Genomic DNA, 57,671 nt, shown 5'->3' on the forward strand with positions numbered 1-57,671 from the left:
ACGGCCCATTGGGCACATCCAATGATGGAAGGGTAACGCACGCTATGAATACGACCGTAAGGGGCGTAACACGTTTGCGATTGAAGACGATGGAAATGTATTCGAGTTTCAATTTGACGGCGCTGATAGAAGGATTGTTCAGATTGACCCGGAGGGGAATCGTGTAGACACTACCTACAATGAAAATAGTAACGTAACAAAAGTTGTTGAGACAGAGATTACTCAAGAAGGGAACAGTCCATCACTGACCGAAAGATTTACTACCATAAATGTTTATGATGCCCTGGATCGTTTGGTCAGGACGACGGATAATATCGGCCAGACAATCCGATTTGGGTACGACAGTCGTAATAATCAGATATTTTTCAGCGATGCGCAGGGAAAGGAGGTAAAGGACAAGGAAAAGTTGTTCAAAGGATTGATCAACAAGGACGGTAACACCGTCCATTTTTACTTCGATGGAATTAACCGAAAGATCAAAGAGGAGAGGGATATCAGGAAGGGCGGACAGGGTAGCGGCGCAATAGATACCTCCAATCCTTACAATTCTGATTTGTTTATAGATCGCATTTAATCTACACGCAATTTACTGTATCTTTTATTTTCATTTACCGGCTACATTCACGGACGGCCTGTTACTCATCAACCCCTTTAAACTTAAAATTGATAATAAAGTTTTCATCTTCGTTATTCTTTATCTTGGAACTTGTCTTTTTTGAACCGAGGCCAGATTTTTTTGCCTCAACAGTATACGTTGCATCATCTTCGAGTCCACCAAAGCCCCAAGAAACCTGAACTTTCCGTTTGTCCCTCTCCCTGACCGTCAGTACTGCTCTTTATTGTCACCGTAGCGCCTGCAACAGGTGTTTTTCTCTATCCGATACATATCCATATACTGCCAGTCCCGATGTTGAGGATTTAAGATCAAAAATGGTATCTTCCAGGGCGAATATTTTCTTTTCCTTCGCATATAATGACTCTGACCTTACACCTGTAATAGCCAGTATAATGCCAAGACATAGCTTTGTCCTTTTTTCCCCATTTTTATCGGCCTCCTTTTCCCTATTTTATTTGTAGCGATTTCCGTGAGAGCAGGATTTTCCCAGAGAGAATTCGATAGGATTTATTTTTTCGCCTTACCCTTTCCCTTGGTTACAGGTTTTGAGGATACTTTTGGTTTTCCCTTTGCTACCGGCTTCGACGGTTTTTCTTTTCCCATGAGGATCTGTTCCGCTTCTTCGATATCTGCATCCATAATATATTTTATACCAGTTACTTCAGCTGCTTCACGAGTTAGAGTTACAATATCGTCTCTTGTTAAATATTCCAGGGCAAACTTCCTTGCACCGCACATCAATTGTCGCAGACCCTGGGATAGACGTTGATAATATGAATAAACACCAATTGCCCCCGAAGGTACTTCCCGGCCGTTTGTGCCGAACAGTCTTTTTGCCCTGGATGCCAGAACGAATATTTCTTCCATTGTTTTTCCATAAGGTTCAATCGTTTTATCGATATCGTTCTTCTTGATCTGCTCAGCAATTAATTTTCCCACATGGGCAGCACAGAGCGGAGAGCGTGCCATTCCTACAGCCTTGACATACGGTGCGCCAAGCGCCATAGCTTTAAAGATATCATCCTCAAAGGCAAAGCCTCCGGCAAGGATAATATCCGGAACGTACTGCCCCTTTGATGCCAATTTATGTACATAATTATACGTAAGAGATGCGATATATAAGGTTGGCACCCCCCATTCATTCATCATATGCCAGGGGCTCATGCCCGTGCCACCGCCGGCACCGTCAACTGTCAATACATCTACACCAGCAACAGAACAATAGCGCACCGCTCTTGCAAGATCTGCCGGTCTATAAGCGCCTGTCTTCAGGAAAATATATTTTGCGCCCGCCTTCCGTAATTCTTTCACCCTTTTTACAAATGCCTCTTCATTGACCATTCCGACACGAGAGTGTCTTTCAAATTCTTTAAACGCCTTCCCAAAAAGAGATGCTACGGTATTATCGTACGGATCGGGTAATACAATATAGCCCCGGTCTCTTAACAGCCTTGCCTTTTCCAAACTGTTAATTTTAACCTCTCCCCCAATATCCTTTGCGCCTTGTCCCCATTTCATTTCAACTGCCTGTACACCTAATTTATTTATGCCATACTCCAGTACGCCTAACCGGCTATCTTCAACATTTTCCTGCATTACGATAACACCGTAACCATCCTGCTGCCACGTCTGGAAGGTTTTTACCCGGTATTCAATATCCGGGCAATGAACTATCTTTCCATTCTCCAGCTTTGTATTGACATCCATGCCGCCTACATTTTCACCAATAGTTAAACCGGTGCCAGAAATTGCAGAACCGACAGCTATGCCATCCCAATGTGTTTTTGCGACATTCGTCGAACCCAAACCCGGAATCATGATAGGCAACTTTAATTTAATCCCCTTGTCTTTGCCTAACCGTGTTTCTGCGTTTACGTTCTCAAAAATTGCCTTATCGCTGTTGGCCTCTATTCCCACCGCTCCAACGGCAGTTCCCATAATATTTAAGTGAGAAAAGTCTACGGGATAGTCCTTGTCTGCCCCGGCCGTGATAGTTCCGAAAGGCTGCGGGTATAAATTTTCCGATGCCCTGAAGGCAGACTTCCCGATTTCGCATAAGCCCGGACACTCATCCACGCAAACCGAACACATGCCGCTGGCATGTGTTCTATCGTTAGGTGTTCTGTTTTTTGTACGTGTTGCAGCAGACGCATTTGGTTTTGAAAATGACATTTTCAAACCCCTTTCCATGAATGAAATTTATCAAACTAAACGGTAATTGAATTTGTTTTCATGTGACTTATGAATTAAATTTTCAGTATATACACATTTTTAAATTTACTGTCAATACAATTCTCCAAAGAAGTAAACGTTAACAACGGAAGCATATTGCATGCCAGTATATGGGACTAGATTTCTTTGCCAGGAAATTTTTTTTGATAATGTTGTATCCTGATGAAAATACATTGAGTTGCAATAAAATAACCATAAATTTGTTTGTAAACAAAAAAAGTAAACTATATAATTTAATCCAAAAATAACATGCGTGTTGGCTGAAAATTACCTATGATGCGGCGGTTTATCCCCGCCAACTTGCACACATCCAAATTTATGAAAATAACCGGAAGACAATTTAGCTGCGGCAAATGGGGGATAGAAAACTGTGAAGGTACGGACAAAAACACTCGCGAATGACAGGGATTTTATCAAAGAAAAAATTGAAAAGATAAAAAAAGAAGTGGGAAAGGTTATTATTGGGCAGGATGAAATGATTGAGAGTATCATTGTTGCGCTTCTCTCGGACGGACACATTCTCCTGGAAGGTTATCCGGGGCTTGGAAAAACGGTAACGGTGAAAACCCTTGCCCGGGTATTGGATGCAAAATTCAAACGGGTGCAATTTACTCCGGACCTCATCCCCGGTGACATTACAGGATTTGAAATGTGGGATCCGGAAACAAGGAAAAGCCGGATACAAAAAGGGCCTGTATTTACCAACTTATTACTTGCGGATGAAATTAATCGTGCGCCGGCAAAGGTGCAAAGCGCCCTGCTCGAGGCGATGCAGGAAAAACAGGTGACTATTGGGCGGGAAACCTATCCTTTGGAAAAATTATTCCTTGTGTTGGCAACCCAAAACCCCATTGAGATATCAGGAACGTATCTGTTGCCGGAGGCAGAAATAGACCGATTCATGTTTAAACTAAAGGTGCGCTACCCGGCATACGGGGATGAAAGGGAAATTACAGAAAGGCAGATTCGGGATGAAGAGGTTGAACTAGACGTTGTTTTAGACACGAAAGAAGTGATCTCTTTAAGACACACAATTTCTGAATGGCTGCCTTTGGAAGAAACCTCAGTCATCGTAAAATATATTACGCGCCTGGTCAGGGCAACAAGACCGAATGAAGAGAACGGGGATTTAAGAAATCTCGTGATGTACGGGGCATCACCCAGAGCAACCATTGCGTTAGCGAAAGCAGCCCGCGTTTATGCCTTTATTCTTGGAGATGATATAGTACTGCCGGAACATGTTCATAAAATGGCTTATCCCGTTTTACGGCATAGAATTATTCTCACCCATGAGGCTGAATCACAGGGTATTGATTCTGACGATATCATTGAAAAAATCCTTCATCGGCTCCCTATTTTGGAATAAATAAGATGAAGAGGAGGATAAAGCTTTCATTACAGCGATTGATTGGAAACCTCTTCGAAGGAACGTTTTCCAGTTATGTGAATGCCCTGCATGGACTGGAACTTGATGAACTCCGGCAGTACCAGCCAGGGGATGATTGTAAGTCCATCGACTGGAAGGCAACGGTTAAAACCGGAAAACTCCACGTACGCATGAAATTAGTGGATAAACGAGTCACCATTGTATTTCTTGTTGACAAAAGCCGGTCGGAAAAGTTTGGTTCTTTTCTTACTACAAAAGAAGAGGTTCAATCAGGTATTCTCTCAATCCTTGTTCATGCCGCATCGGAAACTGGCAATGAAATAGGTTTTATTACATTTACCGATAGGGTAGAAAATTACATTCAGCCCAAAGCCGGCGAAAAGGAAGCGCTGATAAATGTTAAAAATATCTTACATGAAACACCCGCGAGTACCCGTACTGATTTAAATAGCGCGTTTACATTTTTACACGAAAAAATTTCTCCCCCGGCCCTGGTATTTATATTATCTGATTTTTTGGCGCCTTACAACTATGAACAATCGCTGAAAATGCTATCTTATCTGCACGAAGTAATTCCAATTGTTATTTCCGACAGAACAGAATCGTCCTTGCCTGATGCAAGGGGATTTCTGGCTGTTCAGGATATAGAGACAGGTACGATAAAATCGGTTGATATTTCAACCGCACTCAGAGAGTCTTTGCCTTACCTGACTTTGTTTCGGAAACTCAATATAGACCATCTTGCGCTGTCTACTGAGGAAAATGAGGAAATGTGGATTAAAAAAATCTCTGAATTTTTCGACAGACGTATCAGGAGAGGGGGGAGAAGGAGACGATGAAGTATTTTTTTATCATCTTATGTATGATCGTCGTGTTTTGGGGAAATAGTATTCTTCATGTCAATGCACAAGAGCAACCCCAAACTCAGGAACTCACAGAAATGGGACAAGAGCCGGTACTGACGGATAAACCGATTGAAATCTGGACATTTATTGACGATTACCGGATAATCACAGGCAAGACGCTGCATCTGACCGTTCAGGTTTTGTGGAAGTTAGGGGTGACCGTTAATCTGGAAGGTGTAGATAAGATCGATCTTTCCCCATTTAAGGTGGAAGGTGTGATACTAGGGGAACGTCAAATCTTTGATAACGAACATGATTATATGATAATTACCTATGCGCTTTCATTGCCTTCAGATATGAAAGAAGGTATCTACTCTATCCCTACTCTCTCTCTTTCATACAGAAATGAAGTTGATAAGAGCGAAGGCATGGCTGCTTCATCGCCTGTTGCAGTGAAAAAGGTGTCTGTTTCTGCTGAAGGAAAGGTGGATAAGGATGTCATTACCATCGGCGACCGCATCAATTATGCCCTTACAATCCGGCATGAAAAAAATGTAAAGGTATTATGGGAAAACATTGAAAAACTCAATTTTTCCCCCTTTGAAGTCTTAAAAATGAATAGAGAAAATTTTACGGAAGGAAATATCGAAAAGATAGTACTCAATTACACCCTTTCATTGTATGAACTGAGAGGGAAAAAAAAGACCCCAGAAATCCCAGAACTAACGATTTTGTATTATCTGGAATCACGTTCAAAGCCAGAAGCAGGAATGGGCATCATTGAGACGAAAGAGGTGAAGACGGCCGCCATCCCTATTATTATTAACAGTCTCCTGAAGGCAGTAGATGTGCCTTTAGAGGGAATCAAAGGGCCAATGTATTATTCACAGAAATCTCTGTTTTTCCATGGATATTTACCCATGGGTCTGGGTATCGTTCTGTTTTTGTTTTTGGGCGTGACTGCGTTACGTTCTATTGCCGGAAAGGTATCGCCGTCTTCACCAAAACCGGTAAGCGAAACACCCCAAATTGCCCTGGAAAGATTAAAAAATGCTCTGTCGTCTTCCCACTTCTCCGATGATGAGTCATTAAACCGGGAAAATATCTACAATATTAATAAAGCATTACGAACGTATCTTGGTACCCTCATCGGCATTTCAAATGAAACGGCGCAATCCGCCACAACGTCAAGTTTTTTGAACTATGATATCCAGAAACAATTCCCGGAAGAGACATCAATCGTCATCCACTCAGCATTAAAACAACTCGATGGGCTTATTTTTGGCAGACACATTGAGAAAGACGCATTTGACAAGATGCTGCGGGGAATAGAAGGAATTATCGCAGATAAATGACCTTCGCCAGCCCCTTACTCTTTCTGCTCCTCATCCCTTTTGGCTTCTTATATCTCTTTTGGAGGGAAAAGAAGTTTCTTGGGTATTCCAGCCTCTATTATATGAGAGAGCCTGCAGGGTCCAAACGGCTTATTGCCCGTCTCAATAAGCCTGTTTTTTTTGGCGCCGCGTTTTTTGCAATTGTGGCCATTGCACATCCGCAAACAAGGTATTACCAGGAGAAGACTGCCCTGCAGGGACGGGAAATCATCCTTTCTATAGATACTTCTTTTAGTATGACGGGAACGGCTATTGAAACGATAAAAAAGATTGTCGGTGATTTTATTAAAAAACGGTCGAATGACCTCATAGGTATTACGATCTTTGGTACGGATGCCGCCCTCATTGTTGTTCCTACCATGGAAACCCAATTACTGGAGAAATCCCTGGAACGTGTGCAGGCCTCTCAGGTGGGTTATCAAACGGCCATTGGAGAAGGTCTCTTTACCTCCCTCACAGCGCTGTTTGAAAAAGAGATGGGAAAGCAATTTACCATAAAAGACTTGAGAAATAGCATTAATAAAGAGTATCTTGCCGATTATGCCATTTCTTTTGTCAAAGAAATGGAACAAAGGGAGGTGCTGAAAAATAAGCTTATCATCCTCTTTACCGATGGAATATACAACATTGGTATCTCACCCACCAGACCCTTGCGCCTGTTGAAAAGAATGGGAATAAAGGCATATGTCGTGGCGGTCAAGGCTTCGGATGTTACTGGTGTAGATCCGGAAGTTGCGGCCGAACATATTGAGGAATTAAAGGAGGCCGTCGAATCAACCGGGGGAAAATATTACCATGCAGAGAATTTCGAAGAGGTTGCCAAATTCTACAACGAGATCGACAAAATCGAAAGGGACAAGATTACCATAGAAACCGTTCTCAAGAAGAAAGACCTTTATCTCTTCCCCACCCTTGCAAGCCTGGTTCTTCTTTTGATTTCAGTTTTTCTAGAAAATGTCTGGATGCGAGTACCATAACGGGGGAAGCCGCAACCAAAAAGAGTTACTTGGAAGTGAATAACACATACTGTCGTTTGTTTTTTTGACAAATTCGAGATTCAAATATCAAAATCGTTCGACTAAGCGCTTACGACGAAGTCCGAAACAAAGGCTACTATTAAATGAGAGAAATTGGAAACGAGGTTTGGAATATTTGAATTTGTAATTTTGAAATTGTTTCGAATTTTGGATTTCGTGTTTTGAATTTTCCACCTGCTTTGTTTGTAACCTGTCCCATCCCTAATCTCTGTATTTTATATCCGAATGCCCAGCGCCTTCCTGTAATACCCTCCTTTTCAGAAGCATTGACATAGCTTTTACGCCCCGTTCAGGAGATGGATAGACAGGAAACTCCCGTTCTTCAAATAACTGTTTGACCTTCGTGGTAAATGCACCTCCCACCGTGCATATAACAGCAGGCTTTCCCGATCGATTCATGATATCCGTGACGAGATCAACCACCCTCTCAGTCATGCCCTGAGGCGCCATGAGTGGTATGATGATGGCAGCGTCGTATTCGTCACTTTCGATCATGCACGTCTGTAAGGCAGTGTAATAGTCTCTATCGCATGCACTTCCGGTCAGATCAACAGGGTTGTTTACCACATAGAACGCTGAGAATTTACTTTTCAGTTTCTCTTTTAACCGGGGAGAGGGGAGTGGGACTTCCAGCCCGTTTTCAGAACAGTGATCGGCCACAATAACGCCAAAGCCACCGCCATTGGTAACAATGAGGATTCTGTTTCCTTTCGGGGGATTTTGCATGGAAAGGGCCTTAACACCGTCGATAAATTCCTCCAGACCGTTTGCCTCAATAATCCCGGATTTCAGGAATGCTGCTTTGTATATTTCATAGTTTCCCGCAATTGCGCCTGTATGGGATTTGGCGGCTGCAATACCGGCTGCACCCTTTCCAACCTTAAGTGCTACAATAGGCTTTTTCTTTGAGCAGGCTTTGGCTGCTTCAATAAACTTCCTACCATGGTCGACTGACTCCATATAGATAGCAATTACCTTTGTATGGATATCATCACTTAAAAATGGCAAGAGAGTGGATTCCCCCACGTCGATTCTGTTTCCGTAGTTTACCATCCTGGCTATACCTAGTCCCTCCAGTGTCGCCAGGTCCAGCAGGGCCACGGCAAAGGCGCCACTCTGAGAGAGGATTGAGAGCGAACCTTTTTTCGGGTTGCTGACCCTTTCCCATGACAGGAATGAGGTGGTAAAATTGGTATAATTATCCAGAACCCCCAAACAATTAGGACCGAGAATCTTGATGTCATTTCCGATTGCAACCTGTCTGATCTGCTCTTCCATTTCGATACCTTCAGCGCCCATTTCACGGAAACCAGCGCTGATAATTATGGCATGATGAATTCTTTTTTGCGCCTGTTGCTTTACGACATCCAATACCAGCGACGCAGGAATGGCGATTACCGTTAATGCTACTTCATCCGGGATATCCAGTATCGAAGGAAAACATTTTAAGCCAAAAACCATCCCGTATTTGGGATTTACCGGGTATATCTTGCCCTGAAAACCCTTACCGAGGAGGTTTTTCAGGATAATGCCCGGTAAACTGCCTGGTTTTTCAGTAGCGCCAACAATGGCAACCGATAAAGGATTAAAAAAAGTTTCCATCTGTATACTCTGTGAAATCTGCGGTTTCAACTCTTGTTGTCCATTTTATGAATCTGCAGATACAACTAATAACAGGAGCAGGAGGATAAATCAAGGATAAAAAATTATCGAAATCAGTACAATGATACGATAAAATATCGATATATACTGTGCTCTGCCATGAAAAAATATGATTCCTTTTCACATACTTTCCAAGACTTCGTATTTATCCTTCTCTTGCAGGTCGATTATTATACGCTCATTGACCAGTACATCTGAGAACCTCACACTTCCCCCCTTTCGTCTCGTAATTAAGGATTAAAAAATTTCTTGCTTTAGCCATCCGCCGGGTGGTATTTTACATGCCTTAAAGTTCCCTTTTTTAATGAACCACATTGCCCGCAGAATTGTCACCCAAATTCCTTCGATCTCTCGTTAAATCGTGTTTTATTATTCGTAATTACAAAGCAGAACTTTTATGAGAAAGCAGCGGAAATAGCCAATGCATCTCGATGACAAGAAAGCAATCTTCGGATGGAGCATGTATGATTGGGCCAATTCAGCCTTTGCCACAACGATCATGGCTGGATTTTTTCCGATTTTTTTTAAACAATTCTGGAGTGCCGGCGCTGATGCCACCGTAAGTACTGCAAGATTAGGACTTGCAAATTCTATTGCCGGTATTACCGTGGGTCTGTCAGCTCCTGTATTGGGTGCTATTGCTGACAAAGGAACATCAAAAAAGAGGTTTCTTCTTTTTTTCGCTTACATGGGTGCGGTGATGGCTTCTTCGCTATACACGGTTTCAAAGGGTAATTGGCCTATTGCTGTTATGTTGTATGTCCTGGCAACCATTGGGTTCTCCGGAGGTAACATTTTCTATGACGCATTGATCACTGGTGTTGCATCTGAGAAGAAGATAGATTTTGTTTCTGCTTTGGGTTTTTCTCTGGGCTATCTGGGGGGTGGTATACTTTTCACTCTAAATGTATGGATGACCCGCAGTCCTGAAACATTCGGATTTGCAGATGCCGGAGAAACTATAAAATTCTCATTCCTCTCCGTAGGTATCTGGTGGGCAGTCTTTTCGGTTCCGCTATTCCTCTTTGTGAAAGAGCCAAGAAATGAAAAAGCTAATTCGGCTACAGGCATAAGCATGGTGAAGGCGGGTTTTGCTCAATTAAAAGAGACTTTTCATAAGATCCGACATTTAAAAACCATTTTTTTGTTCCTTGTCGCTTACTGGCTCTATATTGATGGTGTGAATACAATTGTACACATGGCAGTGGATTATGGCATTTCCATTGGCTTCGAATCCAGCGACTTAATCGTTGCATTGCTCGTCACCCAGTTCGTTGGTTTTCCAGCCGCCATAGTATTTGGTTACCTTGGGGTTAAGATAGGCGCCAGGCGTGCCATTTTTATCGTCATTGCAGTTTATCTGTTTGTTTCCATCTGGGGCGCCTTTATTCAAAGCAAAAAAGAGTTTTTTATCCTCGCCGTCATCGTTGGTCTGGTCCAAGGAGGTATTCAGGCGTTAAGTCGCTCATATTATGCAAAAATAATCCCTGTCGACAAATCAGCTGAGTACTTTGGCTTCTATAATATGCTCGGCAAATTCTCAGTTGTTATCGGCCCGGTCCTCATTGGGGGAGTAGGTCTACTAGTAAAATCTATGGGTTACAGCAGTAATATTGCATCACGAGCAGGCATCATATCGGTTTCGTTCTTCTTCATAGCAGGCGGAACTCTATTCTATTTCGTACATGAAGAGAAGGGAAGAGACGAGGCTAAATATTTGTCTTAAAAAGCCCCTGCCGGCAAAATTTTCAATAATTCCCAATCTTGTTGAAAACCACCATCTCCTTGTTGCCAATTCACTCATTGCATCTTCGGCACTCTTAAGTGTTTTGGCCGGTACCGCTGCTGGATGTATTATCTTTGATTCTGTGGAATTCAGTGCATCCATGTACTTCAACGGCTTTACCTATCTTTTCTCTGCAGGTGCCATAGGGAACTAACAATGAAAGAAAAAGAACGTGCCAGATCAAAGGTGTGGCCGTTGTATTAACGGATATCAGGGAGGGTATGAAATAATTTTCCACGATGTAAGGTTGATAATACTCATTTTTTTTGGTACGATTTTCTGGTTTGTCGGTATTAGCTTTTATGTAGCAATCTCCGATTTTGCCGGGAAGGTATGGGGTTTTACTTCACTAACTCCTCTGGGATTGATTTTTACCCTGCTCGGCGGCGGTCTTCTTACCGGATCCATTCTGGTCGGCATTCTCGTGGCATGGGGGAGTTTCAAACTGAATACCCTATTGCAACAGGGGACGAAAGATGCATAATTTCCGGACAAATTACACGAAATCCCCCTTTCCTGAAGGGGGGAGAAAGGGGATTAATCATTCAACAGGTGTATGTATTTACCGCAATTTCCATAGGCTCCCTGGTTTTCTGAACAATTGTTTCTTCTTTGCGCTCAAGGCAATAGGTGTTGTTTTGTTAAAGGTATTTTATCATACCGAGGTTGAAAATAGAGGGAGCATACCACTTCAGGGGCCGCTGATTGTGGCGGCAAACCATTTCAGTTACATGGATCCTGTCGTACTTCAAACGATATTTCCAAGGCGTATTTCTTTCATGATGACAGAACTGTATTACGAAGGACGTTGGAAATGGTTGTTTAGAGTATTACATTGTATCTGTGTTAAAGAGAAAGGTTCCAACATAGCCGCACTGAGAGAAGGCGTTGAAGTCTTGAAAAAGAACGATGTTCTGGGCATCTTCCCCGAAGGGGGTGTAAGCAGGGAGGGCCGTCTCCAGGAGGGAAACCCGGGTATCGGTTTTCTCGTTGTCAAGAGCGGCGCACCCGTCATTCCGGCTTTTATCTCCGGCACTTACGAGGCCTTACCAAAGGGCGCGAAGATACCAAAAATTTCCAGAATTAAAGTAACCTTTGGCAGACCCCTGATATTTGATAATATCGAAAATAAGGAAAATAAAAAAGGAATTGTGGAGATTACAAATTCGATTATGGAGCAGATTGAAAAACTATCTTTTTCTGATAAACAAACGAAGTGAATTTCTGGAGTTTTTAGAAAAATTATGCAACAGAATTCTATACTGAGTGATTTGTCTCTCTATAACAAGGAATTTACCCTTGGTAATGGCAATACGGCGTGCCTGCTTATCCATGGTTTTGGCTGTGGACCAATCCAGATGCGGGAGATTGCGGAACGTTTGTGCAAATGGGGTTTTACCGCCAGGGGGATACTTTTACCGGGACATTGTGGGAATACGGGTGGACTCTCATTCAATTCACATCACGATTGGAAAGAAAAAGTGGAGTTTGAGTACCGTCAATTAAAGATGAAATACCGGCAGGTCGTTATTATCGGATTAGTTTTTTGAAAAAATCTCAACAATAACGATGTCTTGCGGTCTAAAGTAGGGCGTATAGCAATATGCTCTTATCACTAGTGTCCGGTTATAAGTTGAGCAAAGACAATTGTTTATAAGGAAAGCATGGTTCGCTTTTATAATCAGAACTTGTAAGTACTTGTAAAATAGGGACTTTCTCAAATAGTGTAATACTCAAAATTTGTAAAATTGTGTAGAGGACTCATGTCTAAATTTAGACGCTTTTTAATAATTGCAACAAGCACGTAAACGGAGATTGCAATCCATATTTGAGTTTTTACCGAGTTTTCAGAAGTACCGTAACATGCTTTTATTCTCAAGTGTTGTTTCATCCACTTGAAAAATAATTCAATCTGCCATCGAGATTTGTAAATAAGAGCAATGGTAATGGCGGGAAGGAAAAAGTTGTTCGTCAGGAAAGTAAGATTTTTTTGATTTTCAGCATCGTAATAGCCCACTCGCCGTAAGTTTTTCGGATAATCTTTTGCTGAGTCAGCATTTGAAAGAACTATGGTTTGATCGCATATCAGACCAAGAGATTTATCAATCGGATGTGACTATATTCTCCAAAATTTGAGATTTGTTTTGGAACGAATAACAAAGAATGCTAAGCACACAGTAAGGTTATACAACCGTGCAAAGTCGAGATACCCACGATCCATTACGTAGAAAGAACCCGGTGCTGGAATAAGATCGTCAAGAACGTTTATATCATGAACCTTACCGTCTGTAATTTTGACAAACGAAGGATGCTGCCGCGCAAATCCATGAGAGTATGCAGTTTTATAGCTCCTTTATACTTTCTAAATTTTGCCCAAGGAAAAAGGGAAAAGGCATAAGTCAATCGTTGTGGAATCCAGGGCATAAACGGTCTGATCAAGGTCTATACAAAATTCATGCATGGGTAAAAAATCGATTACTTGTGAGAAAACAGTTTTTCCTATATTCATGAGCCATTCCTTTCTGTTTGTTATGAAGAATAGAATGGCTATAGTATACTTTGAATTTCAAATCGATTACGACCTTTTTTGCTTGTATCTCTCTTGGATTATAATACTTACAACAAATATTTATTCAAACGTCCGGACAGTAGTGTTTAAAATATACCACAGGTAACATAAAAATAAAATTGATTTCCCTGTTTCTGTTACTTTCGTCTGACGGCGTCTTCTGCCTGCTGCGCTTTTGGTAAAGGCAGGCACGAGCCTAACCATGCTCTATTTTCAACCGCCCTCATCAAATCATATATTCAGTATATTGCCATATCTGTATTCCCTTGTGGGTAATTCGAATTACTCTACCTTCATTGCCTATCTGATGAACACGAATGCCCCGGTTTCTCAGGAGTTGACGTTGACTGTGGGGATATTCTCATCCAGCAAGTTCACGAACGAGCGGTCTCCTGCATGAGTTCTGGCGTGTGTGAAATTAAGGCTTCGTGCCGTCCCAGGCGAATGGCTTCGGCAATCGCTTTTCTCGTCAGTTTACCTACCGCCCATTCTTCAATAATTGTCTCCCAGTCCATGCCGTTAGCGACATGTTCAAATACATCCGCAACCAATATGCGTGAGGATTTTATTTACCGAAAAGAACCGGAAATGAGGTGTTCAATCAATCGATGGCCCTCCTTTATGTGAAGACCTGAGGCGTGGGCGTTTGCCTCACTATAGGGAAGTCCAATACCCTTTTCTATGCCAGCACCATAGGCTGCAAAAGGAACGGATTCCGGGGTATGGGTTCGTTTGACAATGGGGGTATAATGGTCAGGAAGCACCAGGATACGCAGGTCACGGAATTTGCTTTTCGCTTCAAGGACAGGCCCGATTATCTTGCAGTCCACCTGTTCAATGGCTTGCACTTTTTCATGTACGTTACCCTCGTGTCCTGCCTCATCGGGGGCCTCTATGTGGATCAACACCACATCATGGGTTTCCAGCGCCTGGATGGCATAGTGACCCTTGTTGGCATAATTCGTGTCGAGATAGCCGGTTGCACCAGGTACATGTATGATGTCCCATCCAAGGTAGCAGGCAATGCCTTTGATCAAATCTACGGCGGTAATAACGGCACCCGTGAGGTTAAACCGTTCTTTGAACGTGGGCATTTTAGGACGATGTCCCTGTCCCCAAAGCCAGATCATATTTGCGGGGTTTTCTTCCAGGTCTATACGCACCTTGTTTATATCATGATTCGACAGAAACGTCCGGGAGCGCTCCATGAGGTCGGTAAGGATTTCGCTTCCATGACCTTTGGGGAGGTGTTTTTGAATTGATTGGCCCATGATATCATGGGGTGGAAAACATTTTGCGTCCATCTTCTGTGAGCCCCTGTATACCATGATGTGGCGATAGCTCTTGCCAGGATAAAAATGGATGATGTCGTTACTCAAATGATCGTTTAGCAATTTGATAAGAACGGACGCTTCATCAGTCTTAATGTGACCGGCGCAAAAGTCTTCCAGGGTATCTTCACTGGCGGTAATAAAGTTGCACCGAAATGCCCAATCGTCGTCGCCAAGTTTGATGCCAATACTGGCAGCCTCGAGGGGTGCGCGTCCTGAGTAGTATTCCCTGGGATCATACCCTAATAGGGTAAGGTTCGCTACGTCACTGCCTGCGGGAAATCCGCCTGGAATGGTCCGAACAACGCCAAGCTGACCATTTTGTGCAAGAAAATCAAGGTTGGGAGTACGTGCCGTTTCAACGGGAGTTCTGCCGCTGAGTTTGTCTATGGGGTAGTCCGCCATTCCGTCAGGGACAATAATGCAGTATTTCAAGAGACCTCCTATTCTTCTACACGGAGAAATTTTGTATGGTCTTTTATTACATCGAGTTGTTTCATTTCTGTAAGCGCCTTTTGCAGATTGCCTTCTTCTGCAAGATGGGTCATCATTACCAGAGGAACAGTGCCGTTTTCCCTGGCCTTGTGCTGGATTACCGAGGCAATGCTGATCTCATATTTCCCCAAGATGCCGGATATTTTTGCGAGCACTCCGGGTTTATCCACAACGGAAAACCGTAAATAATAACGGGTTTTGAATTGTTGTATATCAGCAATAGGGACATATTCACAATGCCCGGAAAAGGTCTTCATGGCTTTGAACGTGATACCTGCTCTTCCAAGCGCAACATCCACGAGGTCTGCAACCACAGCGCTGGCTGTGGGCATCTGGCCTGCCCCCTTGCCATAGAGCATTGTTTCTCCTACAGCACTTCCGGTAATGCAGATGGCATTAAAGACGCCATTCACCGAGGAAAGTGGATGGTCATGCGGAAGGAGCGTAGGGTGGACGCGGAGTTCAATATTGTTTTCTGTTTTTTTTGCAATTGCCAGGAGTTTTAAGGTATATCCCAGCTCATGAGCATACCATATGTCCGATAAGTCCATGGCGCTAATACCTTCGTGATAGATGTTCTTGTAGTCAAAATCTACACCAAAACCAATCCTTGCTAAAATAGCGAGCTTGTGTGATGAATCTATGCCCTCTACATCCATGGTAGGGTCTTTTTCAGCATAACCCAACCTTTGCGCCTCGGCGAGGGCATCGCTGTATTTTACCTTCTCCCTGGTCATCTTGGTTAAAATGTAGTTGGTTGTGCCATTTACAATGCCAAAAATAGCCTCAATCTTGTTGGCAATAAAACCATCCCGCAGTGCAGCAATAATGGGAATTCCACCCCCTACACTTGCCTCAAATGAGATGCTCTTGCCGTGCCGGCGCGCTTTGCTAAAAAGTTCTGAGCCGTGTAAAGCCAGAAGCATTTTATTTGCAGTGACGACATCCTTCCCTTTTTCAAGGGCTGTGGTAATGATTTCCATGGCAGGGTGTAATCCCCCGATAAGTTCCACAACGACCTGAATATCCGGATTATTGAGGAGTTCCTTTGCATCGGTGGTAAAGAGAATATCCGATGGCAGATTCAATTTGTTTTTCACATCCGGGTTACGATCGGCGATACCTTTTAAGACGGGTACGCAATCGAGTTTTTCAAGGAGGGGTGAGCCTTTTTCCAGAAGGATTTTCGCAACCCCCGCACCAACTGTTCCCATGCCTATGAGTCCCACGTTGAATGTGTTCATAAATTACCTGTTTCCTAATTATAGAGTATTTGCCACAAAGACACGAGGTGATTGAAAATACATTAGGCTGGATTTTAAAAGTTAAAAAATCCAACGACCTTTTTACCCACCCCTGAAATCCCCTCCCGAGAGGGGACTTCTCAAATTCCCCTCTCGGGAGGGGGGGGTTGTTTATTCATTCCTTAACGAAAAAAGATGAAATTCCTTTACGTCAAGTTACAGGTGATACCCACGTTATACCTCAGTACCTTCGGGACCGATGAATAGATAAAGTTAAGGTGCTCATACAAAGAGGATTTACTATAACGGATAAAAATGTTTATTGTCAATAAAATTTGTACGTGATAAAATTGATAAAAAAAGGGATTTGTTATGCAGGCGGTGTTGTTTAATTTTCCTTGTAATGTTTCAAGGGGTCTGATAAATTATTGCTCAAATTTTAGAAATTTCAAACACCCCATAATCCCCCCTGTAAACGGGGGAAGGCTGCCGAAGGCCTGATGTATATAAAAAGGCTACAAGATCTATAAAAATACATGATAAGCTTTAAACAAAGAGATATTATTTCTATCAGGCATTTTAACAAAGAAGAGTTATTGTATATCCTTGATCTGGCAAAGCGAATAGAGCAAATGGAGCATACGGACATACTCAGGGGCAAGGTGCTTGCTTCATTATTCTTCGAACCTTCAACGAGGACAAGGTTGAGCTTTGAATCGGCCATGAATAGGTTGGGTGGAATGGTAATTGGCTTTGCCGAGCCAGGAGTGACTTCGGTGGCAAAGGGCGAATCACTGAGCGATTCCGTAAAGATTATCGAAGGATATTGTGACATCATCGTCTTAAGGCATTATCTCGAAGGTTCGGCACAATTAGCAGCAGATGTCGTAAAAATACCGGTGATTAATGCAGGGGATGGTGCGAACCAGCATCCAACACAAACCTTTTTAGATCTGTATACAATCCAGAAGACAAAGGGAACCCTGGAAGGTCTTACGATTGGTTTTTTGGGAGACCTGAAGTACGGGAGAACGGTACATTCCCTTGCTTACGCCCTTGCGTATTTTGGCGCCGAGATGTACTTTATTTCACCGCCCAGCCTCCGCCTGCCTGGAGATTTTATGGAGGCGCTGAAAGACCGGAAGGTAAAGTGCCACGAAAACGAATCACTCATGGGTATAAGTAAGAGACTCGACGTGATTTATTGCACAAGAATCCAGAAGGAACGTTTTGCAGACCCGGTTGAATTTGAAAAGGTTCGCGGCATATATAGACTGAGTAAGGCAATGCTGGAAGAATTCGGGATTAAGGACGATTTAAAGGTATTACACCCCTTACCTCGTGTGGATGAAATGGATGATAGCCTGGATGCAACCGATTTTGCTGTATATTTTCATCAGGCGCGCAATGGTGTTCCTGTCAGGAAGGCTTTGTTAGCCGCTGTTTTGGGAGCAATTGAATGAAACATCTTGATGTCGCCGCAATAAAAGACGGGTCGGTGATTGACCACATAGACAGCAAAAGCACATTGAAAGTTGCCGAAATTTTAAATATTCAGAACGAAGAGCAGATAGTCCTTGTAGGGATGAATTTAACGAGTAAATTTTTAGGAAAAAAGGGAATTATAAAAATTGAGGGGAAAATTATTGCTCAAAAAGAGGCCAATAAAATCGCTCTTATTGCCCCAAATGCTACAGTAAATATTATCAAAGATTATGAGGTTGTTAAAAAATTCAAGATCGTAGTTCCGGAAATTATCGAAGGTATCGTGAAGTGCTTTAACCCTAATTGTGTAAGTAATTATAACAATATAAAAGCCAGGCAGCACGTAGTAACGAAGAACCCCATAAAATTACAATGTCACTACTGTGAACGTCTCATGAGTGCAAAGGATATTGTATTGATTTGAATTCTTTGATAGAAACAGAAATAGCCCGTCATATTCAATCAACTCGATACTTCTCATTGTGGCTTTTAACCTCTTGAATACAACAGCCTATTCTTCAAACTCCCTTATATCCTTACATCGCACCCTTTTACTCCATAAGATTTTACAGAAATTTATATAATACAATGAACAGCAGCAACTAACAACCCCTATATTTTCCTTCATTTTTTCATTTTACTCTCTGTGGCTTGTTCCTCGCTACTGGCTGTTTTCAAAGAACCATAAGGAGTTGGGGGCGGTTGATACTTCACATATTTTTATAACAGGTGTTCGTAACTTATTTATTTACCTTTATTTACACCTTGGGGAACGTTTAACCCCATTAACACTCCCCCAACTCCATTTTTATTATATCACGAAAGACAATTTTTGCAAACAGGTAAGAGACAAACAGTTTGTAAGTAATTACTAATAAAAAATTTACAATAAAACATTTTCTAAAAAGAAGAGCCGGAGATGGAAAAAAGGAGACCAGCGTTGGGGCGCTAGTAGGGTAAGACCCTAAAACCACCTCCGACTCTATAGTATTATAGCATAGAGTAAAAAAATTTACAAATTTTCAGACAGGGGTAAAAATCACTAAATTTACACTGATTTTACAAAAAATCACTTGCCCCGTGGGTGTTGCTTTTTGTACTATCCTGTTGACAAAGAATTTTAAAAATGAGATCCTCTCCCCATATTTCTCTCGTCGGGGGGATAAAGGAGTGTGTAATTTTACCATAACACACCCCTGACTCCTTTTTGGGGGGAGATTAATTGTAAAGGATTATTGCGTTGCACATCATCACATCAATAAGGGATATTCAAGGGCATATCAAGAAGCTGAAGGAAAACCATGCAACAATCGGTTTTGTTCCTACGATGGGGGCATTGCATGAAGGGCATTTGAGCCTGGTAAGAGAGGCAAAAAGAAAAAACGATACTGTGGTGGTGAGTATCTTTGTAAACGCCTTGCAATTTGGGGAGAACGAAGATTTTTCACACTATCCAAGGACGTTTGAAAATGACTGCAAACTCCTTTCTCAGGAAGGAGTTGATATGGTATTTCATCCGGATGCAGCAAAGATGTATTCGAAGGGGTTTTGTACATCAGTTATACCCGGACACCTTGAAAATGCCCTCTGTGGCAAATCTCGTCCAGGCCATTTCCGGGGAGTTGCGGTAGTTGTGCTAAAACTATTCAACATCGTAAAACCCGATATTGCCTATTTCGGGCAAAAAGACTTTCAACAAACGGTTATCATCAAACGAGTGGTTTCCGATTTAAATGTCGATGTTATAATAAAGATACTTCCTACAATGAGGGATCAGAATGGATTGGCATTGAGTTCGAGAAACGCCTATCTCAGTGAGGTAGAAAAGAAAGATGCCCTTTGTTTATACAAGGCGCTGACAAAGGCACAGTCCATGGTACAGGCGGGTATTCAAAATACAGAAAATATTGTACAGGAAATGGAGAAAATTATTCATACTACCAAATCCGCCACGATTGATTATATTTCCATTGTAAGCCCTGAAACCCTTGAGGAAGTGCCGATGGCACACAGCGGTGACGTTGCAGCCCTGGCTGTCAGGATAGGCAAGACACGGCTCATCGATAATGTAATTCTGCTTTTCAGTTGAAATCACGTAATGATATTTTGGTTTTATAAAACATTCGTTTAAGCATAAAGTAAACATGCCTGTATATCTTCTTTTTCTAAAAATCGTATTTACATTCCCAAAAACATCTTGCGCCTATCTTCATCTAAAACATTGTAAAAATCTTGAATAAAATTGCCTATAGAATTTCTTGTTTTTTGCATGATCTGATCTTCGTATTTAACTCCATTATAGTAGTCAACCCTGATTAAAAATCCTTTATCTGTCCAGATGAGGAAACTGGCCAGTATCTGGCCTAATTTTATAAAGAAGGGCTTGTAGAAATGTTTATTGTCTATTACCAGCCAGTAGATTATTATTCTATCCCTAAAAGGTCAAAAGGCGCATTGTCAGAAGATACCATGCCCGCACCAACAATCACGTGAACTCTTGGATGCATTGCAGATAAAGTTACCAGGGGTATTGCCAAGCCGGAACATACGGGTAGTCACGAGAAAAAAACTTCTTCATCAACGAAAAGACCAAAAAAAATTAAGGCTTTCATGGCCTTTATTTTTTACTTTGGTGTGAACATCCGATACAATGAACTTACTCCAACAGGTATTTTGCAGATGTGCATTTCTTCCAAAAATCACTTGTCTCTCAGGTGTTACTTATTGTACTATCTTAATTACTCTTGCTGTAATATGAAGAATTCAAAGGTCTAATCTCATAGTGATCTTACTTGTTAAGGAAGATGATACGATGTTGAAAGAATTTAACTGCCGTTTTTTTGTCTCGGAGAAGCCCTGCCGGTACAAACTCGATTGCCCCGTTGACGATACGTGTCCCAAATATCAGACGATGGGGAAGCGGATACTCATTATCAAATTGGCTGCCATTGGAGATGTACTGAGAACCACCCCTATCCTCCCTGCCCTAAAGGAAAAATATCCGCAATCCCATATTAGCTGGATTACGGATCAATCGTCTCTGTCTGTCCTTGAGGAAAACCCGTACATCGATCGCCTCCTGACGGCAAATTACGAAAATGCCTTGCGGCTTCAGGTCGAGAAGTTTGATATAGTAATCTGCCTGGATAAGGATACCGTGGCTTCCAGCCTCGCATCCCTTGTGAAGGCAGACCAGAAGCTTGGATTTGCACTCTCCGGAAACGGACTCCTGTATCCCCTGAACAAGGAGGCGGATTATCTGTTCCGGTTAGGGGTATCCGACGAACTTAAGTTCCGGCAAAACCAGAAGACCTATCAGCAGCTTATCTTTGATGCCCTGGGATTGGATGAAAAATACGGGGAATATGTCATTCACCTGCCGCAGAAGTATACCACCTACGGTGAGCAATTGATGAAGCAATGGGGGATTCATAACGGCAGACTGGTTATCGGCCTGAATACGGGGGCGGGGAAAAGATTTGCTACAAAGCGATGGGAAACGGGAAGCTTTGTCGAGCTTGCAGACCGGTTGTCAAAGGACATGAAGGCGCACGTGATGCTCCTGGGCGGACCCGAGGAAGTTGAACGGAATAAAGAAATTGCCTCCAGGACAAAGTCCAAAATAACTGACAGCGGGTGTCACCACAGCTTGAAGGAATTTATGGGATTAATAAGCCAATGTCATCTGATAGTTACGGGAGATACGCTTGCCCTGCATCTTGCCATTGCATTGAAAAAACTGATTGTGACCTTTTTCGGGTCTACGTGCCACCAGGAGATCGACCTCTATGGCCGGGGGAAAAAGCTCGTTGCCGGCGTGGATTGCGCCCCGTGCTATAAAGGAAATTGCGATACGATGATTTGTATGAAAAGCATACACGCCAATGATGTATTTCGTGCGTGCAAAGAAGTACTGGGGGAATTATTGTAATCGTTTACCGCTGTCATCACGCCTTTTTCGTAACACCCTGAAACCATGAAAATATTTCAGATGGCGAAAAAGATTGCTATCCATGAAAGATTTCCATTATATTTTGAATAGCTCTTCCACGAGTTTTTCCCTGGCTATTTGAACAGAAGGGTGGCCTGCTGGGCTATTTCCATGACCCTGGAGGGGAAGATACCCAACTGAAGTGTGCCAACCACCGAGATGACGATGGCTGCAACGATCAAAGGAGAGATGGTGAGGGGAGTGAATTCCCGGGTGGATTCCTTCATGTACATAATTACCGTAATTCTGAGGTAATAGTACACGGAAATGACGCTGTTAATCACGCCAATCACTGCAAGTCCGACATACCCTGATTTTATGGCGGCGCTGAAGATGTAAAATTTTCCCACAAAACCTGCCATGGGCGGAACACCTGCCATGGAAAGCATGAAGAGCGTCATCGCTATGGCCAGAAGCGGGTGCTTAAAGCCCAATCCTGCGTAGTCGTTGATCTGTATGAATTCATCTCCCTTATGGCTCAGCACAATGACAATGGCGAATGCCCCGATATTCATGAAGGTGTATGCCAGGATGTAGAACAATGTGCCCGGCACACCCATATTGTTTGCAGACACCAGGGCAATCAGGAGATAGCCGGCATGGGCGATACTGGAATATGCCAGCATCCGTTTGATATTCGTCTGTGCGATGGCTACGATGTTTCCCATTGTCATGGTCAGTACGGCAAGGATGAAAATAACCTTTTGCCATTCGTAATGGGACGACCCGAACGCGGTCATAAAGATGCGCAAAAAGGCGGCGAAGCCTGCAGCCTTGGGTCCTACAGACATAAAGGCCGTTATCGCCGTAGGCGCCCCTTCGTAGACATCGGGTACCCACGCATGGAAGGGTACAGAAGCGACCTTGAATCCAAGTCCAATGATTATCAACCCCATTCCCATAAGTAACAGGGGGTCAGAGATGCCTCCCTTACCTGCAATAAAACCAGCGATTTGTCTAAGGTTGATCGTGCCTGTCGTACCGTAAATAGCGGAGATACCATAGAGCAAAAAGCCCGTGGCGAATGCACCCAGTAAAAAATATTTCAGAGACGCCTCGTTTGAGATGAGTTTTGACCGTTTAAAACCTGTCAGGATGTAAATACTGATGGACATGACCTCCAGGCCGATGTAAATGTTCAGCAAATCGGCCCCGGATGCCATCAGCATCATGCCTATGGTTGAAAACATGATAAGGGCATAATATTCCCCGTGGTTGATCTCCTCGCGTTTAATGTAACTGTGTGAAATCAGGACCGTAAGCCCTGTACTAAGCAGGAAGATAAAGTTAAAAAACAGGGAATAATTATCTATGGTAAAGGTTTCATGAAAAGAGAAGAGTGTCGTTCCTGTAGGATTTCTGGCAAAGATGGCAGCAGTGACAATACCCATCAATGACAGATAGGCAAGGAGGTTCTTCTCCCCCAATCTCCTTGAAGATAAGACATCCACCAGGAGCACAATCATGGCAAAACCTGCCAGGATCAGGATCGGCAGGATGCTCAGGACATTAAACGTCATTATGGAAACATTTGTCATATCATATTACCTTGCAATACGTTATTTTTCAGCAACTCTCGTCTGAATGTAAAATTATTTGTGATAAATCCGATTCCTTTGGGCTTTATTCATTGGAGTTTGTTTTGGGTTTCGGATTTCGAGCTTCGAATCTATTTTTCACTACCACTCTGTTTTGGCCTCAGGGATTATGTCAATCTTTGGCGCAACATTTTTCGGTAATTGCCCCAGGTTGCTTTGCTTTTGTACCCCGGACACCATATCTGTCTTTTCTCCCGCCTTCTTTAAGAGGTGGTTCACCGAGGCATCCATCTTTCTCAGGAACGAGTTGGGATAGATGCCTATCCAGAAGATTATCATTATGATGGGGATCAGGATAGCAAGTTCCCGTTTGTTCATATCAGGTAATGTCTTATTTTCCTCGTGGGTTATTTCATGAAACATGACCCTTTGAAACATCCAGAGCATGTACACCGCCGCAAGGATAATGCCCGATGTTGCGATGGATGCGTACAGCATGCGTGACTTGAATGTACCCACCAGAATGAGAAATTCCCCGACAAAGCCGTTTAATCCCGGCAATCCTATCGAGGATAGGGTAACGATCATAAAGAAAGTGGCAAAGACCGGTATCCGTTTGGTTAAACCTCCAAAGTCCGCAATCATGCGTGTGTGTCTTCTTTCATACAGCATGCCGACTACCAGGAAGAGTGCCCCGGTGCTGAGACCATGATTAACCATTTGGGTAATACCACCCTCGATGCCCTGGATATTGAAGGCAAAGATGCCCAGCATGACAAATCCCAGGTGGCTCACGCTGGAATAGGCGACGAGTTTTTTCAGATCATCCTGCACCATGGAGACCAGGGCACCATAAATGATACCCACAATTGCCATCCATGAAATTACCGGTATGAATGCATGACTTGCCTCCGGGAACAGCGGGAGGCAGAACCTGACAAATCCGTACGTTCCCATCTTTAAGAGTACCCCCGCCAGGATCACACTTCCGGCTGTGGGCGCTTCCACGTGGGCATCCGGCAGCCACGTGTGAAAGGGAAACATGGGTACTTTAATGGCAAAGGCAAAGGCAAATGCCAGGAATAACCAGAACTGAACGGCAAAAGACAGATCGAGCCGGTAAAATTCCAGGAGATTAAAGGTGTATTCTCCCGTTGCCCGATAATTCAGAAAATACAAGGCAATGATGGCCAGGAGCATGAACACGCTGCCGGCCATGGTATAAAGAAAGAATTTTACGGCTGCGTAAATCCTCCTCGGCCCTCCCCAGACGCCAATGAGGAGATACATGGGAATGAGCATGAGTTCCCAGAACACATAAAACAAAAATACATCCAGGGAAATAAACACGCCAATCATGCCCGTCTCCAGCACCAGCATGGCAACCATGTATTCCCTCACGTTCCTGGCGACATGCCATGAGGCCAGGATGGCAAGAGGTGTGATAAAGGTTGTCAGGAGTATCAGAAAGAGGCTGATCCCATCGATTCCAACATGGTAATGAATTCCAAAGGATGGGATCCACCGCAGTTTTTCGACAAACTGCATCTCATACGTACGCGCGTCAAAGGCAAAGTATAAGGGCAGGGAAATGAAAAATACCACTATGGATACTAACAGGGCTGTCGCCCGAATGAGTTCAGCCCTTCTTGAATCCATCGAAAGGATAAAGAATACCCCGATGATCGGAAGAAAGGCTATAAGTGAAAGAATAGGCATAGATATTCGGTTATTTCAAAATTACCGTCGTTATTAATTTGATATTTAAAAAAATTTCATTCAGTAGGGTGGATTAAGGCACTGTCTTTTACGCCGAATCCACCTTTCCACATTTTTCTAAATGGTGGATTCGCTTCGCTTAATCCACCCTCCCCGCTAATGATCTTAACTTTTTCTATAACAAGATTAAAATCCCTTTACACCCAGTTTCTCATGCGGCTGAGCGCTTACAGCGAAGCCCATGCCACCCAGCCCAGTTCAACCTTACTTTCCCCTGCCCAATACCATAAATACGATAATAAAGATGCAACCAATCACAATATAAAAAGCATAATTGCGTATATATCCCGTTTGTAAGAGACGCAGGACATTGCCAATTCCCCCGACAAGACGGGCAATGCCGTTTACAGAACCGTCGATCATCCCGCTATCCACACGCTTCCATAATTGGACTGAGATTTTTTTTGTAGGGTTTACAAAGAGGGCATCGTACATTTCATCGACATAATATTTATTCAGCAGCAGTTTATAAATTACCCGGAACCGCCCTGCCAGTTTTCCGGGCAGTTCAGTTTTTTTCCTGTACATTTGATACGCAAGGAATATGCCCGCAAGCGCGATAGCTGTGGAAATGACCATCATCAGATAGGGAAGCCATGCGCTGTGGTGCACACCGGCTTCAGCTGCAGAACTTTCAGCGTGGCCATGCTCACCAAACACCGGCGACAAAAAGCCGGTGATGGCGCTTGCACCGGGGATGCCCAGGAATCCGCCAAAAAAGGAAAGTCCCGCAAGTATCATTAACGGCAGTGTCATATTTTTGGGGGATTCATGGAGATGTTCCATGGCATGGTGATCCACACGGGATTCACCGTGAAACGTCATAAATAGCAAACGGAACATATAAAAGGCCGTTAAAAAGGCCGCAAAAGCCCCAATCATCCAGTATATGAAGTTTCCGCGGACAAGCGATTCCAATAAAATTTCGTCTTTGCTGAAGAATCCTGCAAAGGGCGGAATGCCGGCAATGGCAACAGTGCCGATCAAAAATGTCTTGTAGGTAACGGGAATATGATGCCTCAGTCCACCCATCTTTCTCATGTCCTGTTCACCGGACAGAGCATGAATAACGCTGCCAGAACCCAGGAATAACAATGCCTTGAAAAATGCGTGGATCATAAGATGAAAGACGCCTGCCGTAAAAGCACCCACACCGCACGCCAGAAACATATATCCCAGCTGACTGATGGTGGAATACGCCAATACACGCTTGATGTCGTTTTGCACCAGCCCTATGGATGCCGCAAAGAGCGCCGTTCCTGCGCCAATACTTGCCACCACGGTCATGGTGAACGGGGATAACAGATACAGGACGTTGCAGCGTGCGATCATATAGACGCCCGCCGTTACCATCGTTGCCGCATGGATAAGCGCGCTGACAGGCGTTGGGCCTTCCATGGCATCGGGTAACCAGGTATACAGGGGTATCTGGGCAGACTTACCCGTTGCACCCATGAACAGGAGAAGGGTAATGATCGTTACCGTGAAGCTACCCACTTCGAAATTTCCATGAGAAGCGGCACTGAATACCTCCGTAAAATCGATGCTATGGAAAGTCAGGAAGATAAGCATGATGCCCAGGGCAAAGCCGAAATCGCCAACCCGGTTGACCACGAAGGCCTTTTTGGCCGCATTTGAGGCAGACTTTTTTTCAAACCAGAAACCGATAAGCAGATATGAACACAACCCTACCGCTTCCCATCCAATGAACATAAGGAGAAAATTATTGCCCAAAACGAGCAACAGCATAGAGAAGGTAAACAGATTCAGGTAGCAAAAATAGCGGTGGTAACCTTTATCCTCATGCATATAGCCAATCGAATAGATGTGGATAAGGAATCCCACCCCGGTAACGACAAGGATCATGAGTGAAGACAGGGGATCTACCTGCAGACCTGCAGCCGATTTGAATGAGCCTGATTCAATCCAGCTAAAGAGATGTTTTTCAAACAACCTTTCGCCGGGGGGAAGCTGAAGGAGTCCGCAAAAGACAAGTATCGACACAAAGAAGGAAAGGCCAATTGCCCCGCAGGCAATGTAGCCAACGGTTTCCTTGCGCAGCCTTTTACCGATAAGACCGTTGATGGCAGCCCCAATTAAGGGAAATACCAGGATCAGCGCGACAAGATTGAGCATGCAGTTCCTACCATTTCATAATATTTATATCGTCAATGTTTACGGTTTCTTTATTCCTGAACACGGCTACGATGATTGCCAAACCGACAGCGGCCTCGGCTGCGGCAACGGTCATGGTAAAAAATACAAATAATTGACCCTGCATGGAATTGAGGTAGTGGGCAAATGCCACAAACGACAGATTGACGGCGTTCAGCATGAGCTCGATACACATAAAGATTATGATCGCGTTCCTCCGTATCATGACACCTACAACACCAAGCGTAAACAGGATTGCGCTCAGTACGAGATAGTGGGTGATGGTAATCATTATAGTTTCCTCTTTGCCAGCATAATAGCTCCGATAGCCGCTACGAACAGGAGAATAGACGTTATCTCGAACGGCAGCAGATAATCAGTGAATAATACATTGCCGATCAGTTTGGTGTTTCCAATGCTATTGATGTAAGCAGTGGTATATTCACCTTGTTTTCCCTGAAGGAGTTTTGACCTGAGAACTATACAAATGACGGTGAACAAGGCTATTCCCATAAGAATAGCAGGTATCCTTTGAAACGGTAATGCGTTCTTTGCCTCTTCCTTAATGTTCAGGTTTAACAGCATGATTACAAAGAGGAAGAGCACCATAATCGCCCCTGCATAGACAATGATCTGAACAGCAGCAATGAATTGCGCCTCAAGCAATATATAGAGCACCGCGATGCTGACCATGGTCTGAATAAGATATAAAGCGCCGAAGACGGGGTTTTTCTCAAAGATAAGATAAACCGCAGTGGTTACAGCAACCGCAGCCATGATATAAAATAAATAGGCTTCCATAGAAATCTCAAGCTCCCATTGCCAAACAATCTGTCATAACCAACCCCTCAATCCCCTCCTGAGAAGGGACTCAGGGGTTGGTTCGCTTAGCCCGCCCTACCGCAAACTCATTCCCTCTTGAATTTTTAGCCGATGATTCCCCCCGGCAAATTCCTCTTTCTCGTGAGGTCTAATAATTTTTCCTTATCAAAGACGTCCTTGTTCTGATAGGTAGCCAATTCAAAGGTATCCCTGAGTATGATGGCTCTTACCGGACAAGCCTCTTCACAATAGCCGCAGTAAATGCAGCGAAAGGCATCCAATTCATACATTTTGGGATACCTCCTGTGCGTTTCATCCTCGCCTCCCTCGACAGTGATGCACTGTGAAGGGCACACCTTTGCGCACAGGCCGCATGCGACACACTTTTCCCTTCCATCCTTTCCTATCTGCAATTCAGGCAGCCCTCGAAACCTTGCAGAGAGTTTTGGCCGTTCGTCAGGATACTGTATTGTGGCGCAGGTGCCCGGACTAAGAAATCGTTTGAGTGTGAGTATCAGACCTTTAATGAGCGGTAAAATCATGCTATCCCTTCAGAACCATGATAAGTCCTGTAATTATGATATTGAGCAGCGAAAGCGGCAACAGAAACTTCCAGCCAAAATGCATTAATTGATCGTATCTGAGCCTTGGGAACGTTGACCGTATCCAGATAAAGAAAAACAAGCAGGCTGACAATTTTACCATGAACCATACCACCGGAGGTAAAAATGGCCCCTGCCATCCGCCCAGGAAAAAGGTTACGGCAATTGCAGATACCGTGATCATGTTGGCATATTCTGCCATGAAGAACATGGCAAATTTCATACTGCTGTATTCCGTATGATATCCCGCCACCAGTTCTGACTCTGCCTCAGGAAGGTCAAACGGGCAGCGATTGACCTCGGCTATGGCGCTTATGGCATAAATAAAAAATCCGACTGGTTGTAAGACAATGTTCCATAATTTCGCCTGGGCATTGACAACATCCACCAGACTTAACGATTCGGTTAACATAACCACTCCGATGAGCGACAGCCCAAGGGTCAATTCGTAACTGATCATCTGAGCTGAAGACCGTATCCCGCCCAATAATGAGTATTTGTTGTTTGATGCCCAGCCAGCCATAACAACGCCGTAAATACCTAAAGAGGACACGGCAAAAACGTAAAGGAACCCGATATTGATATCGGTAATTACCAGATCTACGCTGTATCCGAAGATCTTTACCTTGTCCCCGAAAGGGATGACGGCAAAGGTCATCAGGGCGGGAATCATGGCCATGGCGGGCGCCAGTATAAAAAGCAGTTTACTTGCCTTTTCCGGAATAATATCTTCCTTGAACAGCAGCTTTATGCCGTCGGCAATGGGTTGCAACAACCCGTGAGGTCCAACACGCATCGGCCCCAGCCGCACCTGCATGTGCGCCATGATCTTTCTTTCGAGCCAGATCATGGAGATAACCATAAGCTGGATCGCGCCAAATACCAGAAAGATCTTTATGCAGGCAATAATAAGGTATACAAGCGACTCTGTATTCATTTAGTGAACGTTTGCCTCTTTCTGTTGCATCCTCTGGCCGCAACATTCCAAGATACCGGTCGTTTCAACGATAACATCTATCTCCTGTCCGCATACATTGCATCTGAATTTTACACCATCTTCAGGCTTATGATGTGCAGTTGTCCAGGTGGCCATCATTCCCCTGGCACCTACAAAGCGCATCTCCTGACCGCAGCATACCAGCACTCCGAAGCCTTCTTTGGTAACAACTACTTTTTGTCTGCAGATTTCGCAAAAATATGTTTGCCCTTTTTTCGCCATATATTTACCCTGTTTCCTTGCAAATTTTGACGGGGGTGTACACCCTGTCACGCAGGAGATTTACCGGTACCCACTCATAATCTTCAGAAACAAAAATGGTGCCTTCGGGTGTTTTGCCGGCAACCTTTGCCTGGAGTTTTATCTTATTTTGCATAGATTCAATAACAATCATATCCCCGTCCTGGATATCCATTTTCCGGGCATCTTTTCTGTTTATTTCCACAAAACATTCCGGGGCAACCAGAGTAAGGGACTTTGAATGCCGGGAAAAAGCGCCCTGATGATTCAAACTGGCGCCGGTAAGCAGGATAAAAGGGAAATCCTTTCTCCTTATGATACTGAAAGATTCGGGTTGAATTATTTCAAACTTATATTTTACCGGTCTTTTCTTATCATAAACAAAAGATACCCATTGGAATTCTTTCCTCTTCAAACGGTCATAATTAACACCTGCATACAGGGGGGCTATGCTTCCTATTTCACTCAATATCTCTTTCACGGATGCGTATGAATAGGATTGTCCCATCTTTTTGGCAAGGTCACAAATAATTTGCCAATCTGGTCTGGCGTCTCCCACTGGTGGTATAGCTTTGTTTAGCCGTTGTACGGTCATCCCCATATTGGTGAAGGTTCCTTCCCGTTCGGCATAGGTAACTGCAGGGAGGACGACATCTGCCAATTGCGCGGTTTCCGTCAGGAATGTATCCTGGACAACAAGAAAGCCTACCCTTCTCAACGCCTCCCGGATATCTTTGCCGTAGGGATAATGCATGACGGGATTTTCTCCCATAACGTAGAGCGCTTTTAATTTTCCATTGAGTGCAAGATCAATAACATTCGGGGAGTCTTTCTGGAAAATATCGTCAGCAAGTTTTACGCCCCATAATTTTCCCACCTTTTCCCTGCCGGATGTATCGTGGATATCACCGTATCCCGGAAAGAATCCGGGGACAACCCCCATATCATTTACACCCTGAGAATTGTTATGGGATCTTGAAAACAAAACCGAAATCTTACCAGGACTTGTCTTTTCATCATGAGCGGCGTTGATAAGTACGCAGAGGTTCATCAAGGTTCTTATGGTGATTTCTCCCAGAGGGTCTTCTTCAATGTCTTTACCGCAAATGATACAGCAATTTCCCGGTTTTGTTAATAATGCGGATACACTTCTCAAGGTTTCTTCAGAAATGCCGGTTGATTGAGAAGCATCCCTTACACTGAACTTATCTAATGAGGAACACAGTTCATGAAAATTGTCCGCCGATATCTCTGCCTTCTTTAAGTCAACCAGGTTTTCATCAATAACGATCTTCATCAAGGCGTTCATGAATATGGCCTGGCTTCCCAAGGTATATTGTAAACGGATATCATTTTTGGCCACGCTATTGAATTGAACGTTTCTTATATTGGCAACAATGAGATTGGCGTTGTTCATCCTTATAGCTTTTCGGGCCATGCTTCCGGCTACAGGATGAGCCTCAGTCACGTCTGCACCAAAGAAGAATAAGGTATTTGCATTCTCAATTTCTTTCAATGATGCTGACGCAATCCCGTTCACAACAGATTGATACATCAGCCTGTTCAGATACGGTGATTTTATATTGGACAGGTTGTCAATGTGGTTCGTTCCCAGCACAGACCGGCAGAATTTCTGGAAGAGATAGTTGTCCTCATTGGTGCATTTTTCAGAACCGATGCCTCCTACCGATTTCCCGCCATGTTCCTGTATCACTTGCTGAAATCTTTTTGATACGTAATCAATGGCTTCATTCCACGAGACGGGATAGAATTCACCGTTTTTTCTGATTAAAGGAGTCTTTATGCGTTCAGGAGAATGGATAAATTCATGACCGAATCTGCCTTTAACGCAGAGGTTACCCTCGTTTATTCCCAAACGGTCATGGGATGTGATACGCCTCACACTTTCCGTCTTGGTATTTACCACGACCGTACAGCCAACGGAACAGTATGGACAAATCGTAGGCGTGTTTTTGAATTCCCATGGTCTGCCCCTGAACCCTAAGGTTCTATCCTGCCAGGCTCCGGTTGGACACACTGCGACACAGCCACCGCAGAAACTACACTCCAGCGGTCTGTCAAAGGCGGTGCCAATGACCGTTTTAAAGCCGCGGTTTTGGAAGTCGATGGCGCTGACCCCTTCAATCTCCTTGCAGGCGCTTACACACCGGCCGCACAAAATACACCGGTTCCGGTTTAATTCTAAAACCGGATTATCCCGGATCACCGGGTGATGCATCCTCACGGTCTTGAATCTGCCAGGACCCAGATTCAGTTCGCTGGTAATGTTTTGCAATCCGCATTCACCGGATTTGTCACAGGTAGGACAAGAGAGTTCATGATGGGCCAATAGATATTCCATAACGGACTTTCGGTACCGGATTACTTTCTGCGTATTTACTTTTACAATCATTCCCTCAGATACGGGGTGCGCACAGGCAAACCGGTGTCCGGTTCTTTTCCGTTCAGTGACTTCTACAAAACAAAGCCTGCAACCCCCAAATTGTGAGAGTTTGGGATGGTAGCACAGTCCGGGGACATAAATATCGTTGTCCAGGGCTGCCTGGAATATATTCGTACCTTCAGGGGCAACGATAGGTTTATCATCAATAACAAGGTGTATGATATTCATTTTATTGCCAGAAAATTACATTTTTCATAACAGAGATTGCACTTAATGCATTTTTCTTTATTGATAAAAGCGACCTCCGTAGTACTCCCGCTAATTGCTTTTACCGGGCAGTTGCGAATACATGCCTGGCACTTGGTACACTTTTCCGGGGACACTTCATACTTGTGAAGGGCGACACACGTAGCAGTTGGACAAGTCTTATCGCGGATGTGCGCAATATATTCATCCTTAAAATACCGGATAGTGGATTTTACAGGATTTGGCGCGGATTGTCCGAGACCACAAAGGGACATCACCTTGATCTCATCACTCATTTGTTCCAGCACTTCCAGATCCTTTTCTTCACCCTGCCCCATGGTAATGCGGGTGAGGATATCCAGCATAAGGGTAGTGCCAATCCGGCAGGGCGGACATTTTCCGCATGATTCATTGGCACAAAAGTTCATAAAAAACCGGGCCATCTCCACCATACAGGTAGTGTCGTCAACAACCACAAAACTTCCCGAACCCATCATTGCACCTGCCCCAACAAGCGATTCGTAATCAATTGGTGAATCCAGGAGGGACTCAGGAAGACATCCGCCAGAAGGCCCCCCGATCTGCACTGCCTTGAATTTTTTCTTTTTCGGAATACCGCCGCCCATGTCAAAGACAATTTGTCTGATCGTAGTGCCCATAGGGACTTCAACAAGACCGGCATTTTTTACTTTCCCGGTCAGGGAAAAGATTTTCGTTCCCTTGCTGTGTTCTGTACCAATCCGGGAATACCAATCCGCACCTTTATTGATAATGAACGGTACATTAGCAAAGGTCTCTACATTGTTCAAACACGTCGGTTTGTCCCATAAACCCGCTTCTACAGATTGAGGAGGTCTTGTGCGGGGCATACCCCGTTTCCCTTCAATGGAATTTTGCAGTGCGGTCGATTCACCGCAGACAAAGGCGCCAGCCCCTTCCTTTACATAGATTTCCAGACTGTACCCGCTGTTTAGGATATTTTCACCCAGAAAGCCGCGCCTATTGGCTTCTTCAATGGTGTGTTTTAATCGTTTGACCGCCAGTGGATATTCAGCGCGAACATAGATGTAACCACTCGTAGCATTAATGGCATATCCCGCGATAATCATGCCTTCCAGGACGGCATGCGGATCCCCTTCCAAAAGGCTCCTGTCCATAAAGGCACCCGGGTCTCCTTCGTCGGCATTGCACAGGACAAACTTTTCTTCGGCGGAATACTTGGCACAGGATGCCCACTTTTCACCTGTTGGAAAACCACCACCTCCCCGGCCCCTGAGACCCGATTTGCTTATTTCATCAATCACGGCCTTCGGAGTCATGGTCCTGAGTACTTTTTCGAGCGCCGTATATCCGCCCCGCGCAATATATTCATCGATACTATCGGGGTCAATATATCCGCAATTCCTGAGGATGTGTTTTTTTTGACCCTTATTCATCTCCAGGTCGTCAAAAAAAGGCAACCCTTCATAAGGAATCACTGTTTTGTCGTCCAGGTACATCTGCGACATGACGAGTTTTTTTACCGCCTCTCCCTTTCCCACGTGTTCTTCTAATATTTGTGGCACCATGGTGGTTTTTACATTTCCGTAAGTAACGCGTGTGCGGCCAGGAAAGATTACGTCCATGAGCACTTCGTGCGCACACATGCCGATACAACCAGTAGGCACTATGTCTGCATCGAGTTTTTGTTTTCCCAGCTCTTGTTCAACGCTTTTCAACACATTCCTGGCGCCAGCGCCCAAACCGCAAGAGGCCATGCCAATAATTATTTGCGGTTTTTGTGGATTGAATTTTTGTTGCTGGTGTATCGTTTCGTTACTAACCGTAGTCATTTAGGAAACCCTGACTCTTTTATCTCTTTTATGACCGTTGCAACGGTGTCCGGGGCTAGTTTTCCGTGGATATCTTCATCCACCATCATAACAGGCGCCAGCGAACATGCACCCAGACATGCAACTTCTTCTAACGTGAATACATTATCCTTTGTTGTCATACCCGTGGAAACTTCTAATGTCTGACTCAGTTTTTCTAAGACCTTCTTTGCCCCTTTCACATGGCACGCAGTCCCGCAACACATCTTAATAATATGCTGTCCGCGCGGTTTTAAGTGAAACTGGGCGTAAAAAGTGGCAACTCCCACAATTTCATGCGTGCTAATATGCAATCTTTCTGCAATAAGGTCAACGATGGGTTCGGGCAGATAACCATATTCGGCTTGCACCATTTGCAAAATAGGGATCACTGCTCCTCTTGCGTTTTTATATTTCTCCAGTATCTTTTCTATCTTTGAAAGATCTACAGTTTCACTTCGCGCAGATTGTTCTTTTCTGGTATTCATGGTAAATTATGCTGCCACACGTAAAAGAGTTATAAAGGCAGTTTTGCACTATCATTCGTCATATTCAGATTTTAACGATCAATTTCTCCCAAAACAATATCTAAACTTCCAATGGTAGCGACGACGTCGGGAAGTAATCTGCCCTCTACCATTTTCGGTAATGCCTCCAGATTGACAAAAGAAGGAGGCCGTATTTTCAATCGGTAAGGATTGCTGGAACCATCACTTACAATATAAAAACCCAATTCCCCCTTAGGGGCCTCAATGCTGGAGTAGACCTCTCCTTTCGGTGGATGAATACCGTGCATGATGAGTTTAAAATGGCTGATCATGGATTCCATATTTGTCTCTACGTCCTCTTTTGGAGGCAAGGTAACATTCGGTATTCTTGCTATAAAATCCCCTTTAGGGAGAATATTTAGAGACTGACGAACGATACTATTGCTCTGACGCATCTCTTCTATGCGCACACGATACCGATCGTATACATCTCCTTTTTTCCCCAAAGGAACGGCAAAATGATATGTATCGTAGCCGGAATAAGGTTCTGACTTCCTGATATCCCAATTAACTCCTGATCCCCGTAAACTCGGGCCGCTAAGGCCATAATCAATGGCATCTTCAGCGGAAATAACACCGACACCGACCGTACGCTTTTTCCATATAGGATTGTCCGTCAGGAGCGTTTCATACTCATTGAGCCGCGCGGGAAATTCAGTGACAAATTTGTGGGTTTTTTCCAGGAATCCGCCGGGTAAATCGCGTGACACGCCACCTACCCTGATATAGGAGAGGTGCATCCTCGCCCCTGAAACCATTTCAAAGATATCATAAATTTCTTCGCGTTCCCGGAAGCAGTAAAAGAACACGGTCATAGCGCCAATATCCAGGGCGTGGGTTGCCAGCCACAACAGATGAGAGGCAATCCTGGTAAGTTCACAGAGAAGCACGCGGATATGTTTGGCCCTTTCAGGAACTTCAATATTAAGTAATTTCTCAACTGCAAGGGCATAAGCCAGGTTGTTTGAGAAAGGGGCTACATAATCCAACCGGTCTGTGAGGGGAATACACTGATGATATGTTCTATATTCCGCAAGTTTTTCCACACCCCGATGGAGGAATCCCACGTGCGGCACTGCCTTTACGATCATCTCGCCATCCAGTTCCAGCAAAAGCCTCAGGACACCGTGTGTGCTGGGATGTTGCGGCCCCATATTGATGGTCATCAGGTGGGTCGTAGTTGCTGTAGCGGTTTCTGTCACGCCTCACCCCTTCGATAGGTGTCCCGGAGTGTGGCGGGTTGTCTTCCATCCACAGGATAGTCTTTTCGTAAGGGATGCCCTTCAAAATCTTCCGGCGTGAGAATTTTTCTCAGATCGGGGTGACCGACAAACTTAATACCAAACATGTCATATGTCTCTCTTTCATGCCAATCAGCCGTCTTCCAGATGCCCGTTACCGTTGGTATGCAGGATTCATCTGACGGAACAGACACCTTGATGCGCAGGCGATGATTTTTCTGTATAGAATAGAGATGGTACACCACCTCAAAAACATCATCTGTTTGAACCCGGTCAACACCACAGAGATCCGACAAAAAATTAAAATCAAGCTCCTCATTTTCTTTCAGGAACCTGGCAATATCACCAATACAATCCCTCTCTACTATAAGGGTTAATTCATTACGAAATGTATGAGAACCCAGTATTGCCTCTGGAAAACGTGTTTTTATGAATGCGAGTATAGAGTCATTATCCATGGTTTTTATAAAGCTTCTTTTCCAATCTTTTTCTGTATTTCCATGATAGCGTGGATCAATGCCTCCGGTCTCGGTGGACATCCGGGGAGATATACATCTACAGGCATGACCTGATCCAGTCCCTGAACAACGCTGTAAGTGTTATAGACACCACCGGAGACTGCACAGGCGCCCATAGCGATAACCCACTTGGGCTCCGGCATCTGATCGTAAATTTTTCTTGCCACAGATGCCATTTTATACGTAAGCGTACCGGCAACAATCATCAGGTCTGATTGTCTCGGTGAAAACCGAAAGACCTCTGCGCCGAATCGGGCAAGATCGTGACGGGGTGCAACCGCAGCCATCATTTCTATGGCACAGCAGGCCAATCCAAACGGCATGGGCCAGAGAGAGGACTTGCGTGCCCAATTTACCATGGTGGTTAAGGTTGTGGTAAGAATGTTATCACCCAAGTGGCTTTCTAGTCCCATTCCAACCCTCCCCTTTTCCATAGATAAAGATAGCAGACGAGCAGTATACCGATAAAGATGAGCATTTCAATAAACCCAAAGAGCTTGAGTGACTTAAATGCCACTGCCCACGGGTAAAGAAAAATGACCTCAACGTCAAAGAGAACAAAAAACATGGCGATGAGATAGAATTTTACCGAGAAACGTTCCCGCGCCGAACCTACCGGATCAATACCACACTCATACGGTGAAAGCTTTTCTGCGGTGGGTTTCCGCCTTCCCAAAATCGCCGAAAGCCCTATATTGGTAACAGCAAAGCCTCCAGCTATAATAAATAATATTAGTATAGGTAAATATTGCGTCATAAAAAAGATTATAGAATTATTTTTTTAAAAGTCAAAGAGATTTGCTGTGTCGAATCTTTCACAAGATAATCGGGATAAGCTTAAAAGTATATGCCATGTTCAGTTGAGGTCAGTAAGGTGCTTGAGGACAGCTACTTACTTAACTAAATATTTTGGTAGAGTAGAAAAATGGAGCCTCGAATAAAGAGATTGCCCTCGTTGGAATACCGCGATCCATAAGCCAGGTGCGCCGGAATTTCCCATACTGCTTTTCGATCCGATCCAGAAATTTCTCCAGTGTCGCGGTATCTCTTGTATTCCCGGGATATACTTCGTAGGCCACGGGAAATCCTTCCGGCGTCAACACCAATGCCACTACCACTTGAACGCAATCCGAACGTTTGTCCCGGCTGTACCCAAACCGTTTTTTACCCCCAGATCCCGTCGATGGCGGATCACTTTCAAAATACGTGCTCGTCAAATCATACAGCAGCACATCATACTTCGCGCCAAGCAGCTTGCCCCATTGCCCTTTTAAAAAACCAAACAGATCGTCGCGATGCTCAAGCAGCAAATCCAAACAACGATACGGCTTGTCCTTCTGTGCCAGCGAATCATCTTCCCCCGTCAGTTGTTTTACCTTGTTCTTCTCACCCCAAAGTGCCTCTATCGTCCGAACCCATCCCGCCCGTTGAGTATCATTGAATTCTTCCAAATAGAGAACTTGCCGCTGCACCACTCTTCTTCCGCTGACCCGGCGGTTCTCTACAACGCTCCAATACCGATGGGTTTTTTCCCATCTTTCGTCCGTGATTTTTCTCGGAGAAACATGCAAGCATTTTCGCAGTTTCCCGTGATTGCGTCAATAGGGTGGGTCGGCACTACAAACCGTTTTGAAAATTCACTCCTTTAATATCAAGGGTCTCCCGGTGATACATGCCCAAAAATAACCATTTTTTGGGTGTGAATTGCGAAAGTCGGGTTAAGTCCCCCTAAATAAGAGGGGACTTCGTCGTGAGCGTTCGACCGTGTGCTCACGCCGAGATCTCAGTCGAACGATCCATGGGGTTGTTACCCCTTTTAATGGGGATTTGGTTGCGGCTTCGCCGCGGCTATGTTACAGATAAGATGACCAATGTCTTATGGCGTAAAGGGCGAGTTGGAGCCTGTCGGTAATCCCTGCCTTTTTATAGAGATTGTTCAGGTGTTTTTTACGGCTTGTTCAGTCATATTCAGGCATTTCATAATTACCTTGTTCCGGTAACCCTTGCAGATCATTTTAATCACTTCTCTCTCTTTTTTTTGGTAAGCTCGTGTATTTCCTCTGCGACGTTTTTCACACACGAGAGGATGTCTTTGAGCTTCTTCCGGTTGAACCAGAGTTCGCCTGCAGCAACACTCTTTATTGCCTTTCTTAACTCTGAAGGGCTGGCTTCAGTAGATAAGATACCAATCACCCCTTGTGAGATAAATCCCAGGAGATTTTCATCTTCCAGCCCGGGAAGGCAACCCGTCCACAAGAGCAGAATGCCTATCTTGTGTTTGAAGAGGGTGTCAGGAGACATGGCTGAGAGGGCATGAAAATCGGTAATGAGGATATCCGGGTTTGTCTTTATCACTTCTTTCTGACTGGAGACGTGTTAATAGTGCAATCAATTTCAGGACCATCTTCTTTTATTAATCGTGTGATGCCCTCTCCGAAGAGGTTGTTACAGCAACAGATCGTTATTCTGAATGGCATCGTTTTTACCTCAAACCAGGCATTATCCAAACACAGCTTTAGGGGATCAAATCTTTGAAATGCGACCCTTTCGGTCCTTCCAACTGATTATTTTTCTTTTTCTCATTGAGATTCCCTGGGATTACAAGGCCGCCGTCAATGGTCGTACTTCACGTGCTACCTGTTCGGATAATAAATCTTCAGCAATATCCATATCATACCTGCTTTGCAAGTTCATCCAGTAGCGGGGGCTTTGGCCAAAATAACGCCCTAAACGCAAAGCAAGCTCCGCCGTTACCGGGCGTTTGCCATGTACCACGTGATTGATCCGCATAGCGGGCACACCTAAATCCTGTGCCAGCCGGTATTGTGATATGTTTAATTCATCGAGTAATTCTTTCAGATATACCCCGGGGTGCACGGGTGCAATACGGTGCTTAGCCATACTCAACTCCTTAATGATAATCGACGACTTCTACCTGTTCTGCGTTACCGCTGCGCCACTCAAAACAAATTCGCCACCGATCGTTGATTCTGATACTATACTGTCCCTTACGTTCTCCCTTCAACGCCTCAAGCCGATTGGATGGTGGTAAACGTAAATCTTTAAGATGAACGGCCGCATCAATCGCGTTGAGCTTAACAAAGACGCGCATTTGAATTTCGCGTGGAAACTTTCGTGAATATGCGCGGTTAAACATTTTTTGAGTCTCACCGCAACGGAACGATTTTATCACAGAACAATAATAAACATAATGTTTATTATTGTCAACAAAAATAATGGTTCAGATTTATAATCCAATGTCATTAAGTTAAGCTACCTGCCGGACGAATCCCCCTTAGAAAAGGGGGATAAAGGGGGTTGTTTGGATAAAATAAACCTTAACTTAATGACATTAGGCTGCCGTCTGCACCCATAGCCATTCCAAAAGGACCATTTAGTCTCGCCTCGATGGCCGGGCCGCCATCGCCACTATATCCCGCCTCGCCGTTCCCTGCCACGGTGGTGATAATACCGAATTCCATATTGATAGTGCTGATGCTCACGGTATCTGGAGCACTGTCCACCGTACCGTCATTGACGATCAGGCTCACCACATACGTGCCTACCTCATCCACCGTGAAGGTCGGATTTACTGCATGCGCATCGCTCAGGGTCGCCGTGCTGCCATCAGGTTTCGAGGTGAACGCCCACGTGTAGGTCAGCAGATCGCCGTCCACGTCTGTACTACCGCTGCCGTCCAGGGTCACCGTCTCGTTCACACATGCCGATTGGTTTGCCCCTGCGTTGGCTATCGGTGGTGAGTTTGATAGATCGCCAGAGAACAGGAACCGCCTTCCGTCTTCCGTAAATGCCAGGATCTTACCGGAGGCGTCCGGGAAATACGCCACGGCGACCACTCGAGCATTACTGGCAAACCCATCCATCGGAAGAGGCGACCACGTGGCTCCACAATTACGAGTCACAGAGAAGGTTGTGCCTCCAGTCTGGACAACCCAGGTGCAGGGGTCAGTCGGATGAGCCAATAGATTTCTACCTTCTGGATCATCGAGAGTCACACCGTTGATTAGTACCGCAGAAGAAACGCCCGGCGCATCTCCCGCCGCATAGTAGGGAGGCTGTGCTCCAGAATAGTAGGCGATGGAATAAATGAACCCACCATCTGCGGTATATCGTCCCAAGATTCCTCCCGCCCTCTTTTGAAGCCCTCTGACTGGAATATCAGTCGTGATTCCACCGACTGGTAATCCTTCTGTGGGAACGCCTGGGAAGTTAATCTGAGTTGAGTTACTCCCGTCCAGATTCATACTCATGGGAGGGAGAAAATAATGTTTATTGATGAGCAATCCCGCCACGAAATCGATCGTAATGGTTGCGAAGCTCCATGCGTCGTTACCAGTCTTGGCCACGTTGTTGTGACCCTGGAGGATTGAGAAAGTCACACCAGCGTCTGTGCTCACAGACACATTGCCGTAATCATAGCCTCGTCCAATAAATACTTTGTCCTGATTATCAGGATCGGGAATAACCACATTGATCTCACCACTTTCTCCCGGCTGTCCTGCCATCAGATTTTCAGTCTAGGAAGCACCATTATCATCGGAACGCCACAACCCTCCTTTGGACGCAGGAGACCCCCATGGATGTCCATTCGCAGCAAACCAGATACGATTGGGGTTGGCTGCCGAGCGGGCAACAGCGCGGTCTTTCCAATTATTTCCCCACCCCAGCGTCTCGATTTGATCGAAATTCGCTGAATCATGAACAACCCAAGACACACCTTGGTCGGTAGACGTGGCTGGACGGCATGCAACATTTGTACGGTTAGTTCCTAGTGGACCCACGATTCCAGTCAGCAAATTAAGCTGATCCTTGTCGGCAAATGTGACTGAATAAACGTAACCAGGGTTTCCATTTTTATCGATAATCGGGATTCCGATACCGATTTCAGTCCAACTAGCCCCCGAAGCCACTGTCATCACGCTGCTGAGCACCAGCACTAAAACCAAACTTCCAATCAACGCTTTCATCATTTTGCTTATGCGCTTCATAACACCCTCCTTTTTGCCCATCTTCGGCGATGGTAGATAACAATAATTAAATTGATCCGTATAATGTGCAGATCAACGGTTTCTGATCCATAGAACACGCCTTTGAAACAGCGAATGCTGCTATGATAAAGATTGTATGCTTAACCACTTGCGTCGCCTGGTATTTGTTATCACAGTGTCTTATGCGGATCGGCATAAAAATCTTCCCCGCCTGCCGCAGGCAGGTTAGTCCATTTCAAAGCCCGTCGACAGGGCTGCGAACCCCCGCCGGGCCAAGGTTGTTGACAAGTATTTGAGATAGATACTATGTGTTTTCACGACTACTTCTTTCTTACAATGCCTTGTTAAAAAATAAAAAAGCCTTAATTCACAAATGTTATTCATAAAAAAACCGCTAAATCCGAAGCACGAAATCCGAAATTCGAAGCAATTTCAAAATTACAATTTCAAATGTTTTAAATCTTGTTTCTCACTTCTGACATTTAATATTAGAATTTGTTTCGGATTTCGATATTCGAATTTTGAATTTGTGAAAAAAACAAAAACGTGAGTATTGTAATTCAGCATTGAGTAACTCTTTTTGGTTGCAGCCATGCTACTCCAGGCAATCCAAATCCGTGATTTCGTGTCGTTCATTGGTGTGAGATAATGGCCACATAGTACTATTCCGAGAGGGGGGCGATCAAAAGAACAAAGGTTTACTTTTTAAATATTTTTGGTTTACCAAAAAAGTAAACTTTTGGGATGAATTGCCTCTGGTTAACTCTGACAGGTTCAAATGTGTAATTGAAACCCACTATTTATTGTGCCCACGCTGCAATACCTTTACTCTCTTTTTCCCGCTCTTTCTAATTAGCTTGATTTATAAAACAATTCCCAATAAAATAGCCAAATTAATAGGAGTTTAGATTTTTAAAACAGTAGGTTTATGATGAAGACATTGGTTTTAAAAGTTACTTTAACCGAAGAAGCGGATGGTCGATGGAGCGCTTCAATTCCTGTCCTGCCTGGTTGTTCCAGTTGGGGATATACCAAACAAGAAGCCCTGGAAAATATAAAAGATGCCGCAGAAATATACATGAAGATATGTTAGCCGCCAGTGAGAGCTTGCCAACCCCATCAGATGCCATGGAAGTTATACATGAACCTGCTATCGCAATTTCTCTATGATTCACAAAAAGACTCGGATTAATAATGTAATTCAGTTACATTTCGTTTTTGTTATCTGGAGCGCAGCCGAAGGATCTTATTTGTTGGGTTTCGTGCCTCAACACAACCAACTAATGTAGACTTGCATTGCCATATGGCATATGCTAAACTTTTTTCATTCATTACACCTCGTGTATAAATCACATAATATTGTAAATGAAGTATTTAAGAGGAATATCAAAATGATAAAACTACAAATAGAGTCCGACACAACAGATAATGTTTTGGATATTATCAAGACGGCTATTTCTGCCGAAATTAAAAGACTTGAAATTGGCCTATGTAAAACAAACGAGCAAATAAAAAAATTTGAAACGGAGTATAATGTATCTTCTGAAACATTTCAAAAAGAGTTCACCGCCGAAAATCTAAAAAAAGGAGACCAGGAATACATTGAATGGGCAGGTGAGTTAAAGATTAAAGAAAAGATAATGGCAGATCTAAAAAAGTTAAAAGAAATAGAATATGTTGCTTGCTGAATACTTTGCCCGATATGTAAAAGTCATCGAAGAATATTCCAAAACCAATCGGATGTGCCAGAATTAGACAATATTTTACAAGAAATAATGAAGTATCTTTTATAATTTAAATTAAGTTTTCAGTTGTTACATAACATATAATCCCCCTCCCTGGTTGATGGGAGGGGGATTAATTTTGGTCGGTGACTATAAATTCTCCACCTCAACAATACCACTTGAATACGTGGGCATACAGTCTCCCTTCATAATCCTTCGTCATGGTAAAGAATTGTAATTCTGGCCGTCATCGATACATTCAGACTGGCTACTGTGGGGAACACATACGTTAACGGTTCCGGTACAATTTTCACCAGCACCGTCATCGGCCGTGAAGGTGATCCGGTAGACCCTTCCATTACCGTTTCCTGATCGTTCGGCCCGCAGAAGTACCTTGTCACCCTGGATCACCGCGTCCGGACTTGTATCGCCATCACCAAGTCCATCGACCGGTTCATCCTGAGTCACCCCGGTTATGGTAATGGTCACCTGATTGTTATCCGGGTCAGTTACTCCCGTAATCCCCACCTCTACGAGCTTGTGGTTCGGTGGCCAGAGCAATCCAGGGCTTGCCTGTGCAAGGTCACACGCAGGTAGACCGTTCAAGTCTAATATGGTAATGGTTACTTCAGCATCATTTTCGTTGTTACACAAGCCGTCATTCACAACGAGCCGGAATACCAGTTCTTCTCTCTGACTTACTGACGGGGCTACAAAGGCAGGATCGGGGCTATGGGCATCAGACAGGGTAACAGGTATGCCACTCACTTGCGTCCAGGTGTAGGTGAGCGTATCACCGTCCGGGTCACTGCTTTCTATACCATTTAGCGTTACCTGACTGCCTTCGTCTCTCGTTTGATCATCCCCAGCGTCCGCTGTCGGACAATGATTGATGTTTTCAACAATCACATTCACCGTGTCTGTTCCGTCAGAAAGTCCATCGCTTACCGTTAATTCAAAGGTAAGGGTTTCCCCTGCTTGGCCAACAAGAGGTGCAGTAAATGATGTTTGTGTACCGATTGGATCGGACAGAGTCACCATTGTGCCTGGGGTTTGCACCCAACTGTAGGTAATACTATCGCCGTCAGGGTCGTAACTGTATGAACCATCCAGCGTCACGGGGCTGTCTTCCTGCACTGTTTGATCGGATCCCGCAATGGCGACGGGAGGATGGTTTACGTCCTTAACAGTAATATTCACCGAATCGTCACTGGTTAAGCATCCATCACTGACGGTGAGCTGGAAGGTAAGGGTTTCACCGCCGCGGGGCACATTGGGTGCGGTAAAGGTGGGATGGACGGGGTCACTGAGGTTCAGGGTAACTGATGTGCCTGCTAGCTGTACCCAGGTATACGTCAAGGGATCGTCTCGGGGTCGTTACTGCCCGATCCGTCCAATGCAACCAGAGTCAGTTCATCCACTGTCTGATCGCTACCGGCATTCGCCACCGGCGCTGAATTGCCGATTGCAAACTTTGTAACAAAGGCATCTTGAATTCCTTGTTTACTTCCTTGGTATGCAGAGGTCGTGGGAAAGTCCATAGACTCTGTTATGCCAGCTACATAGGCATTGTCAGAGCCGTCCACCTCCATGCCCCAACCTTCATCTTTAGCACCTCCGCCCAGATATGTGGAATAAATCAGAGCGCTCCCGGTGGAACTAATCTTCGTGACAAAGGCATCAAAGCTTCCTCCTGCATGACTTACCTGGTATGCGGAAACTATAGGAAAGTTCGTGGAGCCAGTAGATCCGGAAACATACGCGTTGCCAGAACTGTCCACCGCTATGCCGTAACCCCATAATCATAAGAACTTCCACCCAGATACGTAGAATAGACAAGGCCGCTGCCCGATGCATCCAGCTTGGTCACAAAAACATCATCGATACCGTTAAAGCTTCCATCATACGGTGAGACTGTGGGAAAGTTCGTGGAATTAGTATACCCCGCCACATAGGCATTGCCAGAGCCATCCACTGCTATGCCCCAGCAATTTTCAGCACCACTTCCACCCAGATACGTGGAATATTCAAGGGCAGGATCTATGATAAGGGGGGGTACCGTTTGTCATAAGAAGCGACCTGGAAACCGTAGATGAATTTACGATTTCGGATTTTAGATTTTGCGGTTGAACCCCTAACTCTGAACTTTCCATCTACCTCGACTCTTTTCCCGTCTATTTCCTGATACACATACGGTCTTTTCTTGATGATCTTGCCGTCTTTGAGACTAACTTCAAGGTCTCCACCTTCGGTTACGCGTAATCCCTCTATCCCATGATATGCAAGCTGTACACGGGATGGACGTGCACCGGGTTTGACGACGATGTCATATTCCATCTGCCGGTTATTCCCATAAAATTTCATATCAATGTTTTTATAAATGGCTTTGTAAACAACCGCCTTGTACGTGAGGATATTGGACTTCCACTTCTTCGGGTCGTTGCCAATGAAATAATTGACCTTGCCCTCCTGCAATCCCTCTGTAATTATTTCAGGATTGTTGTTGGCGCTTAAGGGGATAAGTTTTATGAGTTGAGGAGATGTCAGTGGAGAGTTGCAAGTTGAAACCTCGGGTTTCGGGTTTGAGGATTGCGGATTTGCAAGAGACACGGACAAACCAGTTTGTCCGTGCCACCTTGCCTCTTGCTTGGGATGAAGCCCAGCACTACCACCGTCCCTGACCTCTGACTGCTGACCGCCAACTAATGACAGAGATACACCACGTTTCGTAAAAAATGTCGCATGCCCACTGCCCTTCTCATAAAACTGTACCTTTTCATCCATCTGTCCGTCATTCTGGATGAAATACAACGGCAGCTTGCCATAGGTGGCGTCCATTTGCACGTGGGTTGGCCTGCCTGATTGAACCGGGCCGGCCCAGGCGGCAACAGAAACGAAACACAGAATAAGACAGAACAGATAACTGAGACAAATGCTATGCGTTTTCATGACTACTCCTTTCTTAAACAAGATCTTGTTAAAAAATAAAAAAGCCTTACTGCAAAGATTTTCACATAAAAAATTCCTTGAGGCGCCGGGATTCAATAGAAAAGATTTGGTAACTATTTTATTTTTTGCAAAAAAACATCCGATGAATTTATTATATTACAGCAAGACCGATGTATTTCCTGAATAAAACACACCCCCTACCCCCTCTTTTTAGAGGGGAGAGCAAAAGCCTCCTCTAACGGTAGGACATGCGTCCTCGCTTGTCATTATGATGTCAACCGGGGACGGTTAACCTGCCCTAGGGATTAAAGGGGTGTGTTTGATGCGGATAAATTCTTTACCTGTACCCAGCATGTTGAAACTTGATTTTTCCTGAGATTTTTTCAGAAAAACTATAGTAACCGTAATCAATAAGTATATATGCAAGTGTCATTGCGAGGACGATAGCCCGAAGCAATCTCCACAGTTTGGATTGCTTCGCGGAGTTTATACTGAGCAAAGCAAATGTGCCCGCAATGGCAACTTTCTTTTTACGTTTACTACTGATAGAGAATATTATTGCAGAAGTGGAAAGTCAAAGGAACAAAGGTTTACTTTTGAAAAGATTTTGGTTTACCAAAAAGGTAAACTATTTTTCGTTTGTAAAAGTATTGCCGTGTAAAATCTTCTTTTTCCCATTTTCATGAGGACAAGTTTATGCAAGTTTCTTACAACCCCCTTCATCCCCTTTCCTAAGGGGGATTTACAACCCACGGCATCGAGGCAGAAATGGGGGTAAAGATACGCTTTGACAAGGGAGAATTTGTGTGCACCCACCTTTGCTAACGGGTTTCTTAAGTCCCCCTTAATAAAGGGGGATCCAGGGGGTTGTCATCCTTTTCAATAGTGTTGCAGAGAGTTGTAACTCTTTGGTAAGGGGGATTTGATACGGCTTCGCTGCGGATATGTTACAGGCAAGAGGACCAGTGCCTGATAGCGTAAAGGGCGAGTTGGAGCCTGTCGGTAATCCCTGCTTTTTACAGAGATTGTTATTGTAATGACTTCTCAATTATCTTTCTCTTTAAAAAAGCGGAATCATAATATAATCATCCGCACAAGACCACGGGGATCTTAGCTATGCCAATTTCTCACAATCCATTTTCTGCCTTCCTCTACGAGGAAGAGAACCGGAGTAAAGGCGAACAGGAATCCCCATTGCTTTAATCCTATGGGCGCAAGACCGAATATTTTTTGTAAAAATGGGGTGTAAATAAGGGTTGTAATAATTGCTAATTCTGAAACTATTCCCAATAAAACCAGCTTGTTCTTAAAGAAACCAACCGTAAAGACCGATTCCCTTTCGGTCCTGCATGCAAAGACGTTTCCGATCTGGGTCGCCACGATCCCTGCAAGGGACATGGTTGTAGCGGTAAGATAAATAACCCCTGAATCCGGCATTGCCATCCCTGGCACCCAACCATATTGGAAGTAAATAAAGAAAAATCCTGCCATGCAAGCGGCCGCCTCCATGGGACCCAGAAAACAGTACGCCCTGAGGAGCAAAGGTATATCTAAAAGCCTTTGATTCATCGGCCTTGGAGGTTTATCCATTACCCCGGGTTCCGGGGGTTCGGCTCCGAGCCCAAGGGCCGGGACCATATCAGTTCCGAGGTCAACAGCGAGTATCTGCATCACCGTTAGTGGCAGTGGTATCTTGAATAAGGCAAAGGCTATGAACGGAACTATTTCCGGGATATTGCTGGCAAATATATAGGTCACAAACTTCTTTATATTTGCATAGACCGCCCTGCCTTCTTCTATAGCTGCCATGATGGAAGCAAAATTGTCATCGGTCAGGATCATGGCTGCGGCCTCTTTAGCCACGTCTGAGCCCCGTATCCCCATAGCAACCCCGATGTCAGCCTTTTTAAGGGCCGGGGCATCGTTCACGCCGTCACCTGTAACTGCCACGATCTCATCCATATCTTTAAAGGCCGTAACTACTCGCATTTTGTGTTCAGGAGATACCCGCGCAAATACAACCTCTTCCTCTCTCAATAACTTCCTGAGGACTTCATCATCCATCTCAGAGAGTTCATTACCGGTAACAATCTTTGGATTTACGGTTTTTGTAAGCCGTATCTTTTTGGCTATCGAAAGGGCTGTCAAGCCATAGTCCCCGGTAATCATAACCACCCTTATTCCCGCCCTGTGACACAACTCTATAGCCTTCGGCACCTCCGGCCTTGGCGGGTCCATCATTCCTACCAAACCTAAAAATATAAGGTCCTTTTCCGTATTCTCTATAGTAAATCCTTCTGAAAAATCCAGGGGTCGGTAGGTAATGCCTAAAACCCTCAAACCGTCTTTTGCCATCGAATCATTCTTCGATAAGATCATCTCCCGCAGAGGATCCGTTAAAGATTCCACTTTCCCATTTGTAAGAATATGGGTGCAGAGATCCAGTATTTCCCTGGGCGCCCCCTTCACATAAGCCCGGGGCTTTCCATCAGAAAGATTTATGGACGCCATTCTCTTCCTTACCGCCTCAAATGGAAGCTGACCAAGCCTCGGCAAGGCGTTCCGCCTCTCCTCAATATCCACTCCACCTTTGGCTGCCATAACGAGCAAGGCCGCTTCAGTAGGATCGCCAAGGATACCCCATCTTTCCCTCTCTGTCCCGGGAGGAAGCAAGCCCGCATTATTGCAAAGCACACACGCGTCAAAAAGGGTGTGTCCATGCCGTTTTCCATCATTTCCCGCCTGGAAAGGCTTATCCCTTTGAAATAGAAACTACCTGCAGGTTCGTACCTTGTACCGCTAACATGTATGATCTTTCCGTTAACAAATATCTTCGTTACGCTAATCTCGTTTGTAGTAAGGGTGCCCGTCTTGTCCGTACAGATCACCGTAGTGCAACCGAGGGTCTCTACCGACGAAAGCCTTTTTATAAGGGCATTTCTTCTGGCCATCCTTTGAACCGCCATGGCTAATGATAAGGACACCGTAGGTAACAGCCCCTCCGGGACATTGGCAACAATAATACCGATAGCGAATACAAATGCAGCCGCCACATTGAGCTTTCCTATATAAGTGCCAAGGAAAAAGAAGCCAACACCCATCGTTACGGAAAGAATGGTAACTATCTTTGTGACTTTTTCTAGTTCCTGCTGGAGTGGACTTTTCTCTCCCTTGAGTTCCTGGGTAAGAGAAGCTATCCTGCCGATATGCTGTCGCCCTCTTCCAGGAAAATGATGTCGCCCGGGACAAGCTCCTCAGCAGATATCTCCCTTTCCTTGCCATCCCTTAAAACTGTTGCCTTCCGGGGCAGTAATTTCTTTAGAGCCTCAAGGGCCCGCTCTGCCTTATATTCCTGCCAGAAACTGAAAACGGCATTAATGAGGATTACGGCAAATATGGCCCATCCCAATTCAGGCATATCGGCTACAAAGGCAAGGGCTCCACCGACCCACAGGAGAATGGCAAGGAGATTGTACAAATTTTCCATAAATCTCAGGAAGAGGGGCTTGCCCTTTAGCTCTTTGAGGGCGTTTCGGCCGTATCTCTCGAGCCTCCTTTTTGCCTCATCTTCAGATAGTCCCGAAGGGCTTGTTTCGAGTTCCTTGTATATTTCACCTATTGAGTGCGGAAAGAAGACCTCCTTTCCGCCTTTTTCATGGTGCAGGAGGAGGCTTAAGGCAGCCTGAGGCGTCTTTGCCTTTCGAAGAGAATAATAAAGGGATTTGTCTGTAAAGATTGCTGCCGCCCGCGAAAGGATTTGGAGGTGGAGTGTTGTTTCTTTTACCGGAGTTAAAAAGAGAAAGAATAGATGGACAGGGTGTCCGTCTTTTGCCTTGAAATCGACACCCCGTTGTGAGATGGCAAGCAAGGCAACCGGTTCTTTCAGTCCTTCGATACTTGCATGAGGAAAGGCAACTCCCTGGCCAATGCCCGTTGTATCAATTGTTTCGTGTTCCCAAAGGGTCTTCAGAACCGTGCCGGGGTCGCTGATCCTCCTAGCCTTGAGAAGGATCTCCATCATCTCTTTCAATGCGCTGCTCTTGTCCTTTGCCCTCACGATAAGAATTTGAATGGAGCCCCGTGTGACAAGCATCAATATTAATGCCGCAATCCCCATGAATAAGACCCCGTTCTTCGTCACTAAACGATCACTGAGTACGGCGAACCGCGTTGGAAACCAGCGGTCGAGAGCCATATTTGCTATTACCCTTGGACCATCCAAAAAACCCGCCTGTGCTGCAACTAAAAGTAGCATTGCTTCGGAAACGAGCGTCACAATCACAAACCAGGTCTTCGACCTATCTCCCCAATTTCCTGTGACATGTTCAAAGAGAACTGCATTCAGGGTTTTTCCAGATTGCGGTTCAACCTTGTAAAGAAGATATGAAAACATTAATCCCAACACCATGACGGATAATGAAATTGCCATATAGCGCATGGTGCGTTTAGCAGTCCTCACCCGTGGCTCCCGAAGTATGGGAAGTCCGTTGCTGACAGCCTCTATTCCCGTAAATGTTCCGGCACCCATGCTATATGCACGTAAAATCAGTAAAAACATTCCTGCGAGCCCAATCTTGGAACTTACCGTGTGAACGTCAGACATCGTTGTTTTTACTACTTCTTGAACATTTGTCAAATGCGTGACCGGCACATAGACGATTACAAACGCATGAGTGATGACAAATATCAAGAATATCGGCACCAAAGGGGCAACCGCTTCTTTCACCCCTCGCAGGTTCAATATGGTAAGGATCATAATACCGGCAATAGCAAACTGCTGTTTGTATGCATGCCATTCTACAGGAAGAAAGCTGAAAACGGCGTCAGTGCCACTCGCAATAGAAACTGCGATTGTAAGTACATAGTCTACAATGAGTGCACAGCCAGAAAACATTCCTAAAGTAGGGGATAGCAACTTGCTGGCAACGAGATACCCACCGCCACCTGATGGGAAGAGCTCGACGATCTGCGAGTAACTGGCGCTGATCACAAAAATTGTCAGCACCGAACCCAAAGCCACAAAGACACTCAGATAAGAATGTCCCTGTAATGCCCGAAAGGCTTCCTCGGGACCATAGCAGGAAGAGGAGAGGCCATCTGCTCCTAATCCAACCCATGCAAAAAACGCTATCAGTGATAGCTTATGAAAAATTGTACGATCGTGAGGGCTACGGGCGTCACCTATGATCAGGGTTTTCAACCGTCGGGTTAATGCTGTTTTGAATTCCATGTGTGAGAATCTACCTTTTTCCGATATTCCTGGCCATTTCAAATAACTCTTTCACATTGCCACCTTTTTTTCCTTTCCGTCAGTCTCACGTCGATGGAATAGAGATGAATCCTGCCAGTTACTATCGGCCTGCAAAGGTACGTTTTGGATTGGATGTCTATAGAATCTCCTCTTATAGACACTGTATCCTTAGATATGCCCGAAGCAGAAAAAAGAGGTAAGGGAATTGAAAGGCCGGATGATTGCTTGCGATCCTATTTTACATAAAATCTCTTATGATATGCAATATTTTTTATGGGGATTGCCAACTGATTTCCATTAACTTCTTTAGTGCGCTTTTTGCATTACCAGTGTCGATAGATTGTGCGGCGATTACCAGCCCTTCCTTGAAATCTTCTGCCAATCCTCCTGCAATGATTGCAGCCGCTGCGTTCAAAAGCACCACATCCCTTTTTGGACTGCGAATACCATCCAGTACTTCTCTGATCGCCATGGCGCTTTCGTCGGGCGTATTTACTGTCAGATCCGATAGCTTAGACTTTTTTATGCCAAAGTCTTCCGGATTTAAATAATAACTTTTTATGGTATTCCCGGTGAGCTCACAAACTTTCGTTTTGTCTGTTGTTGTGATTTCATCCAAACCGTCCAATCCATGCACAACAAATGCATGTTGATCCCCAAGCATTTTCAATGCCTCTGTCATAATGAGGGTCATGTGTTCGCTATATACACCAAGGATCCGGTGGGTGGCTCCGGCAGGATTAGCTAAAGGGCCAATGATGTTGAATATGGTACGAATTCCAATTTCTTTTCGGGGACCGGTAGCATATTTCATTGCCTGATGTAATAGAGGAGCGTAGAGGAATCCAATATTGGCCACCTCAATGCATTTTTCTACAACCTTGACATCTGCTTCAATATTAACGCCTAACCGTTTCAGTACATCTGCACTTCCGCATTGGCCGGAGGATGCTTTGTTGCCGTGCTTGGCTACTTTCAGGCCGGCGCCTGCAACGACAAAGGCGGCTGCTGTTGAGATATTGAATGTGTTTTTAGCGTCTCCCCCTGTTCCGCAGGTATCGACTACAGTATTGTCACCAACCTTTATCTTGACAACCTTTTTTCGCATGGCAATGGTGCATCCGGTAATTTCTTCAACAGTTTCACCCTTCATGCGCAAGGCGGTGATAAAAGAGGCAATCTGTGCATCAGTGGCATTCCCTTCCATTATTTGTGTCATTGCAGTCAGACTTTCTTCAGTACTGAGATTTTGTTTATTTACTAACTTGGATATGGCTTCTTTTATAGGCATAGGCGTATTAAATGAGAGTTTTTCCTTGACGTAGAACGTAATATAAATTATAATGATTTTTTGAAATTTTTGACGGATAACAATACCATAGGACATTTTACAGAAAGGATTCGTGATCTATTTATGGCGAAAATACAAATAACATCAGATGAAAATATACGAGAAGCATTGAGGCGATTTAAAAAAATGTGTGATAAAGAAGGTATCATTAATCAATCGAAGCGTATAGCCTATTTCGAAAAACCTTCGGAAAGAAGACGCCGCGAGGAAAGCCGAAGGATTAAAAATATTAAAAGGGCGCAAAAATTGGGCATTTCTGGTCTGACAAGTCCTGTACGTACTCAAAAGAACACGTATTCTAAATATTCATCATTTTAGGTATTGTCTTTCCACGGTAACTTTCGCGCATCGCCCCACAAGAGTTCCAAATCGTAAAAATGGCGCATATCTCTGTCAAAAAGATGCACGACCACATCACCATAGTCCATGAGTATCCATCGGGCCTCCGAGTATCCTTCGATACCTACCCAATGGATACCATAGCTATGTAACTTTAGCTCTATTTCATTAGCAACGCTCTGTAATTGCCGCTTATTGAAGCCGCTGCAAATAACAAAGAAATCCGTAACAAAAGTTAACCCATGCACATCAAATATCAAAATATCTTCAGCTTTCTTGTCGTCGGCAATTCTCGCGCACAGGATTGCAATCTCTTTCGGATTTAACGTTTCTCTTCCCTCCTGAAAGTCTACCGCCGTTGTTGTGTACCGAAATTTTCGCCAAAATCTGCCTCATATTGCACAGATGGCTTGACTTCCGACAGACTGCTTCCGCAATAGTAACAAAATCTCGCGTATCGTGGGTTCACATCGAGACAATTTTCACACCTATGGTATAAAAGCGTACCACACAGGATGCAGAAATTTGCGCCTTTTACATGATTATCATATTGACAATTTGTGTTAGGGCATACCCTGTCATCCTTTTCTGTAATTGTATTGTCGGACATAACTCCTCCCATTTTTAAGGGTATTTTCAAACCATAACCACAGTCCAGCGGGTAGGGGCGAACGGCCGTTCGCCCCTACATTTTGATTGCTTCCTCTGTGGTTTGTCTTTTCCTCTTGTTAGTGAAGGTGCAAAAGGGCACCTATCTTGGGTGAAAATTTAATGATAATTCCAGCAAAGACGACCGATACAATTGACATAAGTTTCAACAGGATATTCAAAGAAGGGCCGGATGTATCTTTGAATGGGTCTCCCACCGTATCACCAACGACAGCCGCCTTATGTGCAGGCGAACCCTTTCCACCTAATACGCCACTTTCAATGTACTTTTTCGCATTATCCCAGGCTCCGCCTGCGTTTGCCATAAAAACTGCCAGCAAGAAACCTACCGTCAAGCTTCCCGCCAAAAGTCCTACCACACCGGGCACGCCCAATACCAAACCGGAAACAATAGGTACCAGCAAGGCCAGGAGAGAAGGGACGAACATCTCACGCTGCGCTCCCTTGGTGCTGATTGCCACACAGGCGGCATAATCTGGTTTTCCCGTTCCTTCCATAATCCCTGCGATTTCTCTGAATTGTCTTCTGACTTCTTCCACCATACTTCCAGCAGCGCGGCCTACCGCCTTCATTGTCATAGCGCTGAAAATAAACGATGACATACCACCAATAAACAAACCGATAAGCACCTTTGGGTTAATTAAAGTAATATCCAGGTAGTCCATGAGATCAGATAATTTTGCATTGGCCAGATTGATAGAAGTACCGGCAATCTGGATAGCGTGTACCCCTGACCTCTCTAACCCTACTTTTATTTGCTCAACGAAAGAAGCTATCAGCGCCATGGCGGTTAATGCAGCGGAACCAATGGCAAAACCCTTTCCTGTCGCTGCAGTTGTATTCCCCAAAGCATCGAGTGCATCTGTTCTTTCCCTGACGTAGGGCTCAAGACCACTCATTTCCGCGTTACCGCCGGCATTATCCGCAATGGGTCCGTAGGCATCCGTTGCCAGTGTTAACCCCAATGTGGAAAGCATACCGACTGCCGCAATGGCAATTCCGTAAAGACCGAGTGAAATATTTGAAAAACCACCTGCAAATGCGTAACTTAACAAGATTGCTGCAGAAATAGTAATGACGGGTATAATCGTAGACATCATGCCCGTGGCAATACCATCAATAATCACCGTTGCGGGACCCGTCTTTGCCTGTCCGGCAATACCCTTTGTCGGTGAATAATTGGAAGATGTATAGTATTCTGTACCCTTACCGATAATAACACCCGCTATCAATCCTGTCACGATTGAACCCCAGATGCCAAAATTTTGAGGCAGCATGAACTTGATAACAACGGCTGAGGTAATCAAGATCAGGATTGAACTAAGGTTGATTCCCTTTCCCAATGCCTTCAGGAGCTCTTTCTGCGATGCCTCTTCCTTTGTTTTAACGGCATAGATACCGATAATGGAAAGTAAGATACCTATCCCTGCCAAAATCATAGGGACCACCATTCCGGCAATACCAAGACCGGCAGTTACACCAAGAGCCGCGCAGGCAAGCATGGAGTTATAATACGATTCATACAAGTCTGCACCCATACCCGCTACGTCACCGACGTTATCACCGACGTTATCAGCAATGGTAGCAGGGTTCCTTGGATCGTCTTCAGGTATGCCTGCCTCTACTTTACCCACTAAATCGGCTCCCACGTCGGCAGCCTTTGTGAATATTCCACCGCCCACCCTTGCAAATAAGGCCTGGGAACTGGCACCAATGCCAAAACACGGCAGCATCATGGCCATATCGAGCAACGAGATATTTGTGAATTTACGGAACACAAAGAACCATATGGAAATGTCCAGCAGCCCCATACCAACCACAATCAGTCCCATGACGGCGCCGCTTCTGAATGCGACTTGCAACCCTTGGTTCAAGGATTTCCTTGCACCTTCTGCCGTCCTTGAACTGGCGCTGGTTGCTGTCTTCATTCCCAGGAAACCAGCAAGACCGGATAAGAAACCACTGGAGAGGAATGCAAAAGGAACTACCTTGGACTGTGCATGCAATCCAAAGGAGATCAAAAGGAGGACAAGAAAGGCGCCGATAAAGAACATACCTACGACCTTGTATTGTTGTTTCAGATAGGCATAGGCGCCTTCCCTAACATGACCTGCTATCGAGATCATTTTCTCGTTACCCTCAGGCGCCCTCATGACTTCTTTGTAGAATTTCCGTGCATATAAAAGGGCAAACAGCGCGCCAATCGGCGCAATCCACCACAGGTTGGGTATTGTATGCGATGTTTCCTCACTTACCTTGCGTGCCGGAGCTTCCAATTCGAACAGAGGTCTTTCTTTTTGAGTGGATTCTCCAAGTTCAAACACGGGCTTTTCCTCAGCGCTCTTTACTGCATTCTGCGCGTGAGCGCTGTGGGAAAATAATCCCGATTTTGATATCCCCAAGATCAGGACCGCTAGCATCAAGAGTATCGTTACAATGCTAACTCGGTTATTTTTAAAAATAGGTCTACACTTACGCAAAAGACTGTTCATCGACTTAAATCAATCTCCTTTCTATTTTCTAACTTTATTTAAGTATCAGCCATCATACCGCCAAAACGGTACCCTGAAACCATAAAAATACAGTAACTCAAGGCTTTAGCCTTATAGACACATTAAGATGTTCAAATCTAAAGGTTTGAGTTACAAATTTTCGTATCAAACATATTCATCTGATTTTACTACCATGTGCTTTTCAATGATAAACTTTGTAAAAATTCCCTTTTCTTTTCCATCATACTGATAAATTCAGTCACCTTGGTCGAGGTATCCTCCGGATGGTTTGTACGATACGCCTCCCATTCATGCATGGCCGATTCTGTATATTGAAGCGCCCTGTCAAAATTTCCTTCTTTTTCAGCACAGAGTGCTGCATGCCATAACGCGTGACAAATGGTTCTTTCTATAGCTAAAGTATTATGCAATTTAGGGTCATTTGCGAGGGACCTCCGTAACCAGTAAATCGATGCCTCATAATTGTCTTCCCCATCTTCTTTCTTCAAATGCTCCCTGTAATAAGGCGCATATTTAAAAATACGTTGATCAAATAGATGCAGATACATATACCCCAGTTCAAAAAAAAGGTCTCCACTAGTGGGATTTTTTATAGCCCCCTTCTTTGCAAAGCTTAATCCGTTGTGTATCCATTTCCATTTGTTTTGTGGCGCATCCCATTCATGAGCAATATTATAGGCCATATTCCATGCCTGAAAAATCCAAACCGCAGGGAAGTTAGGTTGCAATTTAGCTATGAGATTGTTGATCGTTACTAATTCATAATATTTTTTTTCTTCGTGTCGGGCAATAGCCCTTGCCCAGAGAAAATCTACTGCAATTCCCCGAAAGCTTCCCAATAAAAGTAATGGAA

54 protein-coding genes and 3 pseudogenes (2 of these 57 only partly in view) are annotated in these 57,671 nt (G+C 44.5%); 18 read left to right on the forward strand and 39 right to left on the reverse strand.

Features of this window, described 5'->3' with window-relative positions; all coding sequences use genetic code 11:
• Together BROSI_RS20725 and BROSI_RS19730 are read left to right on the forward strand one after the other, a co-directional pair.
• On the forward strand, positions 1-167 hold the 3' portion of the coding sequence (locus tag BROSI_RS20725) for a hypothetical protein (protein WP_230400646.1). The gene continues 271 nt to the left of window position 1, outside the view; only the last 167 of its 438 coding nucleotides appear in the window; its start codon lies beyond the left edge, outside the window; the stop codon is at positions 165-167.
• A gap of 125 nt (positions 168-292) precedes the next feature.
• Complete coding sequence (locus tag BROSI_RS19730; protein WP_052562669.1) at positions 293-574, forward strand: hypothetical protein; 282 nt, start codon at positions 293-295, stop codon at positions 572-574.
• Positions 575-1,123: 549 nt separating this feature from the next.
• On the opposite strand, the gene BROSI_RS04990 is transcribed toward BROSI_RS19730, so the two are convergent.
• On the reverse strand, positions 1,124-2,788 hold the full coding sequence (locus BROSI_RS04990) for an FMN-binding glutamate synthase family protein (protein WP_052562670.1): 1,665 nt from the start codon (positions 2,786-2,788) through the stop codon (positions 1,124-1,126).
• Between the two features lie 430 nt (positions 2,789-3,218).
• Here BROSI_RS04990 and BROSI_RS04995 point away from each other — a divergent pair, with 430 nt between their 5' ends.
• The 4 genes from BROSI_RS04995 to BROSI_RS05010 are packed head-to-tail and all read left to right on the forward strand — an operon-like array spanning position 3,219 to position 7,451.
• Positions 3,219-4,214 carry an AAA family ATPase gene (locus BROSI_RS04995; RefSeq protein ID WP_052562671.1) on the forward strand — a complete coding sequence of 332 codons (996 nt, stop codon included), beginning with the start codon at positions 3,219-3,221 and terminating at the stop codon, positions 4,212-4,214.
• Positions 4,215-4,219: 5 nt separating this feature from the next.
• Positions 4,220-5,074 (forward strand): DUF58 domain-containing protein, encoded by an 855-nt coding sequence (locus tag BROSI_RS05000; protein WP_052562672.1) that lies wholly within the window; start codon positions 4,220-4,222, stop codon positions 5,072-5,074.
• On the forward strand, positions 5,071-6,435 hold the full coding sequence (locus tag BROSI_RS05005; RefSeq protein WP_052562673.1) for a hypothetical protein: 1,365 nt from the start codon (positions 5,071-5,073) through the stop codon (positions 6,433-6,435). Before BROSI_RS05000 ends, BROSI_RS05005 begins: the two co-directional genes overlap by 4 nt.
• On the forward strand, positions 6,432-7,451 hold the full coding sequence (locus tag BROSI_RS05010) for a vWA domain-containing protein (RefSeq protein WP_052562674.1): 1,020 nt from the start codon (positions 6,432-6,434) through the stop codon (positions 7,449-7,451). The genes BROSI_RS05005 and BROSI_RS05010 overlap by 4 nt, the downstream gene beginning before the upstream one ends.
• 261 nt (positions 7,452-7,712) lie before the next feature.
• Here BROSI_RS05010 and BROSI_RS05015 read toward each other — a convergent pair whose 3' ends face one another.
• Positions 7,713-9,113 (reverse strand): acetate--CoA ligase family protein, encoded by a 1,401-nt coding sequence (locus BROSI_RS05015; protein WP_052562675.1) that lies wholly within the window; start codon positions 9,111-9,113, stop codon positions 7,713-7,715.
• A gap of 481 nt (positions 9,114-9,594) precedes the next feature.
• Here BROSI_RS05015 and BROSI_RS05020 point away from each other — a divergent pair, with 481 nt between their 5' ends.
• From BROSI_RS05020 to BROSI_RS05040, 4 genes are all read left to right on the forward strand, one after another.
• On the forward strand, positions 9,595-10,899 hold the full coding sequence (locus BROSI_RS05020) for an MFS transporter (RefSeq protein WP_052562676.1): 1,305 nt from the start codon (positions 9,595-9,597) through the stop codon (positions 10,897-10,899).
• 232 nt (positions 10,900-11,131) lie between these two features.
• Positions 11,132-11,443, forward strand: a complete 312-nt coding sequence (locus tag BROSI_RS05030) for a hypothetical protein (protein WP_052562678.1) — start codon at positions 11,132-11,134, stop codon at positions 11,441-11,443.
• Entirely contained in the window at positions 11,436-12,179 is a 744-nt protein-coding gene (locus BROSI_RS05035; protein ID WP_052562679.1) for a lysophospholipid acyltransferase family protein, read from the forward strand. Before BROSI_RS05030 ends, BROSI_RS05035 begins: the two co-directional genes overlap by 8 nt.
• A 24-nt stretch (positions 12,180-12,203) precedes the next feature.
• Entirely contained in the window at positions 12,204-12,509 is a 306-nt protein-coding gene (locus BROSI_RS05040; RefSeq protein WP_052562680.1) for an alpha/beta hydrolase, read from the forward strand.
• Positions 12,510-12,585: 76 nt separating this feature from the next.
• On the opposite strand, the pseudogene BROSI_RS05045 reads toward BROSI_RS05040, so the two are convergent.
• The 4 genes and pseudogenes from BROSI_RS05045 to BROSI_RS05055 form a co-directional block, all read right to left on the reverse strand.
• Positions 12,586-13,411: pseudogene (locus tag BROSI_RS05045) on the reverse strand (IS4 family transposase); the annotation flags it as partial.
• Positions 13,412-13,902: 491 nt separating this feature from the next.
• Positions 13,903-14,097, reverse strand: coding sequence for a DUF433 domain-containing protein (locus BROSI_RS19735; RefSeq protein WP_285442645.1), 195 nt, complete (start codon positions 14,095-14,097; stop codon positions 13,903-13,905).
• Positions 14,098-15,294: a cofactor-independent phosphoglycerate mutase gene (locus BROSI_RS05050; protein WP_052562681.1), complete on the reverse strand. Its 1,197-nt coding sequence runs from the start codon at positions 15,292-15,294 to the stop codon at positions 14,098-14,100.
• Between the two features lie 8 nt (positions 15,295-15,302).
• The gene (locus tag BROSI_RS05055) at positions 15,303-16,598 is read right to left on the reverse strand and encodes a homoserine dehydrogenase (protein ID WP_052562682.1); all 1,296 of its coding nucleotides are present in this window, start codon (positions 16,596-16,598) and stop codon (positions 15,303-15,305) included.
• A 539-nt stretch (positions 16,599-17,137) separates the two neighbouring features.
• On the opposite strand from BROSI_RS05055, the gene pyrB reads away from it, so the two are divergent.
• The 4 genes from pyrB to BROSI_RS05075 all read left to right on the forward strand — a co-directional run bounded on the left by pyrB (position 17,138) and on the right by BROSI_RS05075 (position 22,014).
• On the forward strand, positions 17,138-18,061 hold the full coding sequence (pyrB, locus tag BROSI_RS05060; RefSeq protein ID WP_052565651.1) for an aspartate carbamoyltransferase: 924 nt from the start codon (positions 17,138-17,140) through the stop codon (positions 18,059-18,061).
• Positions 18,058-18,507 (forward strand): aspartate carbamoyltransferase regulatory subunit, encoded by a 450-nt coding sequence (gene pyrI, locus BROSI_RS05065; protein WP_052562683.1) that lies wholly within the window; start codon positions 18,058-18,060, stop codon positions 18,505-18,507. Before pyrB ends, pyrI begins: the two co-directional genes overlap by 4 nt.
• A gap of 816 nt (positions 18,508-19,323) precedes the next feature.
• A complete protein-coding gene (gene panC, locus BROSI_RS05070) occupies positions 19,324-20,172 on the forward strand; it encodes a pantoate--beta-alanine ligase (protein ID WP_052562684.1) in 849 nt (282 codons plus the stop codon).
• 723 nt (positions 20,173-20,895) lie between these two features.
• Complete coding sequence (locus BROSI_RS05075; RefSeq protein WP_052562685.1) at positions 20,896-22,014, forward strand: glycosyltransferase family 9 protein; 1,119 nt, start codon at positions 20,896-20,898, stop codon at positions 22,012-22,014.
• Positions 22,015-22,148: 134 nt separating this feature from the next.
• On the opposite strand, the gene BROSI_RS05080 is transcribed toward BROSI_RS05075, so the two are convergent.
• The 16 genes and pseudogenes from BROSI_RS05080 to BROSI_RS05155 form a co-directional block, all read right to left on the reverse strand.
• Entirely contained in the window at positions 22,149-23,612 is a 1,464-nt protein-coding gene (locus BROSI_RS05080; protein ID WP_052562686.1) for an NADH-quinone oxidoreductase subunit N, read from the reverse strand.
• A gap of 141 nt (positions 23,613-23,753) precedes the next feature.
• On the reverse strand, positions 23,754-25,331 hold the full coding sequence (locus BROSI_RS05085) for an NADH-quinone oxidoreductase subunit M (protein WP_082059043.1): 1,578 nt from the start codon (positions 25,329-25,331) through the stop codon (positions 23,754-23,756).
• 264 nt (positions 25,332-25,595) lie between these two features.
• Positions 25,596-27,527: an NADH-quinone oxidoreductase subunit L gene (nuoL, locus tag BROSI_RS05090; protein ID WP_052562688.1), complete on the reverse strand. Its 1,932-nt coding sequence runs from the start codon at positions 27,525-27,527 to the stop codon at positions 25,596-25,598.
• A gap of 7 nt (positions 27,528-27,534) precedes the next feature.
• Positions 27,535-27,837: an NADH-quinone oxidoreductase subunit NuoK gene (gene nuoK / locus BROSI_RS05095; RefSeq protein ID WP_052562689.1), complete on the reverse strand. Its 303-nt coding sequence runs from the start codon at positions 27,835-27,837 to the stop codon at positions 27,535-27,537.
• The gene (locus BROSI_RS05100) at positions 27,837-28,346 is read right to left on the reverse strand and encodes an NADH-quinone oxidoreductase subunit J (RefSeq protein ID WP_052562690.1); all 510 of its coding nucleotides are present in this window, start codon (positions 28,344-28,346) and stop codon (positions 27,837-27,839) included. Before BROSI_RS05100 ends, nuoK begins: the two co-directional genes overlap by 1 nt.
• A gap of 125 nt (positions 28,347-28,471) precedes the next feature.
• Positions 28,472-28,909 (reverse strand): NuoI/complex I 23 kDa subunit family protein, encoded by a 438-nt coding sequence (locus BROSI_RS05105; RefSeq protein WP_052562691.1) that lies wholly within the window; start codon positions 28,907-28,909, stop codon positions 28,472-28,474.
• Between the two features lies 1 nt (position 28,910).
• On the reverse strand, positions 28,911-29,906 hold the full coding sequence (nuoH, locus tag BROSI_RS05110) for an NADH-quinone oxidoreductase subunit NuoH (RefSeq protein WP_052562692.1): 996 nt from the start codon (positions 29,904-29,906) through the stop codon (positions 28,911-28,913).
• Positions 29,907-30,188, reverse strand: coding sequence for a hypothetical protein (locus BROSI_RS20365; protein WP_052562693.1), 282 nt, complete (start codon positions 30,186-30,188; stop codon positions 29,907-29,909).
• A 4-nt stretch (positions 30,189-30,192) separates the two neighbouring features.
• Positions 30,193-32,838, reverse strand: a complete 2,646-nt coding sequence (locus tag BROSI_RS05120) for a molybdopterin-dependent oxidoreductase (RefSeq protein ID WP_052562694.1) — start codon at positions 32,836-32,838, stop codon at positions 30,193-30,195.
• Entirely contained in the window at positions 32,835-34,688 is a 1,854-nt protein-coding gene (locus BROSI_RS05125; RefSeq protein WP_052562695.1) for an NADH-quinone oxidoreductase subunit NuoF, read from the reverse strand. The genes BROSI_RS05120 and BROSI_RS05125 overlap by 4 nt, the downstream gene beginning before the upstream one ends.
• The gene (nuoE, locus tag BROSI_RS05130; protein ID WP_052562696.1) at positions 34,685-35,194 is read right to left on the reverse strand and encodes an NADH-quinone oxidoreductase subunit NuoE; all 510 of its coding nucleotides are present in this window, start codon (positions 35,192-35,194) and stop codon (positions 34,685-34,687) included. The genes BROSI_RS05125 and nuoE overlap by 4 nt, the downstream gene beginning before the upstream one ends.
• Before the next feature lie 71 nt (positions 35,195-35,265).
• Positions 35,266-36,420 carry an NADH dehydrogenase (quinone) subunit D gene (gene nuoD, locus BROSI_RS05135; RefSeq protein ID WP_052565652.1) on the reverse strand — a complete coding sequence of 385 codons (1,155 nt, stop codon included), beginning with the start codon at positions 36,418-36,420 and terminating at the stop codon, positions 35,266-35,268.
• Positions 36,421-36,452: 32 nt separating this feature from the next.
• Positions 36,453-36,953: an NADH-quinone oxidoreductase subunit C gene (locus BROSI_RS05140; RefSeq protein ID WP_052562697.1), complete on the reverse strand. Its 501-nt coding sequence runs from the start codon at positions 36,951-36,953 to the stop codon at positions 36,453-36,455.
• Between the two features lie 5 nt (positions 36,954-36,958).
• Entirely contained in the window at positions 36,959-37,426 is a 468-nt protein-coding gene (locus BROSI_RS05145; protein ID WP_052562698.1) for an NADH-quinone oxidoreductase subunit B, read from the reverse strand.
• On the reverse strand, positions 37,417-37,770 hold the full coding sequence (locus tag BROSI_RS05150; RefSeq protein ID WP_052562699.1) for an NADH-quinone oxidoreductase subunit A: 354 nt from the start codon (positions 37,768-37,770) through the stop codon (positions 37,417-37,419). The genes BROSI_RS05145 and BROSI_RS05150 overlap by 10 nt, the downstream gene beginning before the upstream one ends.
• 196 nt (positions 37,771-37,966) lie before the next feature.
• Positions 37,967-38,580: pseudogene (locus BROSI_RS05155) on the reverse strand (IS1634 family transposase); the annotation flags it as partial.
• A 183-nt stretch (positions 38,581-38,763) separates the two neighbouring features.
• Here BROSI_RS05155 and BROSI_RS19740 point away from each other — a divergent pair.
• A complete protein-coding gene (locus BROSI_RS19740) occupies positions 38,764-38,925 on the forward strand; it encodes a hypothetical protein (RefSeq protein WP_157842395.1) in 162 nt (53 codons plus the stop codon).
• A gap of 107 nt (positions 38,926-39,032) precedes the next feature.
• On the opposite strand, the gene BROSI_RS05160 is transcribed toward BROSI_RS19740, so the two are convergent.
• From BROSI_RS05160 to BROSI_RS05180, 5 genes are all read right to left on the reverse strand, one after another.
• Positions 39,033-39,368: a response regulator transcription factor gene (locus BROSI_RS05160; RefSeq protein WP_052562701.1), complete on the reverse strand. Its 336-nt coding sequence runs from the start codon at positions 39,366-39,368 to the stop codon at positions 39,033-39,035.
• Between the two features lie 243 nt (positions 39,369-39,611).
• Positions 39,612-39,914, reverse strand: a complete 303-nt coding sequence (locus BROSI_RS05165; protein WP_052562702.1) for a HigA family addiction module antitoxin — start codon at positions 39,912-39,914, stop codon at positions 39,612-39,614.
• A gap of 10 nt (positions 39,915-39,924) precedes the next feature.
• Entirely contained in the window at positions 39,925-40,206 is a 282-nt protein-coding gene (locus tag BROSI_RS05170) for a type II toxin-antitoxin system RelE/ParE family toxin (protein ID WP_052562703.1), read from the reverse strand.
• A gap of 145 nt (positions 40,207-40,351) precedes the next feature.
• A complete protein-coding gene (locus BROSI_RS05175) occupies positions 40,352-41,539 on the reverse strand; it encodes a PKD domain-containing protein (RefSeq protein WP_052562704.1) in 1,188 nt (395 codons plus the stop codon).
• 12 nt (positions 41,540-41,551) lie between these two features.
• Complete coding sequence (locus tag BROSI_RS05180) at positions 41,552-42,022, reverse strand: hypothetical protein (RefSeq protein ID WP_052562705.1); 471 nt, start codon at positions 42,020-42,022, stop codon at positions 41,552-41,554.
• A 928-nt stretch (positions 42,023-42,950) separates the two neighbouring features.
• On the opposite strand from BROSI_RS05180, the gene BROSI_RS19745 reads away from it, so the two are divergent.
• Positions 42,951-43,115: a type II toxin-antitoxin system HicB family antitoxin gene (locus BROSI_RS19745; protein WP_157842396.1), complete on the forward strand. Its 165-nt coding sequence runs from the start codon at positions 42,951-42,953 to the stop codon at positions 43,113-43,115.
• Positions 43,116-43,413: 298 nt separating this feature from the next.
• Positions 43,414-43,710 carry a hypothetical protein gene (locus tag BROSI_RS05185; RefSeq protein ID WP_052562706.1) on the forward strand — a complete coding sequence of 99 codons (297 nt, stop codon included), beginning with the start codon at positions 43,414-43,416 and terminating at the stop codon, positions 43,708-43,710.
• A gap of 255 nt (positions 43,711-43,965) precedes the next feature.
• On the opposite strand, the gene BROSI_RS05190 is transcribed toward BROSI_RS05185, so the two are convergent.
• The 8 genes and pseudogenes from BROSI_RS05190 to trpD form a co-directional block, all read right to left on the reverse strand.
• Complete coding sequence (locus BROSI_RS05190; protein WP_052562707.1) at positions 43,966-45,105, reverse strand: PKD domain-containing protein; 1,140 nt, start codon at positions 45,103-45,105, stop codon at positions 43,966-43,968.
• The gene (locus tag BROSI_RS05195; RefSeq protein ID WP_052562708.1) at positions 45,102-45,527 is read right to left on the reverse strand and encodes an SBBP repeat-containing protein; all 426 of its coding nucleotides are present in this window, start codon (positions 45,525-45,527) and stop codon (positions 45,102-45,104) included. The genes BROSI_RS05190 and BROSI_RS05195 overlap by 4 nt, the downstream gene beginning before the upstream one ends.
• Before the next feature lie 2 nt (positions 45,528-45,529).
• Positions 45,530-45,793, reverse strand: a complete 264-nt coding sequence (locus BROSI_RS05200; protein ID WP_082059046.1) for an SBBP repeat-containing protein — start codon at positions 45,791-45,793, stop codon at positions 45,530-45,532.
• Entirely contained in the window at positions 45,787-46,695 is a 909-nt protein-coding gene (locus tag BROSI_RS05205; protein WP_052562710.1) for a DUF7948 domain-containing protein, read from the reverse strand. Before BROSI_RS05205 ends, BROSI_RS05200 begins: the two co-directional genes overlap by 7 nt.
• Positions 46,696-47,805: 1,110 nt before the next feature.
• Positions 47,806-49,389 (reverse strand): cation-translocating P-type ATPase, encoded by a 1,584-nt coding sequence (locus BROSI_RS20370; RefSeq protein ID WP_478210111.1) that lies wholly within the window; start codon positions 49,387-49,389, stop codon positions 47,806-47,808.
• A gap of 176 nt (positions 49,390-49,565) precedes the next feature.
• Positions 49,566-49,901, reverse strand: a pseudogene (locus BROSI_RS21545) (cation-transporting P-type ATPase); the annotation flags it as partial.
• Positions 49,889-51,925: an amino acid permease gene (locus tag BROSI_RS20380; RefSeq protein ID WP_102046784.1), complete on the reverse strand. Its 2,037-nt coding sequence runs from the start codon at positions 51,923-51,925 to the stop codon at positions 49,889-49,891. The pseudogene BROSI_RS21545 and the gene BROSI_RS20380, both read right to left, overlap by 13 nt.
• A gap of 292 nt (positions 51,926-52,217) precedes the next feature.
• Positions 52,218-53,237 carry an anthranilate phosphoribosyltransferase gene (trpD, locus tag BROSI_RS05225; protein ID WP_052565653.1) on the reverse strand — a complete coding sequence of 340 codons (1,020 nt, stop codon included), beginning with the start codon at positions 53,235-53,237 and terminating at the stop codon, positions 52,218-52,220.
• A 123-nt stretch (positions 53,238-53,360) separates the two neighbouring features.
• Between trpD and rpsU the strand changes: the two genes are divergently transcribed.
• Positions 53,361-53,615, forward strand: a complete 255-nt coding sequence (gene rpsU / locus BROSI_RS05230; RefSeq protein WP_082059047.1) for a 30S ribosomal protein S21 — start codon at positions 53,361-53,363, stop codon at positions 53,613-53,615.
• Here the strand turns inward: rpsU and rsfS are convergent.
• From rsfS to BROSI_RS05250, 4 genes are all read right to left on the reverse strand, one after another.
• Entirely contained in the window at positions 53,612-53,947 is a 336-nt protein-coding gene (gene rsfS, locus BROSI_RS05235) for a ribosome silencing factor (protein WP_082059048.1), read from the reverse strand. The genes rpsU and rsfS overlap by 4 nt on opposite strands.
• 38 nt (positions 53,948-53,985) lie before the next feature.
• Positions 53,986-54,246, reverse strand: coding sequence for a zinc ribbon domain-containing protein (locus tag BROSI_RS05240; RefSeq protein WP_052562714.1), 261 nt, complete (start codon positions 54,244-54,246; stop codon positions 53,986-53,988).
• Positions 54,247-54,364: 118 nt separating this feature from the next.
• Entirely contained in the window at positions 54,365-56,797 is a 2,433-nt protein-coding gene (locus tag BROSI_RS05245) for a sodium-translocating pyrophosphatase (RefSeq protein WP_200891688.1), read from the reverse strand.
• 188 nt (positions 56,798-56,985) lie between these two features.
• Positions 56,986-57,671, reverse strand: the 3' portion of a protein-coding gene (locus tag BROSI_RS05250; protein WP_052562715.1) for a hypothetical protein. It continues 127 nt past the right edge of the window; only the last 686 of its 813 coding nucleotides appear in the window; the start codon falls outside the window, past its right edge; it ends in the stop codon at positions 56,986-56,988.

Source organism: Candidatus Brocadia sinica JPN1 (assembly GCF_000949635.1).
Lineage (GTDB): Bacteria > Planctomycetota > Brocadiia > Brocadiales > Brocadiaceae > Brocadia > Brocadia sinica.

Bases quoted from the DNA above. Each gene is read 5' to 3' on its own strand.
- BROSI_RS04990 (WP_052562670.1), bottom strand. From the start codon at position 2,788: ATGTCATTTTCAAAACCAAATGCGTCTGCTGCAACACGTACAAAAAAC.
- BROSI_RS05000 (WP_052562672.1), top strand. From the start codon at position 4,220: ATGAAGAGGAGGATAAAGCTTTCATTACAGCGATTGATTGGAAACCTC.
- BROSI_RS05005 (WP_052562673.1), top strand. From the start codon at position 5,071: ATGAAGTATTTTTTTATCATCTTATGTATGATCGTCGTGTTTTGGGGA.
- BROSI_RS05010 (WP_052562674.1), top strand. From the start codon at position 6,432: ATGACCTTCGCCAGCCCCTTACTCTTTCTGCTCCTCATCCCTTTTGGC.
- BROSI_RS05015 (WP_052562675.1), bottom strand. From the start codon at position 9,113: ATGGAAACTTTTTTTAATCCTTTATCGGTTGCCATTGTTGGCGCTACT.
- BROSI_RS05020 (WP_052562676.1), top strand. From the start codon at position 9,595: ATGCATCTCGATGACAAGAAAGCAATCTTCGGATGGAGCATGTATGAT.
- BROSI_RS05035 (WP_052562679.1), top strand. From the start codon at position 11,436: ATGCATAATTTCCGGACAAATTACACGAAATCCCCCTTTCCTGAAGGG.
- BROSI_RS05040 (WP_052562680.1), top strand. From the start codon at position 12,204: ATGCAACAGAATTCTATACTGAGTGATTTGTCTCTCTATAACAAGGAA.
- BROSI_RS05055 (WP_052562682.1), bottom strand. From the start codon at position 16,598: ATGAACACATTCAACGTGGGACTCATAGGCATGGGAACAGTTGGTGCG.
- pyrI (WP_052562683.1), top strand. From the start codon at position 18,058: ATGAAACATCTTGATGTCGCCGCAATAAAAGACGGGTCGGTGATTGAC.
- BROSI_RS05075 (WP_052562685.1), top strand. From the start codon at position 20,896: ATGTTGAAAGAATTTAACTGCCGTTTTTTTGTCTCGGAGAAGCCCTGC.
- BROSI_RS05080 (WP_052562686.1), bottom strand. From the start codon at position 23,612: ATGACAAATGTTTCCATAATGACGTTTAATGTCCTGAGCATCCTGCCG.
- BROSI_RS05085 (WP_082059043.1), bottom strand. From the start codon at position 25,331: ATGCCTATTCTTTCACTTATAGCCTTTCTTCCGATCATCGGGGTATTC.
- nuoL (WP_052562688.1), bottom strand. From the start codon at position 27,527: ATGCTCAATCTTGTCGCGCTGATCCTGGTATTTCCCTTAATTGGGGCT.
- nuoK (WP_052562689.1), bottom strand. From the start codon at position 27,837: ATGATTACCATCACCCACTATCTCGTACTGAGCGCAATCCTGTTTACG.
- BROSI_RS05100 (WP_052562690.1), bottom strand. From the start codon at position 28,346: ATGGAAGCCTATTTATTTTATATCATGGCTGCGGTTGCTGTAACCACT.
- BROSI_RS05105 (WP_052562691.1), bottom strand. From the start codon at position 28,909: ATGATTTTACCGCTCATTAAAGGTCTGATACTCACACTCAAACGATTT.
- nuoH (WP_052562692.1), bottom strand. From the start codon at position 29,906: ATGAATACAGAGTCGCTTGTATACCTTATTATTGCCTGCATAAAGATC.
- BROSI_RS20365 (WP_052562693.1), bottom strand. From the start codon at position 30,188: ATGGCGAAAAAAGGGCAAACATATTTTTGCGAAATCTGCAGACAAAAA.
- BROSI_RS05120 (WP_052562694.1), bottom strand. From the start codon at position 32,838: ATGAATATCATACACCTTGTTATTGATGATAAACCTATCGTTGCCCCT.
- BROSI_RS05125 (WP_052562695.1), bottom strand. From the start codon at position 34,688: ATGACTACGGTTAGTAACGAAACGATACACCAGCAACAAAAATTCAAT.
- nuoE (WP_052562696.1), bottom strand. From the start codon at position 35,194: ATGAATACCAGAAAAGAACAATCTGCGCGAAGTGAAACTGTAGATCTT.
- nuoD (WP_052565652.1), bottom strand. From the start codon at position 36,420: ATGACCATCAATATGGGGCCGCAACATCCCAGCACACACGGTGTCCTG.
- BROSI_RS05140 (WP_052562697.1), bottom strand. From the start codon at position 36,953: ATGGATAATGACTCTATACTCGCATTCATAAAAACACGTTTTCCAGAG.
- BROSI_RS05145 (WP_052562698.1), bottom strand. From the start codon at position 37,426: ATGGGACTAGAAAGCCACTTGGGTGATAACATTCTTACCACAACCTTA.
- BROSI_RS05150 (WP_052562699.1), bottom strand. From the start codon at position 37,770: ATGACGCAATATTTACCTATACTAATATTATTTATTATAGCTGGAGGC.
- BROSI_RS05165 (WP_052562702.1), bottom strand. From the start codon at position 39,914: ATGGCTAAGCACCGTATTGCACCCGTGCACCCCGGGGTATATCTGAAA.
- BROSI_RS05175 (WP_052562704.1), bottom strand. From the start codon at position 41,539: ATGGCAGGACAGCCGGGAGAAAGTGGTGAGATCAATGTGGTTATTCCC.
- BROSI_RS05180 (WP_052562705.1), bottom strand. From the start codon at position 42,022: ATGAAGCGCATAAGCAAAATGATGAAAGCGTTGATTGGAAGTTTGGTT.
- BROSI_RS19745 (WP_157842396.1), top strand. From the start codon at position 42,951: ATGATGAAGACATTGGTTTTAAAAGTTACTTTAACCGAAGAAGCGGAT.
- BROSI_RS05185 (WP_052562706.1), top strand. From the start codon at position 43,414: ATGATAAAACTACAAATAGAGTCCGACACAACAGATAATGTTTTGGAT.
- BROSI_RS05205 (WP_052562710.1), bottom strand. From the start codon at position 46,695: ATGAAAACGCATAGCATTTGTCTCAGTTATCTGTTCTGTCTTATTCTG.
- BROSI_RS20380 (WP_102046784.1), bottom strand. From the start codon at position 51,925: ATGGAATTCAAAACAGCATTAACCCGACGGTTGAAAACCCTGATCATA.
- trpD (WP_052565653.1), bottom strand. From the start codon at position 53,237: ATGCCTATAAAAGAAGCCATATCCAAGTTAGTAAATAAACAAAATCTC.
- rpsU (WP_082059047.1), top strand. From the start codon at position 53,361: ATGGCGAAAATACAAATAACATCAGATGAAAATATACGAGAAGCATTG.
- BROSI_RS05240 (WP_052562714.1), bottom strand. From the start codon at position 54,246: ATGTCCGACAATACAATTACAGAAAAGGATGACAGGGTATGCCCTAAC.
- BROSI_RS05245 (WP_200891688.1), bottom strand. From the start codon at position 56,797: ATGAACAGTCTTTTGCGTAAGTGTAGACCTATTTTTAAAAATAACCGA.